Source organism: Mycobacterium pseudokansasii (assembly GCF_900566075.1).
Lineage (GTDB): Bacteria > Actinomycetota > Actinomycetes > Mycobacteriales > Mycobacteriaceae > Mycobacterium > Mycobacterium pseudokansasii.
This window is the reverse complement of sequence record NZ_UPHU01000001.1, coordinates 2,708,278-2,765,948: the sequence shown is the minus strand read 5'-3', so window position 1 is coordinate 2,765,948 and position 57,671 is coordinate 2,708,278. Positions and strand designations below refer to the sequence as shown.

The 57,671-nt window shown below is 64.1% G+C and carries 40 protein-coding genes and 3 pseudogenes (2 of these 43 only partly in view); 20 read left to right on the top strand and 23 right to left on the bottom strand.

Features of this window, described 5'->3' with window-relative positions; translation table 11 throughout:
- The 5 genes from pks2 (EET10_RS12675) to EET10_RS12655 form a co-directional block, all read left to right on the top strand.
- Positions 1-4,756, top strand: partial view of a sulfolipid-1 biosynthesis phthioceranic/hydroxyphthioceranic acid synthase gene (gene pks2, locus EET10_RS12675; protein WP_174719688.1) — the 3' portion only. The gene continues 1,532 nt to the left of window position 1, outside the view; 4,756 of the gene's 6,288 nt are visible here — the last part of the coding sequence; the start codon falls outside the window, past its left edge; it ends in the stop codon at positions 4,754-4,756.
- Between the two features lie 74 nt (positions 4,757-4,830).
- A complete protein-coding gene (locus tag EET10_RS12670) occupies positions 4,831-6,297 on the top strand; it encodes a condensation domain-containing protein (RefSeq protein WP_244601935.1) in 1,467 nt (488 codons plus the stop codon).
- A 322-nt stretch (positions 6,298-6,619) separates the two neighbouring features.
- On the top strand, positions 6,620-6,811 hold the full coding sequence (locus EET10_RS12665; RefSeq protein ID WP_136622937.1) for a hypothetical protein: 192 nt from the start codon (positions 6,620-6,622) through the stop codon (positions 6,809-6,811).
- Positions 6,811-10,431, top strand: coding sequence for an MMPL/RND family transporter (locus EET10_RS12660; protein WP_122502781.1), 3,621 nt, complete (start codon positions 6,811-6,813; stop codon positions 10,429-10,431). The genes EET10_RS12665 and EET10_RS12660 overlap by 1 nt, the downstream gene beginning before the upstream one ends.
- A gap of 90 nt (positions 10,432-10,521) precedes the next feature.
- Positions 10,522-10,737 carry a hypothetical protein gene (locus tag EET10_RS12655; RefSeq protein ID WP_051490357.1) on the top strand — a complete coding sequence of 72 codons (216 nt, stop codon included), beginning with the start codon at positions 10,522-10,524 and terminating at the stop codon, positions 10,735-10,737.
- A 127-nt stretch (positions 10,738-10,864) separates the two neighbouring features.
- Here the strand turns inward: EET10_RS12655 and EET10_RS12650 are convergent, their stop codons facing one another.
- Entirely contained in the window at positions 10,865-12,616 is a 1,752-nt protein-coding gene (locus EET10_RS12650; protein WP_122502191.1) for an AMP-binding protein, read from the bottom strand.
- A gap of 519 nt (positions 12,617-13,135) precedes the next feature.
- Here EET10_RS12650 and pks2 (EET10_RS12645) point away from each other — a divergent pair.
- Together pks2 (EET10_RS12645) and EET10_RS12640 are read left to right on the top strand one after the other, a co-directional pair.
- Positions 13,136-19,426 carry a sulfolipid-1 biosynthesis phthioceranic/hydroxyphthioceranic acid synthase gene (gene pks2 / locus EET10_RS12645; protein ID WP_281280022.1) on the top strand — a complete coding sequence of 2,097 codons (6,291 nt, stop codon included), beginning with the start codon at positions 13,136-13,138 and terminating at the stop codon, positions 19,424-19,426.
- A gap of 55 nt (positions 19,427-19,481) precedes the next feature.
- Positions 19,482-20,138, top strand: coding sequence for a class I SAM-dependent methyltransferase (locus EET10_RS12640; protein ID WP_036400939.1), 657 nt, complete (start codon positions 19,482-19,484; stop codon positions 20,136-20,138).
- Between the two features lie 270 nt (positions 20,139-20,408).
- Here the strand turns inward: EET10_RS12640 and EET10_RS12630 are convergent, their stop codons facing one another.
- The 8 genes from EET10_RS12630 to rfbF are packed head-to-tail and all read right to left on the bottom strand — an operon-like array spanning position 20,409 to position 28,182.
- A complete protein-coding gene (locus tag EET10_RS12630) occupies positions 20,409-21,182 on the bottom strand; it encodes a TylF/MycF/NovP-related O-methyltransferase (RefSeq protein WP_063467772.1) in 774 nt (257 codons plus the stop codon).
- Complete coding sequence (locus EET10_RS12625) at positions 21,182-22,435, bottom strand: NAD-dependent epimerase/dehydratase family protein (RefSeq protein WP_063467771.1); 1,254 nt, start codon at positions 22,433-22,435, stop codon at positions 21,182-21,184. Before EET10_RS12625 ends, EET10_RS12630 begins: the two co-directional genes overlap by 1 nt.
- Positions 22,432-23,466, bottom strand: a complete 1,035-nt coding sequence (locus EET10_RS12620; RefSeq protein ID WP_063467770.1) for an ATP-grasp domain-containing protein — start codon at positions 23,464-23,466, stop codon at positions 22,432-22,434. The genes EET10_RS12625 and EET10_RS12620 overlap by 4 nt, the downstream gene beginning before the upstream one ends.
- Complete coding sequence (locus EET10_RS12615) at positions 23,459-24,568, bottom strand: DegT/DnrJ/EryC1/StrS family aminotransferase (protein ID WP_036400948.1); 1,110 nt, start codon at positions 24,566-24,568, stop codon at positions 23,459-23,461. Before EET10_RS12615 ends, EET10_RS12620 begins: the two co-directional genes overlap by 8 nt.
- Positions 24,565-25,788, bottom strand: a complete 1,224-nt coding sequence (locus tag EET10_RS12610) for a class I SAM-dependent methyltransferase (protein WP_036400950.1) — start codon at positions 25,786-25,788, stop codon at positions 24,565-24,567. The genes EET10_RS12615 and EET10_RS12610 overlap by 4 nt, the downstream gene beginning before the upstream one ends.
- Positions 25,785-26,336, bottom strand: coding sequence for a dTDP-4-dehydrorhamnose 3,5-epimerase family protein (locus EET10_RS12605; RefSeq protein ID WP_036401425.1), 552 nt, complete (start codon positions 26,334-26,336; stop codon positions 25,785-25,787). The genes EET10_RS12610 and EET10_RS12605 overlap by 4 nt, the downstream gene beginning before the upstream one ends.
- Positions 26,333-27,421 (bottom strand): CDP-glucose 4,6-dehydratase, encoded by a 1,089-nt coding sequence (gene rfbG / locus EET10_RS12600; RefSeq protein WP_244601928.1) that lies wholly within the window; start codon positions 27,419-27,421, stop codon positions 26,333-26,335. Before rfbG ends, EET10_RS12605 begins: the two co-directional genes overlap by 4 nt.
- Entirely contained in the window at positions 27,409-28,182 is a 774-nt protein-coding gene (gene rfbF, locus EET10_RS12595) for a glucose-1-phosphate cytidylyltransferase (protein WP_063467767.1), read from the bottom strand. Before rfbF ends, rfbG begins: the two co-directional genes overlap by 13 nt.
- A 400-nt stretch (positions 28,183-28,582) precedes the next feature.
- Here rfbF and EET10_RS12590 point away from each other — a divergent pair, with 400 nt between their 5' ends.
- Entirely contained in the window at positions 28,583-29,584 is a 1,002-nt protein-coding gene (locus EET10_RS12590; protein ID WP_244601927.1) for a glycosyltransferase, read from the top strand.
- Positions 29,585-29,587: 3 nt separating this feature from the next.
- Positions 29,588-30,502, top strand: a complete 915-nt coding sequence (locus EET10_RS12585; protein WP_122502190.1) for an NAD-dependent epimerase/dehydratase family protein — start codon at positions 29,588-29,590, stop codon at positions 30,500-30,502.
- A 186-nt stretch (positions 30,503-30,688) separates the two neighbouring features.
- On the opposite strand, the gene EET10_RS12580 is transcribed toward EET10_RS12585, so the two are convergent.
- Positions 30,689-31,576 (bottom strand): glycosyltransferase family 2 protein, encoded by an 888-nt coding sequence (locus tag EET10_RS12580; protein ID WP_036400955.1) that lies wholly within the window; start codon positions 31,574-31,576, stop codon positions 30,689-30,691.
- Positions 31,573-31,755 carry a hypothetical protein gene (locus EET10_RS12575; protein ID WP_036400958.1) on the bottom strand — a complete coding sequence of 61 codons (183 nt, stop codon included), beginning with the start codon at positions 31,753-31,755 and terminating at the stop codon, positions 31,573-31,575. Before EET10_RS12575 ends, EET10_RS12580 begins: the two co-directional genes overlap by 4 nt.
- A 136-nt stretch (positions 31,756-31,891) precedes the next feature.
- On the opposite strand from EET10_RS12575, the gene EET10_RS30805 reads away from it, so the two are divergent.
- Together EET10_RS30805 and EET10_RS12565 are read left to right on the top strand one after the other, a co-directional pair.
- Positions 31,892-32,800 carry a class I SAM-dependent methyltransferase gene (locus EET10_RS30805; protein WP_063467765.1) on the top strand — a complete coding sequence of 303 codons (909 nt, stop codon included), beginning with the start codon at positions 31,892-31,894 and terminating at the stop codon, positions 32,798-32,800.
- Between the two features lie 214 nt (positions 32,801-33,014).
- Positions 33,015-33,521 carry a GtrA family protein gene (locus tag EET10_RS12565; protein WP_051490363.1) on the top strand — a complete coding sequence of 169 codons (507 nt, stop codon included), beginning with the start codon at positions 33,015-33,017 and terminating at the stop codon, positions 33,519-33,521.
- A 51-nt stretch (positions 33,522-33,572) separates the two neighbouring features.
- On the opposite strand, the gene EET10_RS12560 is transcribed toward EET10_RS12565, so the two are convergent.
- From EET10_RS12560 to EET10_RS12535, 6 genes are all read right to left on the bottom strand, one after another.
- Positions 33,573-35,087 carry a glycosyltransferase family 87 protein gene (locus EET10_RS12560; RefSeq protein ID WP_036400959.1) on the bottom strand — a complete coding sequence of 505 codons (1,515 nt, stop codon included), beginning with the start codon at positions 35,085-35,087 and terminating at the stop codon, positions 33,573-33,575.
- A 188-nt stretch (positions 35,088-35,275) separates the two neighbouring features.
- A complete protein-coding gene (locus EET10_RS12555) occupies positions 35,276-37,150 on the bottom strand; it encodes a hypothetical protein (RefSeq protein WP_244601926.1) in 1,875 nt (624 codons plus the stop codon).
- A 318-nt stretch (positions 37,151-37,468) separates the two neighbouring features.
- Positions 37,469-37,912, bottom strand: a complete 444-nt coding sequence (locus EET10_RS12550; RefSeq protein ID WP_063467764.1) for an Rv1352/Rv1906c domain-containing protein — start codon at positions 37,910-37,912, stop codon at positions 37,469-37,471.
- Positions 37,913-38,065: 153 nt separating this feature from the next.
- Positions 38,066-39,556, bottom strand: coding sequence for a glycosyltransferase (locus EET10_RS12545; protein ID WP_036400964.1), 1,491 nt, complete (start codon positions 39,554-39,556; stop codon positions 38,066-38,068).
- A gap of 29 nt (positions 39,557-39,585) precedes the next feature.
- A complete protein-coding gene (locus EET10_RS12540) occupies positions 39,586-40,605 on the bottom strand; it encodes an NAD-dependent epimerase/dehydratase family protein (protein WP_036400966.1) in 1,020 nt (339 codons plus the stop codon).
- Entirely contained in the window at positions 40,602-41,861 is a 1,260-nt protein-coding gene (locus EET10_RS12535) for a nucleotide sugar dehydrogenase (protein ID WP_036400968.1), read from the bottom strand. Before EET10_RS12535 ends, EET10_RS12540 begins: the two co-directional genes overlap by 4 nt.
- 309 nt (positions 41,862-42,170) lie before the next feature.
- On the opposite strand from EET10_RS12535, the gene EET10_RS12530 reads away from it, so the two are divergent.
- The 3 genes from EET10_RS12530 (at position 42,171) to EET10_RS12520 (ending at position 44,922) form a co-directional block, all read left to right on the top strand.
- Positions 42,171-42,641 carry a GtrA family protein gene (locus tag EET10_RS12530; RefSeq protein ID WP_244601925.1) on the top strand — a complete coding sequence of 157 codons (471 nt, stop codon included), beginning with the start codon at positions 42,171-42,173 and terminating at the stop codon, positions 42,639-42,641.
- A gap of 17 nt (positions 42,642-42,658) precedes the next feature.
- Positions 42,659-44,563: a hypothetical protein gene (locus EET10_RS12525; RefSeq protein ID WP_122502189.1), complete on the top strand. Its 1,905-nt coding sequence runs from the start codon at positions 42,659-42,661 to the stop codon at positions 44,561-44,563.
- A 146-nt stretch (positions 44,564-44,709) separates the two neighbouring features.
- Positions 44,710-44,922, top strand: a complete 213-nt coding sequence (locus EET10_RS12520; protein WP_023373419.1) for a dodecin — start codon at positions 44,710-44,712, stop codon at positions 44,920-44,922.
- A gap of 3 nt (positions 44,923-44,925) precedes the next feature.
- Here EET10_RS12520 and lipL read toward each other — a convergent pair whose 3' ends face one another.
- From lipL to mutA, 4 genes are all read right to left on the bottom strand, one after another.
- Positions 44,926-46,215 carry an esterase/beta-lactamase LipL gene (gene lipL / locus EET10_RS12515; RefSeq protein ID WP_036400973.1) on the bottom strand — a complete coding sequence of 430 codons (1,290 nt, stop codon included), beginning with the start codon at positions 46,213-46,215 and terminating at the stop codon, positions 44,926-44,928.
- Positions 46,216-46,279: 64 nt separating this feature from the next.
- Entirely contained in the window at positions 46,280-47,251 is a 972-nt protein-coding gene (gene meaB / locus EET10_RS12510; protein WP_036401439.1) for a methylmalonyl Co-A mutase-associated GTPase MeaB, read from the bottom strand.
- A 112-nt stretch (positions 47,252-47,363) separates the two neighbouring features.
- Complete coding sequence (gene scpA / locus EET10_RS12505) at positions 47,364-49,616, bottom strand: methylmalonyl-CoA mutase (protein ID WP_036400975.1); 2,253 nt, start codon at positions 49,614-49,616, stop codon at positions 47,364-47,366.
- 5 nt (positions 49,617-49,621) lie between these two features.
- A complete protein-coding gene (gene mutA, locus EET10_RS12500) occupies positions 49,622-51,487 on the bottom strand; it encodes a methylmalonyl-CoA mutase small subunit (RefSeq protein ID WP_036400977.1) in 1,866 nt (621 codons plus the stop codon).
- 201 nt (positions 51,488-51,688) lie between these two features.
- Between mutA and EET10_RS12495 the strand changes: the two genes are divergently transcribed.
- The 3 genes and pseudogenes from EET10_RS12495 to EET10_RS32595 all read left to right on the top strand — a co-directional run.
- Positions 51,689-52,456, top strand: coding sequence for a TVP38/TMEM64 family protein (locus EET10_RS12495; protein ID WP_063467760.1), 768 nt, complete (start codon positions 51,689-51,691; stop codon positions 52,454-52,456).
- A gap of 244 nt (positions 52,457-52,700) precedes the next feature.
- Positions 52,701-53,344: pseudogene (locus EET10_RS31630) on the top strand (PE family protein); the annotation flags it as partial.
- 94 nt (positions 53,345-53,438) lie between these two features.
- A pseudogene (locus EET10_RS32595) lies at positions 53,439-53,744 on the top strand (endopeptidase); the annotation flags it as partial.
- A 25-nt stretch (positions 53,745-53,769) separates the two neighbouring features.
- On the opposite strand, the gene EET10_RS12475 reads toward EET10_RS32595, so the two are convergent.
- Positions 53,770-54,129, bottom strand: a complete 360-nt coding sequence (locus EET10_RS12475) for an Rv2640c family ArsR-like transcriptional regulator (protein WP_063467757.1) — start codon at positions 54,127-54,129, stop codon at positions 53,770-53,772.
- Between the two features lie 100 nt (positions 54,130-54,229).
- On the opposite strand from EET10_RS12475, the gene EET10_RS12470 reads away from it, so the two are divergent.
- The 3 genes and pseudogenes from EET10_RS12470 (at position 54,230) to arsB (ending at position 56,609) form a co-directional block, all read left to right on the top strand.
- Positions 54,230-54,679 (top strand): ArsI/CadI family heavy metal resistance metalloenzyme, encoded by a 450-nt coding sequence (locus tag EET10_RS12470; RefSeq protein WP_036400980.1) that lies wholly within the window; start codon positions 54,230-54,232, stop codon positions 54,677-54,679.
- 78 nt (positions 54,680-54,757) lie between these two features.
- Positions 54,758-55,120, top strand: coding sequence for an ArsR/SmtB family transcription factor (locus EET10_RS12465; RefSeq protein ID WP_244601924.1), 363 nt, complete (start codon positions 54,758-54,760; stop codon positions 55,118-55,120).
- A pseudogene (arsB, locus tag EET10_RS12460) lies at positions 55,117-56,609 on the top strand (ACR3 family arsenite efflux transporter). Before EET10_RS12465 ends, arsB begins: the two are co-directional and overlap by 4 nt.
- A 409-nt stretch (positions 56,610-57,018) precedes the next feature.
- Here the strand turns inward: arsB and EET10_RS12450 are convergent.
- Positions 57,019-57,671: the end of a sensor histidine kinase gene (locus tag EET10_RS12450; RefSeq protein ID WP_122502188.1), read on the bottom strand. 853 nt of this gene lie beyond the right edge of the window; the window shows 653 of its 1,506 coding nt (coding positions 854-1,506); its start codon lies off the right edge, out of view; the stop codon is at positions 57,019-57,021.

The following is a 57,671-nucleotide window of genomic DNA, read 5'->3' as shown; positions in this document are numbered from 1 at the left end:
CCTGCACCAGGTGGCCGAGGACCAACGCCCCTATCCCGCCGCCGTCGGCCACGATGACCGCGGCCCGGTTTGGGTGTTCTCGGGTCAGGGTTCGCAATGGACCGCGATGGGCGCCGAGCTGTTGACCGGCGAACCGGTGTTCGCCTCGACCGTCGCCGCGGTCGAGGCGGTGATCGCCCAGGAGTCCGGCTTTTCGGTCACCGACGCGATGTCCGCCCCGCACACCGTCACCGGCATCGACCGGGTCCAACCGACGCTGTTCGCCGTTCAGGTCGCGCTTGCGGCCACGATGTCGTCCTACGGAGTCCGTCCGGGCGCGGTGATCGGCCATTCGCTCGGTGAAGTGGCGGCCGCCGTGGTCGCCGGGGCGCTGTCGCTGCACGACGGGGCGCGGGTGATCTGCCGAAGGTCGCGACTGTGTCTGCGTGTGACCGGTACTGGCGCGATGGCCGCGGTGGAATTGCCTGTCCAACAAGTACGCGAAGAACTCGCCCGACGCGGCGCCGCGGCCCGTGACGTCGTCGTCGCCGTGGTGGCCTCACCGCAGTCCACGGTGATCGGCGGGGCGGCCCCGACGGTTCGCGACCTCGTCGCGCAGTGGCAGGAGCGCGAGGTGCTGGCCCGCGAGGTAGCCGTCGACGTAGCATCACACACCCCGCAAGTCGACCCGATCCTGCACCAGCTCTCCCTGGATCTCGGCGACCTCACCCCGATGAAACCGACCATTCCTTACTACTCGGCAACGTCGTTCGATCCGCGCGAACAACCGTCCTGCGATGCGCGTTACTGGGTCGACAACCTGCGTCATATGGTGCGTTTCGCCGCCGCGGTACGAGCGGCACTGGAGGACGGATACCGGGTGTTCGCGGAGCTGTCACCGCACCCGCTGCTGACGCGGGCCGTCGAGCAGACCGCTTGCGGCCTCGACATTCCGGTCGCCGCGGTAGCCGCCATGCGACGTGAGCAACCGATGCCATGGGGACTGCGCCCGGTGGTGATCGATCTCTACAGTGCCGGTGCCGCCGTGGACTTCGCGGTGCTTCATCCCGGTGGGCAGTTGGTCGACGCGCCGCTACCGGTGTGGACACATCGTCGGATGCTGCTGCGCCCCGACCGGACGGGCAGCCATTCGTCCGTCAATACCGTTGCGGCGCATCCCTTGTTGGGCGCACACGTGCGGTTGATGGAGGAGCCGCCGCGGCATGTCTGGCACGGCGAGGTCGGCACGGCGGCGCTGCCGTGGTTGCGCGACCACCAAATCCACGATGTGGCCGCGCTCCCGGGCGCCGCCTATTGCGAGATGGCATTGGCAGCGGCCCACACGATCTTCGGCGAACAGGCGCAAGTGTGCGATATCCACTTCGAGGAGATGTTGCTGCTGGACGACGAGACCCCGATCGGCGCGGTCGCGTCGGTGGCGGAACCCGGTGTCGCAGGCTTCGTCGTCCAGACCGAGCAGCAGAACCAAAAGGTGCGACGAGCCAGCGCAATACTGCAGGCCGTATCCGCGCAAGACCGGCCGCCCGCCCATGACGTGGCCGATCTACTGCGAGCTTATCGGTGCCGCCACGACGGCGAGGAGGTGCGAAAGCGGTTCGAGGAGCGCGGTATTCGGTTGCGTTCGGCTTTCGCCGGCCTGGCCGCCGCCCACGTCGCTCCGCAGACGGTCAGTGCCGTGCTCGCCGAAGTCGGCCTACCGAGTTCGATCCGCAGGCAGCAGGCCGACTACGGGGTTCACCCCGCGTTGCTCGATGCGTGTTTCCAGTCCGTTGCGGCGCACCCCGCCGTCCGGCAGGTGGGCAACGGCGGCCTGCTGTTGCCGCTCGGTATGCGCCGGCTGCGCGTCTACGCGTCCACCCGCAACGCCCGCTACTGCCACACGGTAGTGACTGCCTACGGCGCCAATGTCGAGGCCGACATCGACGTCATGGACGAAGACGGGACGGTGCTGCTGGTGGTGCGCGGCCTGCAGATGGGCACCGGACTCTCGGAGAGCGCCGACCGTGATCGCCTGCTGGCCGAGCGATTGCTGACCATCGAATGGCGAGAGCGCGAACCGGTCGGCTGCGATGGTGTGAGCGCTGTCGACACCGGAAAATGGCTGCTGGTCAGCCTTTCCGATACCGCCGATATGTTGGCGACCGAACTCACCGATGCGTTGAAGCGCTACGCTGCTGAATGCGCGACACTGTGCTGGCCCCGACAGGCAGACCCGGCCGCCAACCTGGAACGGCTGATCAAGCAGCTCGACTGCGGCGGAGTCACCGGCGTGGTCGTTCTGGCGCCCGAACGTATGGACGGTGACGATGCGCGAAGTCCGTGCCGCGGCAGCGACAATGTCAAGCAGCTGGTGCGCATCGCACGCCGGCTACCTGAAGTCTCCGGCTCCGTCCCCCGGCTGCATGTGGTGACCAGGAACGCGCAGCGGGTCCGATCCGATGACTGCCCCAATCTGGAACAGGCCGGGTTACGTGGTCTGCTGCGGGTGGTCGGCGCCGAACACCCGTACCTGCGCACCACGCATATCGATGTCGACGACCACACCGACGCCGACCAGGTGGCACGCCAACTGCTGGCGGGCTCCGACGAAGACGAGACCGCCTGGCGACAGGGGCAGTGGCTGACCGCCCGGTTGTGCCCGGCGCCGCTGATGTCCGAGGAGCGGGAAACCACCGTCGCCTACCACGACCGACACGGGGTACGCCTACAGATCCGGACGCCCGGAGACCTGCGGACGATGGAAGTCGTGGCGGCCGAGCGGATACCGCCGGGTCCCGGGCAGATCGAGGTCGCCGTGACCGCGTCCAGCGTCAACTTCGCCGATGTCTTGATCGCCTTCGGCAGATACCCCGCCTTCGACGATCTGTCGCCGCAGTTCGGCGCGGATTTCGCCGGGGTGGTTACCGCCGTGGGTTCCGATGTCACCGATCACCAGATCGGCGACCGCGTGGGCGGCATGTCATCGGTGGGATGTTGGGGCTCGTTCATCACCTGCGATGCCCGACCGGCCACAACGCTGCCGCCGGGGCTCACAGACGGGCAGGCGGCCGCGGTGACCACCGCGCACGCCACCGCCTGGTACAGCCTCGTCGACCTGGCCGGCATCGAAGCCGGCGACAAGGTGCTCATCCACTCCGCCACCGGCGGAGTGGGACAGGCCGCGATTGCGATCGCGCGCTTGGCCGGTGCCGAGATCTTCGCCACCGCCGGTAGCCCCGAGCGTCGGGAGCTATTGCGCGACATCGGAATCGAGCATGTCTACGACTCGCGCGCCAGCGGCTTCGCCGACCAGATTCGCCGGGACACCGACGGTTACGGCGTCGACGTCGTGCTCAACTCATTGACCGGTGCCGCCCAGCGCGCCGGCCTTGCGCTGTTGTCTTTCGGCGGGCGATTCGTCGAGATCGGCAAGCGCGACATCTACGAAGACGCCCGGCTGCCGCTGTTCACGCTGCGGCGCAACCTCACCTTCCACGCCGTCGACCTGGCGTTGATGACGCTCACCCACCCCGCCCGGATCCGGGATCTGTTGACCACTGTCTACCGGCTGGTCGCCGACGGCGCGTTGCCGATGCCGGAGCGCACGCATTATCCGGTTACCCAGGCAGCCAACGCGATCCGGACAATGAGCGCCGCCGGGCATACCGGCAAACTTGTCCTCGACATCCCGCACGCCGGACGCAGCACCGTAGTGCTCCCGCCCGAACAGATCCCGGTCTTCCGTCCCGACGGCTCCTACATCATCACCGGTGGCCTCGGTGGCCTCGGGTTGTTCCTGGCGGAGAAGATGGCCGCCGCCGGCGCCGGCCGCATCGTGCTCAGCTCGCGCGCCCAGCCGGATCAAAAGGCCCGGGAGACAATCGATCTGGTCAAGGCCACCGGGTCGGACGTGGTGGTCGAGTGCGGCGACATCGCCCAGGCCGCAACCGCGGGCCGGTTGGTGGCAATCGCAACAGCGACCGGGCTGCCGGTGCGCGGCGTGCTGCACGCGGCCGCAGTCGTCGAAGACGCCATCCTGGCCAACGTCACCGACGAGCTGATCGAGCGGGACTGGCGGCCGAAGGTCGACGGCGCCTGGCACCTGCACCAGGCGACCGTTACCCAACCGCTGGATTGGTTCGCCGTGTTCTCGTCGGCGGCTGCCCTACTGGGCTCTCCCGGTCAGGGCGCCTATGCGGCGGCCAACAGCTGGCTTGACGCCTTCGTGCAGTGGCGGCGAGCTCGCGGCCTTCCGGCGACCGCGATCGCTTGGGGCCCGTGGGCCGAGGTCGGCCGGGGTGCACACCTCGCCGAAAACGGCGACACCACGATGATCGCTCCCGATGAGGGCGCTTACGCGTTCGAGGCGTTGCTGCGACACACCCGCGCCTACAGCGGTTATGTCCCGGTCGTCGGATCACCCTGGCTGACGGCCCTGGCCGCACGCAGCAGGTTTGCCGAGGGTTTCCACTCCCCCGCCCGGAATCGGCCCAGTGACAGCACATTCCGTGCCGAGCTGATGGAACTGGCGCACGAAGAGTGGCCGGGACGGCTTCGACGACTGATCTCCGAACAAATCGCTGTGATTTTGCGTCGCAGTGTCGATCCGGATCGCCCGCTTTCCGAATACGGGCTGGATTCGCTGGGCAATCTGGAGCTGCGGACCCGTATAGAAACCGAGGTCGGGATACGCTGCAGCCCCACCGATGTCACCACGGTTCGCGATTTCGCGGATTACCTGTGTGAAAAGCTGGCCGTCAAAGAAACGATCCGGTGACGATGCGCGGCATATTCGATGACGTGAAATATCCTGGGACCGGGCGTTGAGCCAAAGGAGTTCAATTGGTTGTCGTGGGCAATCTCGGTCTGGATAACGTCAGGAATTGGCTGCCGGAGCCGGGTATTGTCTGGCTGTGGCAGCCGTCGCCGGCGACTGTGGCGAACGCCCGGGACGCACCGATCAGCGCCGTGCCGCCGAGCTACATACAGGCCCGGCACCTGCGCAGGTTCGCTGAGCAAACGGCCAAGGGCCTCGACATGTCACGGCTTTTGGTCATTGCCTTCGATATCCTCGGTCACTGCGATATCCGCACGATGACCTACGTCATCAACTCGCACCTTCGTCGCCATGACACCTACCGCAGCAGGTTTGCCATCACCGGTGCGTGCCAGATAGTCCGCCAGGCCATAGCCGATCCCGGTGTTATCGAAATGCAACCGGTTGAGCACGGCGAGATGACGCCGAGCCAATGGCAGAAATACATCTTGAGCACCCCGAGTCCCCTGGATTGGGATTGCTTCAGATTCGGCGTGATCCAATATGACGACCACTTCACCGTCTGTATCAGCATTGACCACATACATTTCGATGCCACATTTCTCGGCACCATCTTCTTGGAGATCCGCGAGATGTACAACACGCTGATGGACGGCGGCGAGCCTATTCCGTTGCCGAAGGCCGGTAGCTACGCCGAGTACTGCCTGCGCGAGCACGCATACACCTCCGCGTTGACATTGGATTCGCCGGAGGTACGTCAATGGATCGAATTCCTGGAAAACAACGACGGATCCTTCCCCGCCTTTCCACTGCCGCTGGGCGACACGTCGCGGCTCACCACGGGCGAGGTGCTTTCCCTGCAGCTGCTGGATGCCCACCAGACCGCCGAATTCGAGGCCGCGTGCACCCGGGCCGGCGCCAGGTTCAGCGGCGGAGTCTTCGCTTGCGCCGCCCTCACCGAATACGAACTCGCCGGTTCGGAGACCTATTACGCGGTCACACCCACCGGCACCCGAAGCACGCCCGCGGAATTTGTCACCAGCGGATGGTTCATCGGCCACCTTCCGCTCGCCGTGCCGGTCGGCGCCTCGTTCGGTGAGACCGCGCGCGGCGCACAAGCCGCTTTCGACTCGCGCGCCCATCTGGCCAGAGTGCCGTTCGAACGCGTGTTGGAGCTGGCACCCCGGCTCGCGACGCCGCTGTCGCGAGGATGCTTTCCCATGCTGTCGTTCCTCGACGCCGGTGTGCCGCCGCTGTCGGCCGTGTTCGCGCCACATATCCGAACGGCAAATACCAGAGTCTTCAGTGACGGTCGCATCGCGGCCCGGGTGTGCATGTGGGTCAACCGGTTCCACGAAGAGACCACGGTGACGGCATCCTTCCCGGACAGCCCGATCGCCCACGAGTCGGTGCTGCGCTACCTGGACGCCATGAAATCGGTGTATGTGCGCGTCGCCGAGGGCCGCAGCGACATCCCGCAACGTCGTGCAACCGCACTCAGCTTCAGCGGCAACGGAAATGACGGCCTGTTTCCCGGTTGATGGGCGTCGATGTGAGCGGTGCTTGGACTGCGGCCTGGCCGCACGGCCGGTATGCCGAGGCAAGGCGCTGTTGACTGACAAGTCAATACCCGGGGGGCGCTCCCGGATTGCCCGAAAACAGCCGACTTTCTGCACTTCGGACAAAAAATTTTTGTACGTTGGCACGATTTTTCCACGGGCCGAAGATCAACGGGCTACCCTGTGGTGCACTAGCAGAATTGAGGATGCCCGGCCGTTGCGGACCGAGATGTTGGGGGGCTGAGTCGACGTGCGATGCCCCCGGACCGGGCGCCTGAACACCACCGAAAAGAGGTGGCTGGACTTGAATAGAACCGCTGCCGATCCAGCCACTTTCGTCAGCCCACCCGGCCAATTGTCGGCGGTGCGCTGGGCGGCGTTGTCGAGGCTCGAACGGGTGGCCACCGAGTTCATTTACCACCGCCGCGATGCGGATCGATTCGACGGGCTTTATCGGCCGGTGAACCGCTGTGGCGTGGAAAGGTGTCGCGACTGATGAGCGATTCGGAAGCAGCCCGCCCCGGGGGAATTTTCGACCGACTCGGCCAATTGGTCGTTCGGGCGCCGGCGCTGGTCATTGCATTCTGGATTGCGCTGGCAGCGCTGCTCGCTGTGACTTTCCCGCCGCTGATGGAAGTAGCCGGTAGGGCCGGCGGAGACGCCTTGCCCGACGATGCCCCGACGATGGTCACCGGCAAAGAGATGGGCAAGGCCTTCGGCGACAGCGGCAAAGGCTCGCAGTTGTTGGTGATCCTGACCGACGAAAACGGGCTCAGCCCCGCCGACTTAGAGACTTATCACACGCTGGTCGACAGGCTGCACCAGGCAGACCTGTCGGTTCAGGACTTCATTAGCACGCCCGGCTTGCACGACGTCTTGTCCAGCAAGGACAACAAAGCCTGGAACGTGCCGGTGATGTTCCAGACCGACCCGCAGGACCCAGCCACCATCGCGGGGTACAACAAGGCCCGGGAGATCGTTAGCCAGACCCTCGCCGGTTCGACACTGACCGCCAATTATGCCGGCGGTCTGGTCACCATGTCCGACCTCACCGCCATCGGTCAGGAAGACGCACATCTGATCGAAATCGGCACCGCGGTCAGCGTGCTCATCATCCTGCTGATCATCTACCGAAACGTGGTCACCATGTTGGTGCCGCTGGCCACCATCGGTATCTCCATGGGGACGGCCCAAGGCACGTTGTCCGCGCTGGCAACAATCGGCCTGGACGTGCAAACGCAGACGATCATTTTCATGAGCGCGGTAATGATCGGTGCCGGAACGGATTATGCCGTCTTTCTGATCAGCCGATATCACGACTACGTGCGGCAGGGCTTGGCTTCGGACCTGGCTGTCCAGAGAGCGTTGATGTCGATCGGCAAAGTCATCGCGGCGTCGGCGGCGACCGTGGCGGTCACGTTCATCGTGATGGTCTTCTGCAAATTGCCGGTCTTTTCGACGGTGGGCCCGGCGATTTCGGTATCGATCGTCGTCAGCTTCGTGGCTGCGGTGAGCCTGCTGCCCGCCATTCTGGTGCTGATCGGGCGACGCGGCTGGATCAAGCCACGGCGCGACCTCACCCATCGCTTCTGGCGGCGCACGGGAACCCGCATCGTGCGCCGGCCCCGGATCCATCTGGTCGCCAGTCTCGTGGTGCTGGCAGTCCTGGCGGGATCCAGCTTCTTGGTGCGCTTCAACTACGACGATCTCAAGGCGTTACCGTCCGACGTCACGAGCGTCGCCGGATACGAGGCCATGAGTCGCCATTTCCCGCAGAACATGATGACGCCGATGATGCTTTTCATTAAGTCACCGCGTGACCTGCGGAACCCGAGCGCGCTCGCCGATCTCGAGATGATGTCGCACCGGATCAGCCAACTGCCCGACATCACGGCGATACGCGGTTTGACCCGGCCCAACGGCGAACCGCTGCAGCAGACGAAGGTGTCGTATCAGGCCGGCGAGGTGGGCGGCAAACTCGATGAGGCCGGGGATGCAATCAGGGACCACGGCAGCGACTTGGATAGGCTGGTCAACGGCTCCAACGATTTGGCCGGCGCCCTGGCTCAGGTGCGCGACCAGGTCACTCAAGCCGTCGGCAGCGCCGGCACGCTGGTCAGCGTGCTTACCACGATGAAGCAACTAATGGGCGGCGACAAGACGCTCAACGACCTCGACAGGACGGCCAAGCTGGTCGGCCGCATGCGGGCGCTCGGCGACGCCCTCAGCGCGAACATGGTCGATGTAGCGAATACCGTCGCCTGGGCCAGTCCGCTGCTGAAGGCGTTGAACTCCAGTCCGACCTGCAATGCCGACCCGGCCTGTGCGGCCTCGCGGAGCCAGTTGCAGGCGCTGGTCCAAGCACAGACCAGCGGCACCCTCAACAGCATCACCGATCTGGCTCGCAGCCTGCAGCAAACCAAAGAGGTGCAGACTGTCAGCCAGACGATCGACAAGCTGCAGCAAAACCTGAACCAAGCAGTCAGCACGTTGCGGTCTATCGACGGACTGCAGAACCGGCTGAATCAGATGCAGCAGGGCGCCAACGCCCTCGCACAAGGTAGCCGTGCGGTCGCCGACGGCGTCGCAGCCCTGGTCGACCAGACCAAGAAGATGGGCACCGGACTCGACGAGGCATCGTCCTTCCTGCTGGGCCTCAAGCACGACGCCGAACGACCGTCGATGGCCGGCTTCAATGTCCCGCCGCAGGTGCTGGCCGCCGACGAGTTCAAGAAGGCCGCGCAGATTTTCATATCCAGCGACGGGCACGCTGCACGGTACCTCATCCAAAGCTCGCTCAATCCGTTCACCACCCAAGCCATGGACCAGGTGAATACCATCCTGTCGGCAGCGCGGTCCTCACAACCGAATACCGAGTTGTCGGACGCGACGATATCGCTGGCAGGCATTCCGACCGGGCTGGCAGATACTCGGGACTATTACAATAGCGACATCAATTTCATCGTGTTGGCCACGATCGTTATCGTCTTTTTGATCCTGGTCATGCTCCTACGAGCGATTATTGCGCCCCTATACCTCATCGGTTCCGTGCTTGTTTCCTTTTTTGCAGCCCTGGGCCTCGGTGTCATCGTTTTCCAGCTGATACTCGGCAAAGAATTGCATTGGAGCCTGCCCGGGCTGTCATTCATTCTGTTGGTTGCGGTTGGCGCCGACTACAACATGCTGCTGATCTCGCGTATCCGTGACGAATCACCCCATGGTGTGCGGGTCGGCGTTATTCGCACAGTCGGCTCGACGGGCGGTGTGATCACGTCCGCCGGCCTCATTTTCGCCGCTTCGATGTTCGGCCTGCTGGCCGCCACCATCAGCACCATGGTGGAAGCCGGATTCATTATCGGCGCCGGGATCTTGATCGACACCTTCATCGTTCGCACCGTCACGGTGCCAGCGTTGGCTGCGCTGATTGGCCAGGCTAACTGGTGGCCGTCGAAGCTCGCTGCGTCCAGTAAGAAGCAGCGGTCCAGCCGTCGCACTACGGCGCGCGGCCACGCCCAACCCGCCCGGGCAAGGGCCGTCCCCACTCGTAAGACCGGCGGTGTGACGCGCCCACCGTCGAAGGTTCGTGCCGTTCCAGCCGGCGATACGCCTCGAGCCGTGCGCCGCCGTCCCGCCAAAGATGTGCCGCTGCGGAAGTTGGATTTCCCCATCACGAGCAACGGCAAAGATCCGTTCGCCGATCTCGGCGAGCACGCGCTTCCGCTATTCGGTTCCATTGCGCTGCACGCCAAGACGGCCACATCAAACGGGCACGAATCAGACGTCACCGCTGGCGACGGCGACCGCATCCAACACTCCCTGCCGCTGTTCGGCCCCATCGACCTGCCGGCCTTGATGACCAACGGCAACGGCCACACCAACGGCAACGGCCACACCAACGGCAACGGCCACACCAACGGCAACGGCCACACCAACGGCAACGGCCACACCAACGGCAACGGCCACACCAACGGCAACGGCCACACCAACGGCAACGGCCACACCAACAGCAACGGCCACACCAACGGCAACGGCAACGGCAACGGCAACGGCAACGGCAACGGCAAGCAACCCGTCGACACGGGAAGCACCCTCCCCGATAGGTCAGCGATCACCTAACGCTCTGCTGATGGTCCGCCGTCGACATGAGGACGGCGATCGGGTTCTATCTGACTCCCTGCTCGCCCGAAGCCTTCAAAGCTCGGCGGATTGATCAAACGTCGCGGCGAACTCAAAGCCCTGGTCGCGGTCGCCCGCTCCACCCTGGTCATCGTCCGACACCTGCTGGTCAACCCGGCCACCCGCTTCTATGACCTCGTCCCCGACTACTACACCAGCCGCATCGCCACCCAACGACGACTACGCAACTACGGCGCACAACTCGCGGCCATGGGATACCGAGTCACACTCGAGCCCGCCGCCTAAACCGCAAACCCACACCAATACAGCTACCCGGCTCCGCAAGCTCCGCCAGGTCGCCTTCAGCCTGCCCACTCACCTTGAGGATTTTCCGGTCGGTCGGGTCTGGCGCAGCCCAACGAACGCGAAAGATTTAAGCGTCTAGGCGGGTGAACTCGTCGTGCCGATACAGCTCGACACATTGCGCTCGTCTGATCTTGCCGCTTGTGGTTATCGGAATCGAGCCGGGTGAGACCAGAACCAGATCCGCCACGCTCAGGCCGTGCGACTTCGAAATTGCCGATGTCACTTCCCGTTTGACGACCTGTAACCTGTCGGCCAAATCCTCATCCGTGTCCGGGCGCTTCTTGAGTTCGATGATTGCGACCAGCTTCTCAGCGCCACGGTCCGGAACCGCTATTGCCGCGCATCGACCCGGAATGACCTCCTGGATCGTTGCCTCGATGTCGTCTGGAGAGTGATTGCGGCCGTACACGATCAAGAGATCTTTGATACGGCCGATGATGAACAACTCTCCCTCGAAGTAGAAGCCAGAATCACCAGTCCTGAGCCAGGGACCCTCCGGGGTGCCGGCCGAAGGGTTGACGATGCGCGCCTGGAAGGTGCGCTCGGACTCCACAGGCTTCTGCCAGTAGCCGGCGCCCACGTTGGGTCCGTGCAGCCAGATCTCGCCGACCGCTCCCTCCGGGCACTCCACACCGGTGTCGGGGTCGACGATTCGCACCGTCATCTGCCGCGGGCTGCCATAGCTCACCAGCCCGGTACCGGTTCCGGGTGCGCACCGCTCCGCCTCACCCGCGGGCAGTTTCGCGGAATCGAAATACACGACTTTGGGTGGTTCGCCCGGTTCACGAGTCGCGATATAGACAGTTGCCTCGGCCATCCCATATGACGGCCGGACCGCCACGGGATCAAGGTTGAATTTAGCGAACCGGTCGGTGAAGCGCTTCACCGTGACGGGCTGCACCCGCTCGCTGCCGCTGAGGACATGCAGCACTTCCCCGAGATCGAAACCGTTCATATCGTCGTCGGACGTCTTGCGCGCTACCAGGTCGAAGGCGAAATTTGGCGCTGCCGTGAATACCCGGCCACTACTCGCCATCAATTGCATCCACCGAGCCGGTCTCTGCAAAAACCCCGCTGGACTCGTCAGGACCACGGGAATGCCCGCGAGAATGGGAATGATAATTCCAACAAAAAAACCCATATCGTGATAAAACGGCAGCCAGGACACCACACCACTGCCGGGCGGGGGAACCTTCCCGTACTTCCCGTAGTAGCCGTCCATGATCTGCCCGAAATTGACGAACAAATTCTTATTCGAGACCGCAACCCCGGCCGGCGTCCGGGTGGACCCGGAGGTGTACTGCAAATACAGCGCATCCGGCATCTCTGCGCTACGAGAGCCCGGCCGGACCGGCGAAGCCGGCCGAGAGTCCAGGTCCAGTAAATCGATTTCGACAACTGCGGGCGCAGATTGTCCGGGTTGCGGCTTCGCGTACCCAGAAACATGATCGCTCACCGAGGAAGTTGTCAGGATGACCGAGGGTGACGTATCAGCCAGCACGGAAGTGGTGCGCTCGTCATGAACGCCGGAATAAGGAACCGAAAGCGGAACGGCGGTCAGCCCGGCCTCGAGCGCCCCGAGGAATCCGGCGATGTAGTCAAGGGTCTGCGGCGCAAGTATCACTGCCCGATCGCCGGGCGATCCGCATTGCCTGAGGCGCTGACCTACATTGAGCATGCGCCGATGCAGCTGCGCCCACGTCAGCGTCTCCGGGACACCTTCCCAATCCTGCTCGTAATCAATGAATGTCATCGCTGTGTCGTTGGGCTGCAAGCTCGCACGCTCGCGCAGCACAGCGGGAATCGAAGACTCAACCACGCGCCTTACACTACCTCGGATGCGCTTGGCCGGTGCCAAATCTGCTCGTCACAGGGGTAACACGAGGATTATCCGCCGCAGGGCCGGCCGCACGGGTCCCACCGGCTCGGGGTTGCGATCGCGCTCAGGCCATACCGTCTGCCACCTCCGTGGCTCTCGGTGTGAATGCACCACAGCGGCGGTCCACCTCGGCATGCCCGGGGGGGAGGGCGCATATATATCGTCGTCAACCCGTGGGACTGGCGGCGAGCCGAGCAAAGCGCCCGCATACTGCTTTTTGCGGACATCCGGCGTCACTCTTAAGCCGTCGACCTGCTCTTTCTCCCCTATTCGACAGATTTTTTTGTACGTACGCACAGTTTTCCCACATTGGCGAAGCTAAGGGGCTACGCTGCTGTTCACCTGACTAGTTGAGTCGGATGCGATCAGGGGGATCATGGCGCGGTGCGCGATGCGCCGGCATCGACAGCCCGGATCGATATTCGATGAAGTCTCCTTGAGACAGGGGGAAAAGAAGAGGTGACGGCGGTGAACGAACCAGGTGTGACTCCGGTGGCTGTGATCGGGATGGCATGCCGGCTTCCCGGAGGAGTCGACTCCCCGAGAAAGCTGTGGGAGGCGTTGTTACGGGGAGACGACACGGTCACCGAAGTTCCCGCTGACCGCTGGGACGCCGACGAATACTACGACCCCGAGCCCGGCGTGCCCGGCCGGACCGTCTGCAAGTGGGGTTCCTTCCTGGACAACGTCGGCGACTTCGATCCCGAGTTCTTCGGGATCACCGAAAAAGAAGCGACTGCGATCGACCCGCAACACCGCTTACTTCTGGAAACCGCATGGGAGGCCATGGAACACGCCGGTCTGACACCGGAAAAGATGGCCGAGTCGCTCACCGGCGTCTTCGTCGGTCTCAATCACGGCGACTACCAGTTCGTGCACATCGACGCGGAGGCCTTCGACGGGCCGTACGGCAACACCGGAACCAACTCCTGCTTTGCGTCGGGACGCATTTCCTATGCTCTGCGGTTGCACGGGCCCGCGGTCACGGTGGACACCGCATGCTCGTCCAGCTTGTTCGCAACCCATCTGGCCTGCCGCAGCCTCAGCGACGGCGAAAGCGATCTGGCCTTTGCGGCAGGCGTCTACGTGATGATGGAACCGCGCAGGTTCGCCTCGGCGTCGGCGCAGAATATGTTGTCGCCCACCGGACATTGCCACGCATTCGACGCCGCGGCGGACGGGTTCGTGTCCGGCGAGGGTTCGGTGGTGCTGTTGCTCAAGCGGTTGCCGGACGCACTGCGCGACGGCGATCGGGTCCTGGCCGTCGTGCGCGGAACGGCCGCCAACCAGGACGGCCACACGGTAAGCATCGCGACGCCGTCGGTGCAAGCCCAATCGATGGTGTATCGCGCGGCGCTGGCCACGGCGGGAGTGGAGCCGGGCAGCGTCGGGTTGGTCGAGGCGCACGGCACCGGCACCCCGGTGGGTGACCCCATCGAATACGAAAGTCTGGCCGAGGTGTACGGCATCGACCGGCCCTGCGCGCTGACATCGGCAAAACCCAATTTCGGACACACCCAAGCGGCCGCCGGGGCGCTCGGGCTGATGAAGGCAATTCTCGCACTGCAGCACGGTGTGATTCCGCGGAACCTGCACTTCACCCGCCTGCCGGACGATATGGCCCGAATCAGCACCAAACTCTTTGTGCCGCAGGAGATCACGCCGTGGCCTACGAACGGTGAGCAGGTACGACGGGCGGCGGTGTCGTCGTACGGGATATCCGGGACCAACGTGCACGCCATCGTCGAGCAGGCGCCCGAGGTCACTGCACACGACGACGTGCCGGCTGCCCCAGCCGTCGGCGGCGAGCTGATCTTCCCGCTGTCGGCGACCTCAGCCGACGCATTGCGGCAGACCGCTGGGCGGCTCGCGGACTGGGTCGATGCGCAGGCCCCGGAATGGTCGGCCTCGGATCTGGCCTACACCCTGGCCCGTCGGCGCAGTCATCGCCCGGTGCGGACGGCGGTGCTGGCCGGCAGTGCCGCGGAGCTGTCCGCGGCCTTGCGCGAGATTGCCGACGACGAGACCCCGTATCAAGCCGCCGTCGGGCAGGACGACCGGGGCCCGGTGTGGGTGTTCTCCGGCCAAGGCTCGCAGTGGGCGGCGATGGGCGCCGACCTGCTCGCCAACGAACCGGTCTTCGCGGCGACCATCGCGGAGCTGGAGCCGTTGATCGCACAGGAGTCCGGATTCTCGGTGACCGAAGCGATGACCGCACCGGAGACCGTGGCCGGGATCGACCGTGTGCAGCCGACTCTGTTCGCCATGCAGGTGGCGCTGGCCGCCACCATGAAGTCCTACGGGGTTCGCCCCGGCGCGGTCATCGGGCACTCCCTCGGAGAATCGGCGGCGGCCGTCGCGGCGGGCGCGCTGTCACTTCAAGACGGGGCGAAGGTCATCTGCCGCCGTTCCCGGCTGATGACGCGCATCTCCGGTTCCGGAGCCATGGCATCGGTGGAACTGCCTGCCCAGCAAGTGCTTTCGGAACTGATGGCTCGCGGCGTCAACGACGTCGTGGTCGCGGTCGTGGCTTCGCCGCAGTCCACGGTGATCGGCGGGGCCACCGAGGCCGTTCGCGAACTCGTCACGGCATGGGAGCAGCGCGAAGTGATGGCCCGCGAGGTGGCCGTCGACGTCGCGTCGCACTCCCCGCAGGTGGACCCGATCCTTGACGACCTGTACGAGATACTGGCCGACCTCGAGCCGCTGACACCGGAGGTGCCCTACTATTCCGCGACGCTGTTCGACCCGCGCGAGGAGCCGTACTGCGATGCCAATTATTGGGTGGACAATTTGCGCCACACGGTGCGCTTCGGCGCGGCCGTGCAAGCGGCACTCGAGGACGGCTACCGGGTTTTCGCCGAACTGGCGCCGCATCCACTGCTGACCCGTGCCGTCGAAAAGACGGCCGAGAGCCTCGACATACCGGTGGCAGCATTGGCCGGTATGCGGCGCGAACAGCCGTTGCCACACGGGCTGCGCGGTCTGCTGGCAGATCTGCACAGCGCGGGGGCCGCGGTGGACTTCGCCGTTCTCTTTCCCGCCGGGCAGCTGGTGGAAGCGCCGCTGCCGACATGGACGCACCGATCGTTGCTGTTGAACCGCGCCGGTCACGACCACCAGGGCCAAGGCGGCTCGTCGGTGGTCGTGCACCCGCTGCTGGGCGCGCATGTGCGGCTGCCGGAGGAACCGGAGCGGCACGTGTGGCAGACCGATGTCGGCACCGAGGCGCTGCCCTGGTTGGCTGATCACCAAATCCACAGTGCCCCCGCACTTCCGGGAGCAGCATATTGTGAGATGGCGCTGGCGGCAGCCCGCACCATCCTCGGCGAGGCGTCCGAAGTCCGCGACATGCGCTTCGAGCAGATGCTGCTGCTGGACGAAGAAACCCCGTTGTCGGCGGTCGGATCGGTGAAATCACCCGGTGTCGTCGACTTCGTGGTCGAGACATTCCAGGAGGGCGGGTCAATCCGGCGCGGCGCGGCGGTGCTGCACGTCGCCGAAGACGAGTACCAGCCACCCGCCTACGACATCCCCGCCTTGTTGGCCGACCACCTGCGCACCGAGGAGGGGACCGAACTACGGGAACGGTTCGACGAACATGGCGTGCAATACGGTCCCGCCTTCACCGGACTGGGCGCCGCGCACATTGCCGACGGGGCCGTCAGCACGGTGCTGGCCGAGGTCTCGCTGCCCGGTGCGATGCGGTCTCAGCAGCGGGCTTATGCGATCCACCCCGCCCTGTTGGATGCCTGTTTCCAGGCCGTCGGCGCTCACCCCGACGTCCAGGTCGCGGGCAACGGTGGTCTGATGTTGCCGTTGGGTGTGGGCCGGATCCGTGCCTACGCCTCCACGCGCAATGCCCACTACTGCTATGCGCGGGTGACAAACGTCGACGCGGCCGGGGTCGACGCGGACCTCGACGTACTCGACGAGCACGGGACCGTGCTGGTGGCCGTGCGTGGGTTACGGCTCGGCACAGGGGTTTCCGAGCAAGGCAACCGGGATCGCGTACTCGGCGAGCGGCTGCTGACCATCGAATGGCAGCAGCGTGAGCTGCCCGAGCTGGACCTCGCCGACGCCGGAACGTGGCTGCTGATCAGCACCACCGACCTTGCGGACCTAGTGGCGACCGAGTTGACCGACACGTTGAAGTCGCACGGCGCGCAGTGCGCAACGATGAGCTGGCCAGAACACACCGACCATGCCGGTGTCGCCGAGCGGCTGCGAAACCAGCTCAATGCCGGCGGTTTTCACAATGTGGTCATCCTGACCGCGCCGGACAGCGGCGACCGCGACGAGAAGAGCGCGGTCCGCGGCGTCGAGTGCGTCCGGCACCTGGTGCGCATCACCCGCGAGCTACCGGAAATCATGGGCGAGGCGCCCCGCTTGTATGTGGTCACCCGTAACGCACAGACCGTACTCGCCGCAGACAGCCCCAACCTCGAGCAGGCCGGGCTGCGAGGTCTGTTGCGGGTCGTCGGTGCCGAGCATCCGCACCTGCACACCACCCACATCGATGTCGACGAGCACACCCAGGCCGAGCACGTCGCGCACCAACTGCTGTCCGGCTCGGAAGAAGACGAGACCGCCTGGCGAAACGACGAGTGGTACACCGCACGCTTGTCGCCCGCGCCATTGCGTCCCGAAGAGCGCAAGACGGCTGTGGTGAATCACGGATCCGCAGGCATGCGCCTGCAGATCCGTACTCCGGGTGATCTACAGACCATGGAATTCGTCGCCTTCGACCGGGTTACACCGGGGCCCGGCGAGATCGAAGTCGCCGTCAGCGCGTCCAGCATCAACTTCGCCGATGTTCTGGTCACATTCGGTCGCTACAACTCGCCGGATGGCCGGATGCCGGAGCTGGGCACCGATTTCGCGGGTGTGGTAACGGCTGTGGGGCCCGACGTCACGACGCACCAGGTCGGTGATCATGTCGGCGGCATGTCACCCCGCGGCTGCTGGGCGACGTTTGTCACCTGCGACGCGAACCTGGCCACGCCGATTCCGCAGGGCCTGACCGACGCCCAGGCCGCGGCGGTAACCACCGCGCACGCCACTGCCTGGTACGGGCTGCATGACCTGGCCCGGATCAAAGCGGGTGACAAGGTGCTCATCCACTCCGGAACCGGCGGGGTGGGCCAGGCCGCGATCGCGATGGCCCGTGCGGCCGGAGCCGAGATCTATGCCACCGCGGGCAGCCCCAAGCGCCGGCAATTGTTGCGTGACATGGGGATTGAACATGTCTACGACTCGCGCAGCATCGACTTCGCCGAGGAGATCCGCCGTGACACCGACGGCTACGGCGTCGACATCGTGCTCAACTCGCTGACCGGCGCAGCGCAGCGCGCCGGGCTGGAATTGCTTTCCTGGGGTGGACGTTTCATCGAGATCGGCAAGCGCGACATCTACGGCGACACCAAGATGGGGCTGTTCCCGTTCCGGCGCAACCTGTCCTTCTACGGTGTCGACCTGGGGATGATGTCGCTCACCCACCCGCAGTACATCCGCGAGCTGTTGAGCACGGTGTACCGGCTGACCGCCGACGGCACGCTGCCGATGCCGGAGAGCACGCATTACCCGTTGGCCGATGCGGCCACCGCGATCCGGGTGATGGGTGCCGCCGACCACACCGGCAAGCTCATCCTCGATATCCCGCGTGCCGGAAGCAGTAGCGTGGTGTTGCCGCCGGAGCAGGTGCCTGTATTCCGTGGCGACGGCTCCTACATCATCACCGGTGGCCTGGGTGGGCTGGGGCTATTCCTGGCCGAGAAGATGGCCACCGCCGGCGCGGGCCGGATTGTCCTCAGCTCCAGGTCCGCACCCAGCCAAAAAGCCTTAGAGACAATCGAACTCATCCGTTCGATCGGATCCGATGTCGTGGTGGAGTGCGCCGACATCGGTCAGGGCGGCACCGCGGAGCGGTTGGTGGCCAATGCAACCGCCACCGGACTCCCGTTGCGCGGTGTGCTCCACGCGGCTGCCGTGGTCGAGGACGCCACCCTGACCAACATCAGCGACGAGCTGCTCGACCGGGACTGGGCGCCCAAGGTGTACGGCGCCTGGCATCTGCACCAGGCCACCGTCGATCAGCCGCTGGACTGGTTCTGCTCGTTCTCGTCGGCGGCGGCCATGCTGGGCTCACCGGGCCAGGGCGCCTACGCCGCGGCCAACAGTTGGTTGGATGCCTTCACGCATTGGCGACAGTTGCAGGGCTTGCCGACCATCGCGATCGCCTGGGGTGCGTGGGCCGAGATTGGACGGGCCATCGCATTGGCAGAAAGCACCGACGCCGCGATCGCTCCCGAGGAGGGCGCCTACGCGTTCGAGGCGATGCTTCGCCACGACCGTGCCTACACCGGCTACTCCCCCACCGTCGGAGTGCCGTGGGTGGCCGCTTTTGCCGAGCGAAGCAAGTTCGCCGAGGCGTTCAAGGCATCCGAGCAAGGACGTTCGGGCTCAAGCAAATTCCGCAACGAGCTGGCTTCGGTGCCGGTGGACGAATGGCCGGGCCTGCTGCGGCGTCTGGTCTCCGAGCAGGTCAGCCTCATCCTGCGGCGCACCATCGATCCGGACCGTCAACTGTCCGAGTACGGACTGGATTCGCTGGGCAACCTGGAACTGCGCACCCGTGTCCAGTCCGAAACCGGGATACGGATCAGCTCCACCGACATCACCACGGTGCGGGGTTTGGCCGACCACCTGTTCGCACAGTTGGCCCCGGAAGAAGCCACCACGTCTTCGTGACACCGCTGAGAAGTACTGCGGCCCAGGGTAGTTCGTCCTGCGAGGTGGCTGAGTAATGCGAATCTTGCCGGAATCGAAAAGCGTCACCGAGTACTACGGCCACAAACGGCCGGAGATGCTGAAGTTCATCCCGGCCGACGCGCAACGCGTGCTCGAACTTGGCTGCGGCCAGGGAGTCTTCAGCGCCCAACTCAAGAAAGGCAGGGGCGCGGAAGTCTGGGGCATCGAATACAACGAGGAAGCGGCCCGACGCGCCGGCGACATCCTCGATCATGTGCTGGCCGGCGACGCGAACCAGCGGATCGCCGAGCTGCCTGATGGCTACTTCGACGCGATCGTCTGTAACGACGTCTTGGAGCATCTGGTCAATCCACTCGAGACACTGACCCAGCTTCGGGGCAAGCTCAAACCCGACGGTGTCGTCGTCGCGTCGATCCCCAACATCCGCTACCTGCCCGCGCTGGGCAAGGTGGTGTTCCGAAAAGACTTCCCCCAAGAGGACTTTGGCATCTTCGACCGCACCCACTTGCGTTTCTTCACGCGCAGCAGCATCGTGCGGATGTTCGAGGACGCGGGCTACGCCGTCCAGCGCATCAAAGGCATCAACCCCTTTTTGGGGCCGTTTGGCGCGCTGTTCATCGTGTTGAGCGGCGGGTACTTCGCCGACGGGGTGTTTCTGCAGTACGCGTGCGTGGCCGCACCGGCAGTTTGAGGGCACAACTTGCACGAGCGCCGTTGGTCACATAGGCCTCGCAAGTAGCGGGCAGCATAATTACCAAGGCAGTTACTCCATCGGCGGGCACTCAATGTCCCCGGCTCACAGCGACAGCGAAGGGTATCGGAGTCGCGAAAGTGCAATTGGCAATGCATTTTCCGAGCACCACCGCACCTACATTTACGATATTTTCGCCCACGAGCGGTGGGTGCACGGCGCCGAGGTCGACTTCCGAGCGTTGCCTGCCTGCCATGCCGCGTTCACGGGTCAGTCCAGCACCGCGTAAGAAATTTGCGGCGTAAATGGAAATCTCCTGATACGGAGATTCCTGATTCCGGCCGACTCCAGTACGGCAAGGGTCTCGCCGGGCCAGTATTTCTGGTTGAGCTCGTCGAAGGCGAGTACGGCGCCTTTGGGCATTCTTGGCAGGAAAGTCCTGATCGCCGCTAGGGTCGGTTCGAACAGATCAAAGTCGAGGTAGAGAAGCGCGACCACCGTGTGCTGGTTGTCTGCCAGATAAGCAGGGATCGTCTGTTGGGCGTCACCCTTGACGAGTTCCACTCGGTCGATATGCCCAAGCGGACGATTGAGATCGTACAGCGACACAGCGTGCCGAATGTCATCCTCGATGCCTTGAACCGCCAAGCCACCGACCTTGGCAAATGACAGAGTTGCGTCCGCCGCTGTCGCATCCTGGTCCGCGAGGCTGGGGAAACCGGCGAAGGTGTCGAACCCCACGATTCGTCGTGTGTGATTGTACGGCTCGTAGATCGCCGAGAGCTGCGCCCACGTCATCAAGCCGCCCCCCATGAAGACACCACACTCGATGATATGGCCGTGAACGTCCACGATTTGCTTGAAGATCTCGTTCTTGGCCAGGAACGTCGCCATTGTCTGTCGCGGAACAAACTTCGCGAAGTTCTTCAGTTTGGCGAGTATGTCACCTTCGCCGGCGCTAAAGAATTCCTGAACCTTAGTAGCGTATTGCTCGTCCGCGGAAGTTTGTGTGCGCGCGTCGAGCATCGAAAAGCGGTTATCCATTACTCACCTTTTCCGGACTGAATATCGGGAGAAGCGGCGCTCGCAAGTGTGCGGCGCAGCCCGTCACTTAGGGTGGTCGTCGGCCGCCAATCCAATTCCGTCTCCGTTGCTGACCAATCAAGGAAGACGTTCGCGATGTCGTCATCGATGCTAGTCTCGTCGATCGCCGCATGGCACCCGAGGATCTCGGCCATTTCGTTGATGATTTCGCGCGGTTCATGGGAGGAACTTCCACCCAGATGGTAGATCGGAGCGTTTCCTTTCTTTTCTATGATGCTGGCAAGCCCCTCGATAGCGTCATCAATGTAGAGAAGCTGCAGACTAGGCAACCCGTTGCGATAGCGGTGGGTCACGATCGGTCGTCCTTCTTTCAGGCGCCGATGCGCGAACCATATCAAGCGCGGACGCAAGCTTTGCGGACCGAAAGTCGGTGAGATTCGAACGATAGTGGAACTGACTTCACCGTTGGCCCGCGCATTTTCAACGAGGACTTCTTCGAGAAATTTTGTTTCGCCGTATACCCCCCGAGGACGCATCGTTGTGTTGACGTCCGCAATCATCGAGCTCGACCTGTACGCCGAGAACACCACTGCGCCCGAGGGCAGGACAAGGTGAATTCCGAGCGATTTGCAGACGTCGAGAACCCCCCGCAACATGGTCAAGCTGTGGCCCATAGCGTCGTTGTTGGTGTAGATCCGCGGGTAGGCGAGATGAACGATCTTTCCAATCTCGTTGTCGCGGCAATAGCGGTCAAAGTGGACCACGGGACCCAGCAGGTCTACCGTGGTGCGGTCGGGCGCAACGACACGATGCGAATCCGCGAGGCGGTCGCGTAAGGCGGCCCCCAGAAAGCCGCTGCTGCCGGTGATGAGGATGCCGTCCTGGCGCATCGGCGTGGGCGACTTCCGCAGTGCCGCGCGCAGGGAGTCAACCATCTCAAGCTTGACCGCGTGCTCTCCCGTCGTCGCGATGACCTGAGCCACCGCCGCATCGAAATCCAGGCCGCGCCATTCGGCTAGAATCCCGGCTGCGATCGTGTTGCTGCGCGACACGCCGAAATCGCAGACAACCACGACGGAGCCGCCGCCCTCGAGTTCCGCCACGCCCTCGCGGATCTTGTCGAGCAGGTCATCAGCCGAGTTGCCGCGCTTGTCGACCATGGTTCTCGTATCGACCACGTGAAACGGGCGGTCGCGCGCGATGCTGTCACCGGGCGCGGTCCCGAGTCGGCCTTCGACGATCCATCGGATCATTTCACGACCTGCCAGAGCGGAACGGCGACCTCGCTCAGGGTTCGCAAATACCATCCCGGACTGATGCCGAGTGCGCCCCGCGGCGCGAGGCCGAGAAGGTGCCGGACGTACCAATCGACCTCGTTGAAACCCGCGAGTGTCCTCAGATAGGTGCTGGCAGAGAACCGGGTGTTGATTTCGAAGGGAACGAACGTGCCGTCGGTGGCGACGCGTCCCTGGATGTTCAAGGGGCCGGTGCTACCGAGGCGCCTGCCGATCAGTTCGGCGGTCTCGCAGATGGCTGGATAATCGTCGATCAGACCCTGGCTATATCCGCTCGAAATGAGGAAGTCCGGGCCGCGCATAGAGACGGAAAGTTTGCTGTGAAACGCGCGCTTGAGGGCTATCGCCCCCGCGCAGCTGCCGTCGGGCAACGAAAGAACGCCGACCGTGAACTCGCCTCTGTCCTCCGGCAGGTATTCCTGAAGTAGCGGGGTCCGGCCATTGTTGTGCAGGTAGGTGCAGTACAGGCGCGCTTCCTCAGGGCTCCTGACAAAGAACACAAATACGCTGCCGCCGCTCGCCACCGCCGGCTTGACGATGCACGGCATCGGGAAGTCGCCGATGTCGGTCCCCGGATCCACCGTTCGGGTCCGCGGCGTTCTGATACCGGCACTCTCAAGGATCTCGAAGCAGTGACCCTTGTGGGCAAGGCGCTCGGTGAGCTGTGGGTTGTTTTGGCCGAGCCGTATCCCGGCGCGCGCAAACAGCTCGTGGTCTCTGCCGATGAGGATCGCGGGCTCGTCGCCACCCGGGATGATGCAATCGACCTGCTCGCGGACGCAAAGGTCCAGCAGATTTTGGGCATAGGCTTCGCGGTCGACGAGGAAGGTCGAGGCGAAACGCACGTCATAGTGCCCGAAAGCGAGCGGGGAGATGTCGCATCCCAAGATGTCATAACCGCCGGCATGGTTGAGGGCCTTGGCGATCTCGGTCCCAAGCGATGCGCCCGCGATCCCGGCAATAAGCACCCGCGGGCTCTTCTCATGCAACGCAAATCTCCCGGACAACTTGCACGACTCGGCACTGCTCGATTTCGGTGATGTCATGGAAACTGGGAATATTGATTGCACAGTCCGAAATGTTGCCGGCCCATTTGCCTCCAGGCGATCCTGCGAACGGAGGGGTCGTCGATAGCGGATGAAAGAAAACCCGGGCATCGATATTTTCGGCCGCGAATGCAGCCGTAAGACGCTCGGTCGTCACCCCGGTTGACTCTTCGAATACAACAGTCGGCATCCAGAATCCATTTTGGGTACCCGTCGGCTCAGGGTTCATCGATACCCCCAGCACGCCGGCCAACCCACGCTTGTAGACCCGAAATATCTCCCGCTTTCGTGAAATCAGATCATCGATACGTTCCATCTGCGCGCAACCGATGGCTGCCTGGATGTTCGACATTTTGTATTTGAAGCCAACCACATCCGGCCAGAACTGCTTGGTCTGGCTGCGCGCGCGGCCGTGGTTGCTCAGCGTAAGAACTTCCTCGTACAGGTTGTCGTCATTGGTGACGAACATGCCGCCCTCACCGGTGGTGATCGTCTTGGTGCCGTGAAACGAAAAGGTCCCAAAACGCCCCATGGAACCGGCACGCTTTCCGTGGTAAATCGAACCAATCGCCTCGGCCGCGTCCTCGATCACCGGGATACCGTGCTTCTGTCCTACTGCCAGGAGACGGTCCATCTCGCAAAGATTGCCATACAGGTGCACAGCGACAATGGCCTTGGTGCGCGGGGTGATGGCAGCTTCGGCCAGGTCCGGGTCGATGCACCAACTCTCCGGCACGATGTCGACAAATATCGGTTTCGCCCCGAGGTGAACGATGGGCGCGGCCGTGGCGATCCAGTTGGTGTCGGCCATGATGACCTCGTCACCTGGGCCGATTCCGAGCGCGGCCATGCCCATGTGCAGCGCACCGGTGCAACTCGAGGTGGCGATCGCGTGTTTGACCCCGAGGTGTGCCTTGAAGGCGCTTTCGAAGCGCTGGATGTATTCGTAGCAACGCTCTCCCCAACCGTTTGTGGCGGCATCGGTGGCGTAGCGCACCTCGAGCTCGGTGATTGACGGCTTGGTGTAAGCGATGCGGGGCTTCACAGATAGCTCAATTCAGGTACCGCCGTCACGAAACGTGTGCCGCTGTTGACAAGATCAGCCAACTGGCTCCGCACCTCATGGGCGATGTTCCAGGGCAAAATGACCACGTCGTCTGGCGGGTTCTCGCACAGCACCTCAGGCGAATAGATGGGAATGTGGCTTCCTGGCATGAATTTTCCCTGCTTGGACTGCGCGGCATCACAAACGTATGGAAGTAGGTCCGGCCTGACGCCTGCGTAGTTCAACAAGGTATTACCTTTCGCCGCGGCACCGTAGGCCGCCACCCGCCGGCCGGCACGCTTTTCTTCGATGAGGAAGGCCAAGAGGTCATCCTTCACCCGATCCGCACGCGACTGAAAGGCCGTATAGGTCTCGGGCCGGGTCAAGCCGAACTCGTCCTCCCGCCTCAGCAGCGAAGCCACGCGGTCCGTGGTGGAGTTCGCGGCCCCAGCATGGCAGCCATACACTCGCAGGCTGCCGCCGTGGGTAGGCAACTCTTCCACGTCCCATACCCGCAAGCCGGCCTTGGCAAAGATACGCGCCACGGTCGTCAGCGACAGGTACGAGAAGTGCTCGTGATAAATGGTGTCGAACTGAGTGCGGTCGATCAACGGCATCAGATGGGGAAATTCCAGCGTGACGCTGCCTTCGGGCTTGAGTACGGCGGCCAGCCCACGGGTGAAGTCGTTGATGTCGGGCACGTGAGCGTACACATTGTTACCCGCAACCAGATCCGCCGACCATCCTTCACTGGCCAGTCGATGACCCAAGGCTTCCCCGAAGAATTCCCGCCTGACCGGGATGCCCAGTGCTTCGGCGGCCTCGGCCGTGCTCGTCGTCGGCTCGATTCCCAGGCACGGGATCCCGGCTGCCACGAAGTTCTTGAGTAGGTAGCCGTCGTTTGAGGCCACCTCGATGACGAAGCTCTTGGGCCCAAGTTGTAGCCGTTCGGTGATCATGTCCGCATAGCTGGCCGCGTGACCGAGCCAAGTGCTCGAGGTGCTGGAGAAGTAGGCGTAGTCGGCGCTGAACAGTTCCTCGGCGCGAGCGTAGTCCTCGGTCTGCACCAACCAACACCGGTGGCACACCAGCACACGCAGGGGGTAGTGCACCTCCGGGTGACGGAGGTCCTCGGCATGCAGGTAGGCGTTGGACGGTGGCGCAAAGCCCAGGTCCACGAAACTGTGTTCCACGGGCGCCCCGCAGTGTCGGCATTTCATAGCGCGACTCCGGTGAAATCAGCATCCAGCAGCGGATGGGCCAGATCACGAGGTGATAGGTCTTGCGGCGGCAATGGCCACGCGATGGCAAGCCGCGGATCGTCGTGACGCAGACCGCCCTCGGAAGGCGGGTGATAGAAAGCCGTGTGGAGGTATAGCAATTCGCTGTCAGGCTCCAAGACCTGGAAGCCGTGCGCGAAGCCCTCGGGGATGATCAGCATCTGCGCGTCGTCTGCCGCCAGTTCCTGGGCGTACCACCGAAGAAACGTCGGAGAGCCGGACCGCAGGTCCACCGCGACGTCCCATACCCGGCCGCGAAGGCAGCGGACCATTTTCATTTCCGCATGTGGCGGATTTTGAAAATGCATCCCCCGCACGGCCCCCGCATGGCTGGTTCTGGAGTGGTTGATCTGCGCGATCTGGCGGTGGCCCAGCAGAGACTGAAGTTCGTCGGCGCAAAAGAGCCGGACGAAAGCTCCGCGGGCATCGCGGTGGGGCAGGGACTGAACAACCTTGAGATCGGCGATCGGGCTGTCGAGGATATTCATGCGGAGGCCCACGTCAGATCTAGAGTGACCGCATCGCCGATGTAGGCGTCCAGTTGGTCGGCGCTTAACACTTCACCAAGTTCCAGCCAATGGCGATACCAGTTGGCCGTGTGGTGGATCGCTTTGTCAAGATCCCAGACGGGACGCCAGTCGAGATGCATTCTGGCCTTGGCGCTGTCAAGTTGCAGCAAGCCCGCCTCGTGTGGCTGCGGATCGGTTGTCTGTTGCCAACGAAGCTTCGGCCAGGTGCGGGCAAGGTCTCGGAGCACCTGCTCTACCGTGCGGTTACCCTTCTCATCGGGGCCGAAATTCCAAGCATCTGCGCACCTGTCGTCACCTGCCAGCAGCCGCTGGCCCAGTAGCAGATACCCGCTGAGGCAATCGAGTACATGTTGCCAAGGGCGCGTGGCGCGTGGCGAGCGAATGACCAGCGTGTCGCCGGCGACGACGGAGCGCACCAAATCGGGAATCAGCCGGTCCTCAGACCAGTCACCACCGCCAATCACGTTGCCGCCCCTAGCGGTTGCGAGCAGCGATGCCGGCGAGTGTTGCAGAAAGGCAGTCCGGTAGCTCGCCGCCGCCAACTCGGCCCCGGCCTTGGAGGCACTGTAGGGGTCGTGACCGCCCAGCCGGTCTCTTTCTCGGTAGGCCCACGGCCATTCGCGATTCTCGTAACACTTGTCGGTCGTCACGACCACCACGGCACGCACAGCTGGCGTGGCACGGGCAGCCTCGAGTACATGCACCGTGCCCATCACGTTGGTGGCCCACGTGGTGACCGGCTCGCGGTAGGACCGGCGGACCAACGGTTGGGCGGCCAGGTGGAAAACAATCTCCGGCTTTTCCGCGGCGAAAATCCCACGGACTGCAGCTTCATCGCGAATGTCGATGCGATGATCGTTGATCGATAGCTTCAACAGGTCCCAATGGTTGGGCTTCGACGATGGGTCCAAAGCCAGCCCGGTCACCTCAGCGCCCAGGGCATGTAGCCACAGACACAACCAGCTGCCCTTGAAGCCCGTGTGGCCGGTGACGAGGACCCGGCGCCCGCGATAAGCAGTTCCGAATGCGTTCAATGCCAGCATTTCCACGGCGCTTTGCCGCTACTCCACAGTTCTTCGAGCAGGTTCTTCTCTCGAAGCGTGTCCATCGGCTGCCAGAAGCCGGAATGCTCGAAAGCCATCATTTCGCCGTCGGCAGCCAGGCGACCCAAAGGTGGCCCCTCCCATGCAACTTGATCGCCGTCAATGTAATCCAGTACTGCCGGAGACAGAACGAAAAATCCACCGTTGATGAGGCCGCCGTCGCCACGCGGCTTCTCGGCGAAGCCCGTGACTTGGTTGCCTACGCACTCGATGGCGCCATAGCGCCCCGGCGGAAGCACCGCCGTCACCGTGGCGTGACGTCCGTGCCGACGGTGGAATTCGACGCTCGCGCCGATGTTCACGTCGCTGAGTCCGTCACCGTAGGTGAAGCAGAACGCCTCGTCATCTTGGATATAGGTAGCCACACGCTTCAGCCGCCCGCCCGTCATGGTTTCGTCGCCGGTGTCAACCAGCGTCACCCGCCAGGGTTCCGCGTGGTGCCGATGGACTTCCATCTTGTTGAGGGACATATCAAATGTCACGTCCGACATGTGCAGGAAATAGTTGGCGAAATACTCTTTGATGACGTAACCCTTATAGCCACAGCAAACGACAAAATCACGAATACCGTGATGCGAGTAGAGTTTCATGATGTGCCACAGGATGGGTCGCCCGCCGATCTCCACCATAGGTTTGGGGCGGATCGTGGTTTCCTCACTCAGGCGAGTACCGAGGCCCCCGGCCAGTATTACGGCTTTCATTGGACTCGCTTATGTTTGGGGTGGTACCTAATCAACCACTTTCTTGGCCGATCTGTTAATGCATAAGGGCAACTCAAGTTACCTTCTATTATGACAGTCATATACTCCAATACATCGACACGAGCGTTTGAACACTTGCCCCGCAAGATGACGAATGAGAAAGAAAGACCCCCAACGGTTAGATACTTCGCGCCCTCGTACTCCAGGTCGCCTTCGAGCGCATGAGTCTACTCTTGCTGCCCGACACCGCGGACCGTAATCAGCGGGACACGCGGCATGTACACCGGCTGTCTCCACCCCGACGGCCGGAACCGTGGGGAAGAACCACAATTGGCATCACTTACCCGCTTATCCATCGGTACAGTCACTTCACTGGAGCCGTATGTTGGGGAGGCAACGCGTGACTGGTGACCGTCAGTTGAGCCGTGTGGATTCGGTCAGCGTTGTGATCCCGGTCTACAACGGAGCTGCGACTTTGCCTGGCGTGGTGAAGGAGCTTGCGCAGCTGCGTTCGACTCAGCAAACCCGCGACGGTCGTGAGTTCCGCGTCGACGAGGTGCTCCTGGTGTGGGACCGGGGCATTCGCGGTAGCGAAGAAGTCGTTCGTGAGTTGGCCGGGCACGACGAATGGGTGCGCCCGGTGTGGTTGTCTCGCAACTTCGGACAACATCCGGCCACACTTGCGGGCATGACCTCGTCGGGCGGGGACTGGATCGTCACGATGGACGAGGACGGGCAGCACGACCCGGGTTACATCGGTGACTTGCTCGACACGGCCTACCGGGACCGCACACAGCTGGTGTATGCCTCGCCGAGAAATCGACCGCCGCATGGGGTGTTGCGCAACGCGGCGTCTCGGATCACGAAGTGGTTGTTTGTGCACGTCCTGGTGTCGTCTGACGGGCCCAGTGCATTCAACAGTTACCGATTGATCCTCGGCGAGGCCGGACGAAGTGTCGCAGCCTACGCCGGTGCGGGCGTGTTTTTGGATGTCGCTCTTTCTTGGGTTGTCGCCAACCCGTCGACCTGTCCGGTGATGATGCGCCAAGAAGGACGACCTGCAAGCGCCTACACCCTGCGTCGCCTGGTGTCGCATTTTTGGCGCCTCGTCATCTCGTCGGGTACCCGGCCGCTGCGTTTCGTGTCAATGATGGGCATCTTGTTCGCCCTTCTCGGTTTTGGTGTGGCGATTTACAGCATGATTCAGAAGCTGGTCGGCGGTATCACCGTGCAAGGGTGGACATCGGTGTTCGTGGCGGTGCTTGTCGTCGGCGGGGCCACCTTGTTCGCCCTGGGGATCATCGCCGAATACATCGCCGCTTCAGCCACTATGGCGATGGGCAAGCCCGTATACGTCATCGTGCGAGATCCCGGTGACACCTTCGACAATCCGGCGGACTGACGGGTGCTTACCTGGATCGTGGGTCGCGGCGGACTTCTCGGTAGCGCCGTGTCGCGGGCGATGGGTCCGACGTTCACCCACCTTTCGGTGCCGTGGGAGGATGACGATGCGGCGGTCGAAGTGCTCGATGCCGACCTCAAGCGATTCGTCCGAACGGCCCACAACGACGATTGGTCGATCATCTGGGCCGCCGGCAGCGGCGTCGTCGGTTCTACGGCCGACAAACTCGCCGCGGAGACGCGAATCATGTCGCATTTCGTCACAAGGCTGCGAGACGTTCGGCCGGCAGGTAAGGGCGCGTTCTTTCTCTCATCCTCCGCGGGCGGCGTCTATGCCGGGTCGACTCACCCCCCGTTCAGTGAGTCGACGACGCCACGGCCGCTGAGTCCCTACGGCGAGACGAAGCTCGCTCAGGAGGAGATCCTGCGGATGACGCTTCAAGGCCGCGTCCCGCTCGTCATCGGGCGGTTCTCAAACCTCGCCGGGCCGGGTCAGAATCTTGCGAAACAGCAGGGTCTGGTCAGTCAGCTATGTCGAGCCGCGGTCACGCGACAATCGTTGAACGTTTTCGTGCCGATGGAGACACTGCGCGACTACTTATACGTCGATGATGCCGCTGCGATGGTGTGCGCGCTGGTCGAGAATGTGGTGCGCGACCAGCCGTCGGAGCCGTTGCTGCGCAATATCTCGTCTCAACGACCCGTGTCCGTCTGCACCGTGCTACGAACGGTACAACAGGTCGCACACCGCTCCGTCCGCATCGCACTCGGGACCAGCCCGTCCTCGCGTTATCACGTTCGGGATCTGAGGCTTTGCACAGAGTATCCGCGCGAGTTCCAGAGCGTGGCAATCACGCCGTTTCCCGTGACAGTCAAGCGCGTGTACGAGTCTGTACTACGGCAACAAGCAATGCGCTAGTAGGCTTAAGCCGATTACCGAAGACTCTCTGAGTACCTACCGGTATTCGAGGCGCGCTGACTGCCACATTCGCTCCCCTGGTACCGGGGACACGTCGCCTCAGGAAGTGCATGGGCAACGGAAGGGCAGGAGTTCGATTCCCCAGCGGTCATGGACGGTATCGCATTTCGGTTCCACCCAAGAGCCTTAACGCGTCTTGCTGCCGTCGTGCTGGCCCTCTGCCGCGGGGGGCGCGGGGTGCATCCGCCGCCCAAGCCACCGGTACACCACGTGGCGCCCGAAAGCGTTCATGCGGGCTCGCGCGCTGCCGACGGCCAGGTACCGCTGCCCGAGCAGCCCGGGGTGCTCCGCGGCCAACGCGCGAAAGAACCCGATCACCTCGCCGGCCTGGGACTGTATCTGCGTTCCAACACTCGCCTGAGCACCGCTGATTCGAAATGCCCAGAGTGGCCGGGGTACCGCGACAAGACTGCCGTTGCTATGAAGTAGCACCGCGCAGTAGGTCGCCAGATCCATGAGAAAGGGGAAGCGAACATCCCAACCACCGGCGTCAACAAAGGGCCTGCGCCTGAACAAGGCCGATGGTGGTTCGCCGAAAATGTTGGTGCCAGCGAGCACGCTGCGCCGGATAGCGTCAGGACCGGCGATTTCACCGCGGAGTCCGGCCAATCCGCGGTTGCGAAGCACGATCCTCCCTGTGGCATCGATAACATCTCTGGAACTGACGGCCACCACCGCTGAAGGGTGAGCTGCTAGCTCTTTCACCAGCACCTCGAGGTTATCCGGATACAACACGTCATCGGCACAGACCGCCTTGATGAATTCGCCAGTGGCTAGGTCGGTGACGGTCTTGAAGTTCACCGTTGGTCCAACGTTAGACGCGTGTCGGATCAACCGGACCCGGGGGTCGACGGTGTAACGCTGCAGGGCCTCCCAGGTGCCGTCGGTGGACATGTTGTCCGAAACCAGCAGTTCGAAGTCACGGAATGTCTGCGCCAAAAGCGACTGCATCGTTGCATCAATTGTCGCGATGCCGTTGTAAACCGGCACGACCACCGATACCAAGGGCGTCACGACGCTGTCTCCCGCTGCTCAGCGGGTCGGCATTCGATGGAATCACGGCGAATCGACGCCCCGGGAGTGGACCAGCTGTTTACGACGGTCGCCGTGACGATGACCAGTTGCGGCAGCGGGATGAAAACCGGCGGCAAATCCTCCACCGCCGGCAGCACCGGGGCAACGACCGCGGTCATGGGCAGCAATTTAGTTCCTAACTAACTCGGGCGCTAGGCTTCTCACATATTGCGCGGCACGTCCGCGATTGTGGACCAACATAGTACGAATATCTGTCTACACCGCAAACACCGCTTACTAAATGGAGAGCGAGTCATGATCACTTTGAACCCCGCGGGCGTGGCGGCGGCGGTGAAAGCGCGAGTGGGGCGACCTGTGCTGCTCAACCTGCGCCCGCCGCGCGACCGACGCGCCGACAAAGCGGGCCGCTGCGTGGTCTGCGGCACCGATACCAGGTTCGCCTTCAATTCCTGGACCATCCCGGACGACGTGCATGCCTTTTGGGCCGATTCCACCGTGTCGCGGGCGAACATCTTGCGCGAGAGCATGTTCTGCCGGTTTTGCTGCAGCAACCTGAGAGTGAGGCGGATCGCCGAGGTCCTCATCGGTCTCTACGGTCCGCCCGGGTGTGGGTCGTTCTCCGAACTGATCGAGGATCCGGCGTTTCGCGCCCTGGACATCGCCGAAGTAAACACGATCGGCTCGCTCGGATCGCTGCATGTCCTGTTGCGTCGGCTGCCGCGGCTGTCTTTCTCCGCTTACCGGGGGCCGCAGCGTCTGGGCGAAATCATTGACGGCGTCCGTAACGAAGACATGTGTCGCTTTACCTACCCCGATGCTGCCTTTGACCTGGTCCTGTCGTCTGACACTCTCGAGCACGTTCCCGACTTCCGCACCGCACTGGCCGAGACGCGGCGAGTGCTGCGGCCTGGAGGACGTCATGTCTTCACGGTGCCGGTGGTCTGGACGCGTACGACTACGGAAGCGCGTGCCCGCGTAGGCGATGACGGCGAGATCATGCACCTGATGCCGCCCCTCTACCACGGTAGGGGTAGCGGAGCTTACCGGTTCATTCCGGTGGGGGCCGATTTGTTGGCGTTCACCGAGTTCGGCCGCGACATCGTTGATTATGTCCGCGAGGCGGGCTTCGAGCCCGAGGTCTACGAAGTCGCCGACGACGGCACAGGCGCCCAGACCGTCTTCGCTGGGCGCGTCCCCGGGTGACCGGGTTGCCTGAGTCGAGATGACGGGGTACTTCGCATGTTTGGCTGAGGAGCCCTCCGAAAACAGGGTGAGGGATGGCATGGGCACGGCTGGGATATCCGTTTCGCTTGAGCGATGCCATGGCATGAATGATCGACTGGGAGGGGCATATGCATGGCGGCGCCGACGCGCTTATGGGTGAGCCGGGCTCACTCGACCCATTCGAATGTGTCGGATGACTGAATTCGATTTGCCGCTCGAATCGTCGCCGCCGGGGCCGTTGATCCGGCTTGTCCGCGACCAGCGCGTAGCTTTCCTAGTGGTCGGAGCAGTCAACACCGTCGTCGGGTTCGGCATCTTCGTCGCCTGCTCGCAGACCGTGGGCCATTTCGTCGACCGCCGGTTCGGCACGATCGCCGGGTCGCTGGTGACGGTCGGCATCTCCCACGTACTGAGCGTGCTGTTCGCGTTCGTGATGCATCGTCGGTTAGTGTTCCGCGTTCGCGGCCACGTACTGCGTGACCTCGTGCGGTTCGAAAGTGTCTACCTCACCACGTTTGGCCTCAACGCCGTCGCCCTGACTGTGCTGGTCGAGCTGGGCCTGCACCGCATCCCGGCGCAAGCGATCATCTTTGTGCCCATCCTGGCGCTCAACTACGTTGGCCACCGGTACTTTTCCTTCCGGCGCGGCGCCGCCGACGTGCACATCGTCGACGCTCAAGACGAGACTTCGCCGACGTAAAGCGGCGCGACCGTTACAGCCATCGCCGATCTCGTAGCACGAGAGGCCGGTTCACTTGCCGTCCCCCGGCGACACGGCAGCCGGTATGGGTTCGCCCACGGCCGAAGTGGCGGCAGGGATATTCGCCTGGGCGCCGGCATCCGGTCTTCGCGCATACGAGACGATGATCGCCGCGCATGCGATCAGCCACAACAGCGGCGCCAACTCCGCCGTGGTGTGCACAATCGGTGTGTAGCCGACGATCCCGACAACGCCCAGCTGACCCGCGAGCGGCGACATCATCGGCGGGCCGGGCAGCGGGATGCGGACGATCGACAGGGCCGCGGCAAGGCTCACGCAGATGCCGATCACGCGGCGGCGGTCACCCAGGGTCGCAAACCCGTCGAAAATCCCGGACTCCGGCGGCCCTTCGGGGTCGCGGACCACCAGCGCCGCGATCGGTAGGGCGAACACCAGGTAGTAGTTGAATACCAGGCCGGGAAACAGACACGCGGTGGTCAACAGCGCGATGCCCCCCATGACCGGGGAGATGCGTCGCCCGAGAGCCAGCACGGAGACAACGACCAACAAGAGCAGGACATACCCGATGAGCGATCGGGCGACATCAAGAAAGCCGTTCGATACATAGCCCCACTGCGGGTCGTGGAGCTTATCCGGAATGAAGAAAATTCCTCTCGCGAATGACACGTTATACGGCCCCACGAGCGTGTCGACCGAACTGCTGTAATTGAGGAGGCTGCGGGCCGACTGCGCGATGGTTTTCGGAAAGTCGCGTGGCCACAGCAGATATGGAACAAAGTTGGAAATCACAACCCCGACGGCGGCGATGCCACCCATGCGCCATTGTCGGGCCGCGAACAACGCCACAGCGAGCAGTACGAACTGTGGTTTCAGCAGCGTGGCCAGAACCACCATGATCGCCACCAGTCCCCATCGTTGCCGGCGCAGCGCCACCAGAAAAACCAGCCCGATCGGCGCTATGAATCCCACCGAGTTGCCTCGATCGATCACCCCCCACACCGGAATGGCCAGGGCGCCCAACGCCACAAAGACGACCACGCGCTCCAGCCCGCGAGCACCGCGCGCCGCCCAGACCGCGGGGGTAAAGACTGCACCCGTCAAAAGGAGCTGGTAGCCCCAGAACCCTAGCCGCGGGGCATGCAGCCATTTACCGAGAGCGCCGAACAGCATTTGCGGCAGCATCCCCGCCGGCGGATAGCCGGCCCCTCCTCCCGCCTCGTAGTTGTTCCAGGGTAAGCGCAGCGGGTAGGGCTCCCAGGGATTGGGCCGCATCCCGAATCCCAAGGTCATTCCGTAGTCACTGAAGCAGTGCGTGCCCATTTGCCTGCCCCAGTCAAGCCAGCAGTCCTTGGCGGCCATAAAGAGAGAGGTAAGCACGTCGACGGAGTAGTACTGGGCGAGAACGAAGCCAACTGCCGCCGATAACGCCGACCCCAGCAAGACGGTGCCGAGCAGGAGCGTGCGTTCGGATTCGCGACTGACCGCCAACGCTTGATCTCGAGTCGCGGTAACCGCGCCCCGCAACACCTCGACAAGTCGACTCACGCGTGCTCCCCTCGGTTCGGGACGAAACTGCAGCAAAGCGAGCTGCCGAGCCTACCCCCGGAGACAATATAGTGAACGCGTTGTCCCGCTACGGCGAAAGAGGAGTATCGGCTGACAGCGATCCTCCACATCGCAGTCGTTCCGCTGCCGGGAACCAACCACTCTGAACGGCATGCCTGGGCCGCGGCCTACGGTCCAACGCGCATCTCATAAAAGCGCAGTCGTGCAGTAACCGAGGGCTCATTGAGGTTTACGGTGCGGCCGACACCAATGGTGTGGGCGTGGATCTGAAGATTCGTGTCGGCTACCGAAGCAGGGGTGTTGACGAGAAATGGCTCGGCTGCGTTCTTCGCGATGAGGCGGTAGGTGACCCCGTCGACCACGAGCGTGAAGGTGCTCAGTGGAGCGATCTTTCCGTGGAAGTAGCGGTCGGCAAAGGTCTGATCCAGGTCGATTCCAACGAGCACCGCCCTATCCGGTGCGCTGGGGGCGGGAATCGGAACCGCATGGTCTTCCCGCATGGACGCCTCCGACAGCTTGGTGAGCGGTCCGCAGTGGGGGGCGGTGTGTCTGAATAGCGCCCAGCGGTTTTCGATGCCGCTCAGCGTGTAGTTGCACAGCAGGGCACGCGAATACAGCGGGGATTCTTGCACGCCAAGCCGGCCGTCGATGCCGACGGCGGGCGAGGCCGGCGATAGCCGGGACAGCACGAATTCCGGCCCGTTAGTGAGTGATTCGCCGTTGAGAGCATCGAGCATGGGCGTGAGGGCCTGATATGTCTGGAAGACCAGTGTCGGGCGCCACGCCAGATCGTAGGCCCACACGGCCGAAATCTCGTGGGGGTCAACGTGGACCGTGCTCGAGCCGATCGTCTTGATGAAGCGGTCCGGGATGCCATAAAGTGCGCGCTGGCGTGCCTTGGCTTGTTCGATTTTTTGCTGCACATGACCGGGCGAGGCGAACGTGACAATGCGGTCCACCGCTTGCACCGGTGCCTGCATGGCCAACACACCGCGATCGGACAGAGCGGGGATCCCCCCAAGGTCGACCACAACAACCAAAGCGACTGCCAGGGCAATCACCACCAACGTACGACGGCGAGCCCTGGGCCAGGGCGTGATGGCCAGCGCAACAACTATCACGCCGACCAGAATGGCGAAGTGCCACGGTTCGAAACGTCCGAACGCGGCCTTTCCGGCGATCAGCGACGCGAGGACAACGAGCACCAGGTAGCGGCGCGGTATCTCGTGGCCTCCCCGTACGAACATCACGCAGAGCCCACCCATCCAGGCGAGGCTCAATACGACTGAAGGCAAGGCCCACTGCGGGAGCGGCGCGGTCGCCATCCCGTCGGTGTAACCCGATGCAATCGCGGCGCTGCCCCGAAGCCATGACGGAAGGTCTCCCGGTCGTTGGCCGGCGAGCACCCACCAAATGAGGGTGGACACCGCGAATGCGGCTACCGTTGCGCAATGCCGGCCGACAGCTTTCCAACCGAGCAGCACCGACGTCGCCAACGCGATAACCATGATCGCGAGGCCGGTGTTGAATTTCATCAACAGCTGAAACCCTGCGACGGCACCGAGCACGGCGCAGGTCGTGAACACCGTCGATCGCTTGGGCTCGCGCTGCAATAGGGGCACGCTCGCCCACACGAACGCCGCGAGAACGGCCAGCTCGGGATACATCATTTCCAGGGAGGAAAAACCTCTGAAAGCCAAACCGTGGCCGAGGTGCAGGACGGTGAGGATGCCGGTCAGCACGAACGCGCCGACGAGCGATGTCAGCGGAGAGTGGCGCAGGCGCAGGGCTGCCGCGATGCCGAGGAACAGTGCGGCGATGATGATTACCTGGCAGATCGTGGCGAGCAGTGACTGCTCGAATGAGTAATAGGCGCTGGTTCGCAGGAAGCCCAGGGGCCCGTACGTGAATACCAATTCGCGACCCCACGCAATATGGTCAATTCGGGCCAGAGCGAGCCCAGCCTGCCACGACGGATCGAGCCCAACGCTAGGGTCGACCGATGGTTGTGGCCAGAAGATGACAGCAGCGATGACAGCCACCAGAGCTCGCTGCCACAAGGCGGAGCCCCATGTCGTCGTCGAGAACCATGTTCCGACTCGTCCCGAGGCCCTGCTCACCCGACTGCGGCACACCGACAATGAATCCAGAAGAATTTGCGCTTTGGGTCGACCGGGGCGACGATCTCCAAGGAGTTCGTCGCTTCGCTCCGGGCAGCTCGTCTCCGAGTTGTGCGGCGAGCTTCCAGCACACTTCTCATCAGAGTTTGTGAGGCCCGCCTCGCGGGCCGCATCAACGGCCATAGGCACATACCCAACTGGTTGAGGCACAGCGCGACCCGCTCACCCTGGAATGGATCGTCACCCGAGTCCCGTGACGCTCGGGACATGCACCATCTGCCAGGTACCGCAGTTTTGCGTCAAGAACGCGGTGTCACTCTCCTGGATCTGGATTCGCTGCGGACCGCTGCCCTTCCAGCTATCGATGACGTCGTTGGTATCAAGGCTACGCAGCCGCGCCCAATTACATATCGTCCCACCGGCTGTGCGATACATCCCCGGCATGATGTCCATTCCGACCAGATAGGTGCCGTCCCTGTCGATCACACCGGTATATGTGCCGAAGGGGTCAATGACGGTCTTGGAACCCGCAGGTGGCGGCGGCTTGAGATCACCCGCCGTTTGCGGGGCGGTGGCCTGTACCGTGACAGTTTGCGTGATGGTCACCGTCGAGGCTGTGGTGTTCGTACCTCCCCCGCACGCTGAAAGCAGTAGCGCACCGGCAACCACTGCAAGGGGCTTCATGCAGATGAAGTGTAGACGGAGCCAAGTAGGTATATGGCCACTTTCTGCCAAAACAATTGACCATTTAGCTGGAAAAAACGAGCCATTACTGGCATGACACGGCGGTAGGTGGCGCCGTTAGCACGCCTCTGGGTTAGCTCCAATTCACTTCAGCTACGGGGCCTTTCGCGCTGAGCTCTCGTCAGAGTCGCCCAGTCGATGACGGCGCACAAGCTGTGCGGCTGCGATCGCTGCCAGCCCACCGCCCGTCCAGCGCAACATCGGCCGCCGCATGGCCAGCCCGTACCAGTGCAGATACGCCGGCAGCCAACCCGCCAAGTCGAACTTGCTGGTGCCGGCGGTGCGGTCCTCCCAGCTGCTGGGTACCTCGTCGACCCGATAGCCCAACAGGTGCGCCTTCGTCGTGAGTTCCAGCCCCACTTCGAACCCCCGCAGACTCTCCACCGGGACATCGTCGAGGAAACGGCGGCTGTAAGCGCGGAAGTTGGTGGTGGCATCATGCGTCGGCACCCGGCCCAGGTAATGCAAGCTCAGCCCGGCCGTGCGTGACATCAGGGTCTTCATCCGCGGTCCCCCGGTTTGGGAGCCGCCGGGCATGTACCGGGACCCGCTGACGATGTCGGCCGCCTCGTCGCGAATCTTGGCTGCCATCAACGGAATTGCCGACGGCGGATCGGACAGGTCGGCCATGCTGGTGACCACGACATCACCCCGGGCCGCGGCAAAGCCGGCGATCAGCGCATTGGCCACGCCCTTGCCGATGGAGTTGCGGACCAGTCGGACGGTGGCCGGCTTGTCGGGCATGGCCGCCAGCGCCGGCAGCGTCGTGTCCTCGTCGAAGTCATAGCAGACCAACAGTTCATGAGGCATGTCCGCGAGCGCCTGGGCGAGTCTGCGGACGCAGATCTGAATGTTCTCGCCCTCGTTGTAGACCGGGATGACCACGCTCACCAGCCGCTCGCTTCCGGCCGCTGCCCGGGCCTTGCGGGCGCGGATCACGAACTGCTTACCGAAGACCGGCCACATGATCTTGGAGTGCAGGTACAGTCGCACCAAGGGCGGCGCCTGCGGCCACGGCGACCTCGACGTGTACGGCAGGAACCGGTCATAGGTATCGACGATCTTGAGCTGGTTGGATTCCAGCAGCTCGATCAGCGAGCGGTCGCTGATCGGCACGGTGTGATCCCAGAAGTCCCAGTAGTCGCCGCCGACGAAGCGAATATTGGGCCCCATGGCGATGAAGTGCCCACCCGGTTTCAGCACCCGGCGGGCCTCGGCGATGGTGCGTTCGACTTCGACCTTGCTCGGCAGATGCTCGAGCAGGTTGCTGGTGAAGACCACATCCACCGAGTCATCTTCGAGGAAGCTCAGATCGTCTGCGCTACCGTGGTGGAACTCGACGCCGGCCTCGAGCATGCCGGCACTGTCGGGGTTCAGATCGACGCCGATCCGGCGGGCGGCACTCACCTGGTTGAGGAATTCGCCGTAACCACAACCCAAGTCCAGCACCGTGTCGCTGCGCCTGATCCATGCCTGGAAGAAGTCGCGGACCAGCACGCCCCAGATGGCCGATCGCGCTTCCCGGGCATGGCCGAACCGGTTATGGTAGAGCTGTTGAAGATCGGGCTCACCCGCGATACGCATGGCGTCCTAGCGGATACAACCCACACACGTCAGATGGTCCCCGCCTTGACGGCGTCGACAACCCAGGGTATGACCTCGTCGAGCATGGCGTCCAGGGTAGTTGTCGCCTCGAAGCCGAGTACCTCCGATGCCTTGTGGACGTCGGGCGAGCGCAGCTGCACGTCATGCTCGAACGGCGGATCGCTTTCGTAGCGAAACGGAGTGTCGGGCCGCATTTTGCGCCAGATCACCTCGGCCAGTTCCAGCACCGTGGTGGCCTCGGGCGTGGACAGGTTGAAGTCGCCGTTGAGCGCGGCCGGGTGCTCCATGCAGATGCGGATGCCGCGCGCCAGGTCACCACCGTAGGTGTAGTGCCGTATCTGGGTACCGTCGCCGAGAATGTGCAGCGGGTCCTGGTCTTTGGCCACCTTCTGAATCAGATCCGGCACCACATGACTCATCGCGAGTTTGACGTTCCCGCTGGGGATTTCATGCCCACCCAGCGCGCGCTGCTCGCCGGTGCCGACACAGTTGAACGGGCGGATGATGGTGTACGGCAGTCCATACTGCTCGTAAGCGCCATGCGCGAAATACTCACAGGCTAGCTTCTGGAACCCGTAAGTGCTTGTCGGAGGCGGGCATTCGGTGATGTGCTTTTCCGGCGTCGGGAAGACGGTGGCGTTCTCGAACACCATCGACGAACTGATCACGTTGATCTTCTTGAGCCAGCCCTTGCGATACGCATAGATTGCAGTGTCGAAGTGGGCGGCCGCAATTCGCTCATTTTCGGCCAGCAGGTCGTAGGCGTACTCGTGGAAATAGGTGATACCACCGATGCGGGCCGCGCTGGCCACCATCTGATCGCAGCCTTCGACCAGCCGGAACATCAGGTCGACGTCTTTGACGTCACCCTCGACGAAGTGGTACCGAGGGTGGTCGTCGTAGCTTTTCCTGACCGGCCCGTATTTCGAGTAATTGTCGATCCCGACGACATCGTGGCCGGCGCGCAGCAGCTCTTCGACGACATAGCCGTTGATGAATCCGGCACTGCCGGTTACCAGGATCCTCACCGGGCCACCGCTTCCGGTCCCAAGGTAGCCAACTGGGCTCCATTGAGCGCTTGCGTGTCAAGCTCACTCACATCGAGGCATCCCCAGACATCCTCGACGATCTTGCCACGCGGTACCGAAAGGCCTCGGTAGGCCGAGTGGGGAACGCCGACCACGATGACGTCCGCACGATCCACCACGGTGTCCAGGGGGTAGTAGTCCTTGCCCTCCAAGAACGGATCGTGCAGCAGTACTTCCTTGGCTTCCAGCATCAGCAGATGCCGCAGTTTGAAGCTGAGCGAGTCGCGGGTGTCGTCGCAATCGGCCTTGAACGTCATACCCAGGATGCCAACGGTCTTGTCGCGCAGGTTAACCCGGCGCTTGAGCATGTTGACGATGAACTGCGGCTGACCCTCGTTGATGAGCATGGCCGCGTGCCCGAGCATGAAATTGTTGTTGCTGAATGCCGCGAGCTGCATGGTGTCCTTCAGCAGGCACGGGCCGGCCGCCAGCCCGGCCCGGGGCAGGCTGTCGACCCGAAAATTCTTGTACGTGGCCGCATGGTGGACGCGGTCGAAATCGAGCCCGGCTTCGCGGCTGAGCAGATAGAACTGGTTGGCAACCGCGAACTGGATATAGCGGTAGCTGTTGCAGAACAGTTTGGCCAGCTCGGCTTCCTGCGGCTCTACCTCGATGATCTCGGTGGTGATTCGCGAGAAGAGCTCGCGCACCACCCGCCGACCCTCGGCGTCGAACCCACTGATGACCTGCGGAATGATCCGCAACTCCCGGATCGAATGTCCCTGCGCGATCCGCTCGGGACAGAAGGTGACGTGAACGCCGATCCCACGCTCGGCGAACATATCCTGGACACGCTGACTCAGTCCCGGGTAGACCGTGCTTCGCAGGATGAGCGTCTGCCCGTCCTGGAAGTAGGGGCTGATCTCGTCGATGATGCGAAAGAACGTGTGCGCCTGCGGCGTCAGGTATTCATCGACCGGTGTGCCGACGACGCAGATCACGATGTCGGAATTCCTGACCACCCATGAATCGGTGCTCGCGCTGATCCGCCCGGTCGGCAACAGCCGCTTGAGCAGATCCTCGGCACCGTTTTCGATGAAGGGCATCCGTCCGGCCATGATGGTCCGCAACGCCTCGGCGTTGGTGTCCAAGATGTCGACGGTGAAGCCCTCATCCGCCAACACCAGCGCCAACGGTAGTCCGACATGCCCGGCGCCACCGACAATGCAAATACGCTCAGCGGGTTGAGTCGTCACGTGAACCGTCGCCTCCCCTTCCTGTTCCCGGTCTGGTCCAGGGTGCTGGACCATAACAAAACCAATCGTCGCCTGTATAGATGGTGTTGGAGCCTACGAGATCAACGCCCGACCCCGCGGCATTTCGCACGAACCAAAAGGCCGATCCCCCGCGGCTCCGTTGACGGCGGCAGCCTTTCGCCACAGCATTTCACGTAGGCGCCGAGCTTGTCTTTTGAATGACAAAGTTCCGGCGCTCCGATTCTCTGGTTCTGTCCCGAGGCGACGCGAGCCCTAGTACCTTGGTCCACCATGGAGCTCGCCGGGGGCTTGGTCGCGCACACCAACACCTCCTATACCGGCGAAGCGCGCTATACCGACGAAGCGCGCAAGAAGTTGCGCTACACGGCCGTAGCGCTGGTCTTTCTGCCCATCGGGCAAGGTCTCATCCAGGTCTTGGGTCCGTGGCTGAACAGCTACACCATCGCTTCGCTGCTGGCAGCAGCCATCGCCACGGTTCCCAACTTCTTCGCCAACAAGCACTTTGTCTGGCGCGTGGCGTCGGGCAAGAAGTCCGCCATGAACCTCCATCACCAGGTGCTGGTGTTCTGGACGGCGGTGATGCTGGCAGTCGGACTGGCCACGTACTTCACCTACCTGGTCGATAACGCAATGGCCGGTCACACCACAACCGTCCACGGCATCGTGGTGTTCCTGGTTCAAATGCTCGGCTTCGGCCTCGTGTGGATCGGTCGCTATCTGATCCTAGATCGATGGCTGTTCCGCGAAATCCGCACCTGAATCGATAGCTTGCAGGAATGGTGGCAACGCGCGCCGGCCGCGTAAAGACGTGGTATTCGACGGCCGGTTGGGGGTCGGCTCGTTGGCAACGGTGCCTCGCCGCACTGGTCACCGCCGTCCTGTTTTGGCCGCAGTCGTCGGTCGACGCCGACATCGGGGTCGATCCCTCCTGGGAGGCCGCGGTCGCGCTGGCCCGGATTCACCACCTCGCGTGGGGTCCCGAGATTGTTTTCACCTACGGCCCGCTGGCATTCCTGCAGAACACCGCCTACTACTCGACCCAGCAGGCGGTGCTCGCGACGCTCTACCAGGTTGGCGTCATCGCCGCGCTGTTCCTCGGCATCGCGGCGGCCCTGAGTCGGCGCTACCCGGCGACGACGTCGCTGGTCGGCGCGTTCGTGACGACCGGCATCACCGCGATCCTGCTGGGTTCCATGTACCCCGAGGTGGTCGTTTTGGCCGCGTTCGCGTGGGCCGGCCCGCTGCTCTTGCACGATGACCTGAAGCGGTCGACGGTGTTCATCACGTCCGTCGCGCTGGCCGCGGTCGGCGGCTTTGAGCTGCTGGTGAAGTTCAACACCGGACCGGTCATCGCGATTATCGCGCTGGCGGCGTCGATCCTGCGGGACTGGAGAGCTCTGGGGCGCCACTGCGTAACGGTGACCGCTTTCGCGGTGTCCATCCCGATCTGGTGGCTGCTGGCGGGTCAGCGACTGGGGAACCTGCCGGTCTGGCTTCGTTACAGCGGCCAGATCGTCTCCGGCTACATCGAGGGGCAGGCCGTACCCGTCCCACTCGATGCCGTCGGCGCGGTGCTGCTCACCGTTGCATGGCTCGTGGTGGTTTGCGCAATGCTGGTGCGCGGCGGCCGGCTGATCCCACGCAGCTACGCGGTGCTCGTCGCCGTCACATCGGTGCTGATCGCCAAGAGCGCGTTCGGACGCTACGACACCAATCACTTTTCCGCGCTGCTGGGCCTGATGATTATCACGGTGGCCATCACCCCGCTCTACGGAATTGTTCGGCGTCGGTTCGAAATCGCCGCGGTGCTGATCCTCGTCGTGTTCCTCGCCGGGACGTTGGTGATCGAACAGCGGCCCGTTGCGGTGCTACAGGCTCCCGTGCGCGCCATGGATCGCCTGGCCACGCTCGCCTTCCCCGGTCGCGCGGCGGCGCACATCCGAGACAGCAAAGCGCGCCAGCGCCGGCATTACGGCATTCCCGAACGCTTCGTCAAGACCATCGGGTCCGCGGCAGTCCATGTAGACCCCGACGAGACTTCGGTCGTATGGGCGTATGACTTCGACTGGCGCCCCGCACCCGTTTTCCAGACCTACTCGGCCTATACACCCGCGCTGGACAGACTGAACAGCGAAACCCTGGGAGACGGGCCACAATTCGTGGTGTCGCGACAGTCCCCGACCTCGCCCGCCACCGGCATCAACGACCGCCTCGACGTGCAGGAAAACCCGCTGTATTCACGTTCGCTGCTGTGCGACTTTGGCGTACGCGGCGCCGAAAACCACTGGGAGCTGCTGGCACGCAGTCAACCCCGCTGCGGACCGCTCGTTCCGATCTCGGAAGTCGTTGTGCGCGATGGTAATTCGGTCACAGTGCCCGCACCGACCCGCCCCCATACGGCGGTCTTGGTGGGCATCGACTTGGACCGGACCATCGTCGACAGGCTCTTCATGGGATCGCTCATTCCGCTGACCACTTTCACGGTGGTCCTCGACGGGGTCAGCTACCGCCTCACCGCCGGCAATGCCGCCGAGCCATTTCTGGTCAACACGCCGGATTCGGTCACTGCCACCAACCTCAAGATCCACTCCCACACAATCGGTGTCGGCCGAACCCGATCCTTGGGTCAGCACGACCCCACCGCACGACTGCGCTTCTACGAAATGCGCGTCAATCCGTAATCACCAGCCGAGTTCCAGCGTTCTCATCAGCGGGCAGGCGCGTCGGTACCTCACCCGGCCGGCAGTGCAGCAAGATGATGGGTCGGGCCTTCCGGGCCTCCAAGGCCTTTAGAGGCGCCGTCAACCACCGAACACAAGGGGACGCGATGAGCAATCACACCTACCGCGTTATCGAGATCGTCGGGAGTTCACCCGATGGAATCGACGCCGCGATCCGCAACGGCCTCGATCGAGCGGCGCAGACCATGCGCAGCCTGGACTGGTTCGAGGTCGAGTCGGTGCGCGGCCACCTGGTCGACGGCGCCGTCGGCCACTTTCAGGTGACTATGAAAGTTGGCTTCCGCCTGGAAGATTCGTAGCTACTAGCCTGCGACAGCTCCCGGCTCGGGGGAATACGGCGCGCCGAATCCCGTCACCGGCTGGTAGCCGTGCTTGCGCGCCTTCTCCGCAGCCTGCCGGATCAGGGCGTAGACGGCGACGAAACCGGCGTGGTCGGTCGCCACCAGCGGGGTCAGCAACCGGTTGTGCACCAAGGCGAACGCCACCCCGGTCGCCGGGTCGGTCCAACCGACCGAGCCGCCCATGCCGACATGCCCGAACCCCGGCATCAGATTGCCGATCGGGAAACTGTGATAGCCCAGGTGGAAGGCCATCGGCACGAACAGATTCCGATCCGGCCGAAGCCGCCGTTCACCGGTCAGCCCCGCGACCAGCTCGCGCGACAAGAACCGGGTGCCGTCGATCTCGCCGCCGTTGGCGATCGCACCGTACATCTTGGCCAGCGCCCGCGCCGTCACCACCCCGTTGGCGGCGGGGATCTCGGCGTCCAGCATCGGGATGTCGCCCTGGACGGCGGCCAGGACGCCCGGGAAGTACATTGAGCGGAATCCGCCGGAGAACTGGTTGGCGATCTTGTGCATCGCGTAGGTCAGCACCGGGTTGGCGGCGACATCCTGCGGCATGATGATCTCGGCTGCGCGGGTGGGTGATCCGGCCGGCGGACGACCCAGGTGAAAGCCGTCGGTGTCGAGTGGCTCCGCGAGTTCCTCGCGGAACAGGATGCGCATGCTCTTTCCGGTGACGGCCCTGGCGAGCCCGGACATCAGCCAGCCGAAGGTCAACGCGTGATATGCCGATTTGCCCAGCAGGCGGCCGGGAGCCGCAGCTGCCAGCCGCTCTTCCATCACGACGTGATCCATCAAATCGTCCATGGTGGCGCCGCGCAGACCTGACAGACCGGCATGGTGCCTCATCACGTCGCGGACCGTGAGTTTCGCCTTGCCGTTGGCCGCGAATTCCGGCCAATACTCGGCGACCGGGGCGTCGTAGTCGATCAGCCCCCGATCGGCCAGCCGGTGGATGACCGTGGCGGCCATGCCTTTGGTTGCCGAGAACACCATCGGCGCGCTGTCAGCCGACCACGGCACCTCGCCGCGCCGGTCGGCCCACCCTTTCCAGACGTCGACGACGGGTTGCCCGTCCAGATACACCGTCAGCGCCCCGCCGCCGGTCCGACGGGCGGGAAACATGCTCGAAAAGAAACGAACGACGCATGCGAAGTGGGAGTCCGCCGCGCCGGACAGCCGATGACCTGCGTCAGGGTCATCGCGGAAAGGAACCGCGCGTCGATTGACTCCGATGTCTACCGTCACACCTTTGAATTTACTTGGATTTCACAGAGGCCAGTGTCAAACCCGAATTATATTTACCGTTCCGTTAGGACGATGCCGCCTGGAGTATTTGCTGGGCCGCCAACGCCGGGGTCAACTCGCCGGCTCGGACCTGGCACTCCACATCCGAGCGGATCTTACGCACCTCCGGGTGCGACAGCACCCGGTCCAGTACCGCGTCGCGGACCAGTCGCCACGTCCAGTCGACCTGCTGCTCGCGCCGCCGGGCGTCGAACTCTCCAGCCTCGGTGAGCACCCGGCGATGACGCTCGATGGTGTCCCACAATTCGGTCAATCCGGCGCCCTCGACTGCGCTCATTGTGAGAACCGGTGGCAGCCATAGTGTTTCACGAGGATGGATCAATCTCATCGCCCCGGACAGCTCCCGGGCAGCGATCCGCGCATCGCGCAGGTGTTCGCCGTCGGCCTTGTTCACCACCACAATGTCGGCGAGCTCCAGCACACCCTTTTTGATGCCCTGCAACTGGTCGCCGGCACGCGCCAGGGTCAGCAGGACGAAGGTGTCGACCATGTTGGCGACCGCGACCTCGGACTGGCCGACGCCGACCGTTTCGATCAGGATCACGTCGAAACCGGCGGCTTCCAACAGCACGACCGTTTCCCTGGTGGCCTTTGCTACACCGCCTAAGGTCCCGGAGGTGGGCGAGGGCCGGATGTAGGCGTCCGGGTGCATGGCCAGTCGCGCCATCCGCGTCTTGTCGCCCAGGATCGAGCCGCCGGTGCGCGTCGATGACGGGTCGACCGCCAGCACCGCCACCTTGTGCCCCTGCTGGATCAGGTGCATCCCGAGCGCCTCGATGACGGTCGACTTGCCCACGCCGGGAACGCCGGTGATGCCGACGCGATGCGCCTTGCCGGAATCCGGCAGCAAGGCCAGCAGCAGCTGTTGCGCCTGCTCCCGGTGGTCTTTGCGGGTGGACTCCAGCAGGGTGATGGCCCGTGGCAGTGCGGCGCGGTCGCCGCGTCGGATGGCCTCCGCGAGTTGTTCGGTGGTCATCGGGGATGCCTCGTCGCAGGCGCCGAACGTAACGGCACGGCGAGTAAGCACGCCCACGGTGGTCTCGAAATTTGCCACAGCGTTACGGTCGCGGGAAGGATTTGGCCGGCCACTAGTCCAGGTCGTATCCCAGACGCTCGGCCAACTTCTGCAGCAGGCCGATGGCGGCGTCGGCGATCACCGTCCCGGGCGGGTAGATGGCAGTCGCCCCGGCGGCGTAGAGCTCGTCGAAGTCACCGGGCGGGATGACACCGCCGACCACGATCATGATGTCGGGCCGACCCACCGTGGCCAGCGCATCGCGCAGCGCGGGCACCAGTGTGAGATGCCCGGCGGCCAGCGAGGACACACCGATCACGTGGACATCGTTATCGGCCGCCTGGCGGGCGACCTCCTCCGGCGTGGAGAACAGCGATCCGACGTCGACGTCGAACCCGATGTCGGCGAATGCGGTGGCAATCACCTTCTGACCGCGGTCGTGGCCGTCCTGGCCCATCTTGGCCACCAGGATCCGAGGCCGGCGACCGTCGGCCTCGGCGAATTTCTCTACTAGCTCGGTTGCGGCAGCGATATTAGGGGCCTTTCCGACCTCGTCACGGTAGACGCCGGCGATGGTACGGACCTCGGCCTGGTGACGCCCGTATACCTTTTCCAGCGCGTCGGAGATCTCGCCGACGGTGGCCTTGGCGCGAGCTGCATTGATGGCCAACGCCAGCAGATTATTGCCCAGCCCGTCTTCCCCGGCGCGGCCATGAGCCGCCGCGGCGCGGGTCAGTTCGCCCAGCGCGGCGTCGACCGCCGCCTGGTCGCGGCCGGCCCGCAGCTCCCGCAATTTGGCCAGCTGTTCGGCGCGCACCCGGGTGTTGTCGACCTTGAGCACCTCGATCTGTTGCTCCTCGTCGACCCGGTACTTGTTCACCCCGATCACCGGCTGCTGGCCGGAATCGATGCGGGCCTGGGTGCGGGCGGCCGCTTCCTCGATGCGCAGTTTGGGAATCCCGTCGCTGATGGCCGCCGCCATGCCACCGTGCTCGGCGACCTCCTCGATGTGGGCCCTTGCCCGCTGGGCGAGCTGATGGGTCAACCACTCGACGTAATAGGAACCGCCCCAGGGATCTATGGGCCGGGTGGTGCCCGATTCCTGCTGCAGCAGCAGCTGGGTGTTTCTGGCGATGCGTGCCGAGAAGTCGGTGGGCAGCGCTAACGCCTCGTCGAGGGCGTTGGTGTGCAACGACTGAGTGTGGCCCTGGGTTGCGGCCATCGCCTCGATGCAGGTGCGGGCCACGTTGTTGAACACGTCCTGTGCCGTGAGCGACCAGCCCGAGGTCTGCGAATGGGTGCGCAGCGACAGCGATTTGGCGCTTTGAGGCTCGAATTTGGCCACCAGCTCACTCCACAGCAGGCGGCCGGCGCGCAGCTTGGCCACCTCCATGAAGAAGTTCATCCCGATTCCCCAGAAGAAGGACAGTCGGGGGGCGAACGTGTCGATGTCCAAGCCGGCGTCCAGGCCGGCCTTGATGTAGTCGACACCGTCGGCCAGGGTGTAGGCAAGCTCCAAAGCGGCTGTGGCACCGGCCTCCTGGATGTGGTAGCCGGAAATCGAGATGGAGTTGAACTTTGGCATTTTCGCGCTGGTGTAGGCGAAGATGTCGGAGATGATCCGCATGGACGGCTTGGGCGGATAGATGTAGGTGTTGCGGACCATGAATTCTTTGAGAATGTCGTTCTGGATGGTGCCGGCCAGCTTCTCCGGCGGCACGCCCTGCTCCTCGGCCGCGACCACATATAACGCCAGGATGGGCAGCACCGCGCCGTTCATCGTCATCGACACGCTGACCGCCGACAGGTCGATCCCGTCGAACAACTGCCGCATGTCGAGGATGGAATCGATTGCTACGCCCGCCATTCCGACATCGCCCTGCACTCGTGGATGATCGGAGTCGTAGCCGCGGTGGGTGGCCAGGTCGAAGGCCACCGACAGGCCCTTCTGGCCGGCGGCCAGGTTACGGCGGTAGAACGCATTGGAGTCGGCGGCGGTGGAGAAGCCGGCGTATTGCCGAATGGTCCACGGCTGGTTGACATACATCGTCGGGTAGGGGCCGCGCACGAAGGGCGGCTCGCCGGGAAAGCTGTGCAACGGGTAACCCTCGGCAGCGGCGGCACGGCGATCGGCGGCGGTGTAGACCGGTTTGACGTCAATGCCTTCCGGCGTGTGCCAGTGCAGCTGGTCGGGCTGGTAGGAATGGGCGGCGGCGGCCGCGGCGACCAGCTCTTCCACTCCCATTTCCGTGGCCGGCGCCACGGCGCGATCGCCGTGCAGCGGAACATCGGCGAAACTGCCGACAACAGGTGCGGTCGTCGTCATCGTGGCTAGGCTCCCAACCGAGTGAGGAGATTCGACAAAGCTTCCAGCGCATTGATTTTCGCGGTCAAGAACTCATCGGGCCGAGGGCCCGCCGAGTCTCCCAGCGCTGTTTCCGGTCCGGCCAGGTAGACGCGCGTTATCCCGGCGTTCCTCGCGGCCTGTGCCACCTCGGCGGCCTCGTCCCGGTAACGCTTGTCGGTACCGCAGATCACCGCCACCGTCGGCGACCCCGCCTCCGACACAACCTTTGCCACACCGGCCGCATCCACCGTTCCGGGGTTGAGCGCCTCGATGCCACCGGAAGCCAACAGGTTCGCCGCGAACGTCGTGCGGATGTTGTGCTCGGCCAGCGGACCCAGCGGCAGCAACAGCGCTTGCGGTCGTGAGCCGGTGCGGGCCAGGAAACCATCCGAGCGGTCGCGCAATGCTTCGAACCCGGCGGCATAGCGGACCAGTTTTCTGCCGTTACCCAGCGAATCAGCTTGTGGCAGCGGGGGTTCCTCGAGATTCGCAAATTCGTTGACGCCGGTGATCGCGAGGCGGCGATGCGCAATGTCGTTAGTGCGGCGGGCGGCAGGCTCGGCGATCTGGCCGGCCAGATAGTCATGGGCGGCGACGAAACCGCCGTGCGCCTCGATGGACTGGAAATGCCGCCAGGCCTGCTGGGCCAGTTGTTCGGTGAGATCCTCGACGAACCACGACCCCCCGGCCGGATCCAGCACCCGGCCCACATGTGATTCCTCCAGCAGCAACAGCTGAGTATTGCGGGCGATGCGGCGCGCGAAGCTGTTCGGGGTGCCGGGAAAGCCGCCGGGAATGGCCACATCGAACGGCTGCACCAGCACCGTGTCGGCGCCGCCGACACCCGCGCCGAAGGCTGCCAGGGTGCAGCGCAGCATGTTCACCCACGGGTCGCGCTGGGTCATCATCGGCAGCGACGTCTCGGCGTGCACGGTGACCGCGCCGCCGTCCGGGTCTCCGGCGACGTCGGCGACGCGGGCCCACAAGTGGCGGGTGGCCCGCATCTTGGCCAGCGTCATGAACTGGTCGTCGTCAGCGGCCAGCCGCAGGCTGATCTGCCGCAGTGCGTCACCGACCGGAATCCCCGATTCGCTGAGCAGCCGGAGATAGGCCACCCCCGCGGCGATGGTGCCGGCGAGTTCCCAGGCCGCGGTGGCGCCCAGGTTGTGAAAGGCCGGTCCGTCGACGGTGATGGCCCGCACACCCCGATCGCCCGCGACCCGCGCGGCGACCGCGACAATGTCCTCGACCGTCGCTGCGGAACGATCACTGAAACAGGCTGTCAGCGGGTCGCCGCCCAAGTCGACCGACACAGTGGCGCGCTGGTCGGCGTCCAGCTCTGCGACCAGCGTAAGCATGGCATCGCAGGCCGCCGGGTAGTCGGCCCCCGCATCCAGGATCACCGGCGCCAGGTGTAGGTACACGCCGGCAAGCAGTTTGCCGAGCTGCTGCGGTGCCACACCGCCGGCGCCCGCCCTGATCAGCAGCGCGCTCACCCCCTCGCCGAGCGCGGCCAGGAGGGCGGCGTTGGCATCATCGGACGTGGTCGCACGTGGGGGCGGAAATGCCTCGGCGACCTTCCAGCCGGAATTGACGTCACGCAGCGCGTCGCCGCCGCGCACGTAGGGCCACTGGCCGGGCAGGGAGGGCTCGGGCAGCTCGTCGAATGCGGTATAGAGGGCCCGGATCGCGAACCCGTCATAGGTCGGGGTCTCCAGCAGCTGCTCGGGGTGGTCCCCGAGTTCTGCCGGGTCACGGCGAGTGGTCTTGGACAGCACAGCGGCGACCGCAGCGCGCCAACGCTCGCGAACCTGTTCTAGGCCGGCGAGCCCGGGTACATCAATGGACACCGACTGCTCCTATTTATGCAGCTTTATGCAGCAACTGACAACTTTGTTTCTGGTTGCTTCAGGACCGCCACTAACTAATAAGGCTAGTTGATTGCGGCCGCCGCATAGGTGACGAGGTCTGGCGACCGAGGCCGGAGTGTGACAAGAAACGCCAGCCAGGGGAAACGAGATATTCATGTTCACCCCGTACCCTTGGACAGCGTGACGGCCTCGGCCATCTGCAAAACCACCGATACGGTGCGCGGTATCGCGATCGCGCTCGGTACGGCCGCGCGTCAGGTGTCGTTACCGCGGATGGTGAGCACCGTGGTGGGAATCACAGCATTGGTCGCGGTGGCGCTACTGGTTCCGCTCCCCACAGCGGTGCAGATGCGGGACTGGGCAACATCGGTGGGCCCGTGGTTCCCGCTGGCGTTTCTGCTCGTGCACATCGTCGTCACGGTGCCGCCATTCCCGCGCACCGCATTCACCGTGGCCGCCGGCCTGTTATTCGGTCCGGCGTGGGGCATATTGATCGCGATCACCGCCAGCACAGCCAGCGCGGTCATCTCGATGCTGCTGGTGCGCGCAGCCGGATGGCGGCTTAACCGCCTGGTGCGCCACCGGGCGGTCGACCGGCTCGACGCGCGGCTGCGGGAGCGGGGCTGGCTGGCGATATTGTCGTTGCGGTTGATTCCGGCGGTACCGTTCGCGGCGCTGAACTACGGCGCCGGCGCATCGGCCGTGCGGGTGGCGCCGTACGCGCTGTCCACGCTGGCCGGTCTACTCCCCGGCACTGCCGCGGTGGTGATTTTGGGCAATGCGCTCGCCGGGGACGGCAACCCGCTGCTGGTCTTGGTGTCGGTGTGCACGGCCGCGCTGGGTATGGCCGGACTGATCTTCGAGGCGCGCCACTATCGGCGCCAGCACCGCCGCAGCATGCCCCACTACAACGACGAGCCCGTGCGCGAGCCGGCTGTCACCCACTGAACCGGCGACTGCATCAGAGCGTCCCTATCGCGCTGTAACCAGCGCATCTCATACCTGAATCACCTTCTCCGAATACCCGCGCCCCAGCATTGGTGGCGTCAACCAGATGGTCGTGGACGCAGTCGCCGCGTGCTCTGCAAATCAGGAATCACCTGGACGCAAGGCAACCGTGGGTGTCGTCGACCACGCCCGCGATCGACGACCCGCTGGGTCCTCGCCGGTGTCAGCGCTGAGGTAGCTCCAGATGTCATATGTGATCACGTCACCGGAAGTGCTCGCGACGGCCAGCACGCAGCTGGCCGGAATCAGGTCAGCCATCAGTGAGGCCAACGCGGCGGCCGCGGCACCGATAACGGGAGTGCTGGCCGCCGGCGCCGATGAGGTGTCGGCGGCCATCGCAGCGATGTTTACCGCGCACGGTCAGGCATATCAATTAATCAGCGCTCAAGCGGAAGCATTCCACAACCAGTTTGTGTAGACCCTGGCGGCCAACGCGGCTGCCTATGCGAACACCGAGGCTGCAAATGTCGCGCAGACCCTCCTGAACGTGGTGAACACGCCCTCGGAAGCCCTCACTGGCCGCGCCTTGATCGGCAACGGGGTCAACGGGACGTCGTCAGGCCAGGCCGGCGGGGAGCGGGGCTGGTCGGCGGTGCCGGCGGCGCGGGCGGGATCTTCGGCCATTCCGGTGGTGCCGGCGAAGCCGGTGCCGGCGGTGCCGGGGGCACCGGAGGTACCGGCGGGGCCGGCGGGGCCGGCGGGGCCGGCGGCCATGGCGGTGCGGGTGGCCATAGCGGCAACGGAATTCCCGACGGGAAGGCAGGCGCGGACGGCAAAGCCGGTGGCTTCGGCCCCAACGGCACCGCCGGTGAACCCGGAACGCCCGGCTGATCCGGCTGATGTCGCCCATCGCGACACGCCAATGGGCACCCGGGTAGCCCGCACCCGGTCCACACCGGCAGCCGTCGTTTGCACCGGCGAACAGAACTCGGCTATCACCGCGTCGTTGCCGTTCCCCCGCGTGGCAACGAATCTGCGAATTGGCCAGCAGCTGTGCAAGTTTGGAATGAAGTGCGGGCAGGTCACGGATGTCAGCGAGAGCAAGGTGGCGTTTCTGGCCGCCAGCCAATGCGGTGATTCCGGTGGCCCGGTCTCACCTCCTGCAGAATGACTGCACCGCGGTGGCGGTCGCCATCCACATCCGCGGTGGGCGCCCAACGATCCCAATCCTGGATGCTCGCCACCAGCCACATTTTCGGTCGCCGAGCTGGTGCACCCCTGGCTCGAAGCGCGACGTTCGCGCTGTTACCGGTTCAGCTACAGCAGCGCGGGTCCAGAACCGCGCACAGTGCCTGCAGGCCCTGCGGGTGGGCGCGGTGGAAGACGTACATACCGCGACGGTCGGAGACGACCAGGCCCGCATTGCGCAACTGGGCCAGGTGATGGCTGACCGTGCCGTCGGACAGGCTGAGGGCCGCGGCCAACTCGCCGCTGGTCTGCTCGCCTGCGCTGGAGCTGAGCAGATACGACATGATCTTGACCCGGGCCGGATCGGCCAAGGCCTTAAGCCGCAGTGCCACCTCGAGGGCGTCGTCGTCGCTCATCGGCCCCGCGGCCACTGGAGCGCAGCACACCGGTTGAGAGATATCGATCACGGGCAACGCTTTAGGCATAATTCCACCATGCCAGATACCTTGACATATATCAAAAAGATGGCATCATGGGCATCGGCACTAGTTCGATATATGTCTAACAGATTGGAGGTTGTTTCCGATGTCTCGTGTGCAACTGGCCCTCAACGTCGATGACCTGCAAAGCGCTATCACGTTCTACTCCAACCTATTTGGTGCGCAACCGGCCAAGATCAAGCCCGGCTACGCCAACTTTGCGATCGCCGATCCGCCGCTGAAACTGGTGCTGCTGGAAAACCCCGGCTCCGGCGGCAGCCTGAACCATCTCGGCGTGGAGGTCGACTCCAGCGCCACAGTGCATGCCGAAATCGCCAGGCTGACCGAGGCCGGCATGTTCACCGAGGAGGAGATGGGAACCACCTGTTGTTTTGCCACCCAGGACAAGGTCTGGGTCACCGGCCCCGGCGGGGAACGCTGGGAGGTCTACACCGTGTTGGCCGACTCCGAAACCTTCGGCACCAGCCCCGCTCGCCCCGGCGACGAGGACACTACGTGCTGCGGCGCCGAGGCCGCGGCGACGTCGTGCTGCTGACACCCCAGCTGCCGGGTTGCACCTGGCTTCGATAACTGTCAATATCGATGCATGTCGAATCAACTGAAGCCGTCGGGCATGGGCGACCCGTGCTGCGAGGTCAGCCCATTGGTGACCGAACCGCTGAACGCCCCGGCGGCAGCGGTAATGGCGGCCCGGTTCAAGGCCCTCTCCGATCCGGTACGGCTGCGCCTGCTCTCGGCGGTGGCCAGCCACGCCGGCGGGCAGGCCTGCGTGTGCGACATCACCGATGGCCTTGACGCGCTCGGGGTTGGTCAACCGACCATCTCCCATCACCTCAAGGTGCTGCGCGAAGCCGGGCTGTTGACCTCGCAGCGCCGCGGCAGCTGGGTCTACTACGCCGTGGTGCCCGAGGCGCTCACCGAGCTCTCGGCGCTGCTATCCGGTGTCCCCGCGACCGCAGCGGCGGCAGCCCGGTGACCGGTACAGCCCGGCTTTCCACGCTGGATCGATTCCTGCCGCTGTGGATTGGGTTGGCGATGGCCGCCGGGCTGGCACTGGGCCGGCTGATCCCCGGCCTGGGCGGGCTGCTCAGCGCTGTGCAAGTCGATGGGATCTCGCTGCCCATCGCCGCCGGCCTGCTGATCATGATGTATCCGGTGCTGGCCAAGGTCCGCTACGACCGGCTCGACGCCGTCACCGCCGACCGCCGCCTGCTGATCGGTTCACTGCTGCTGAACTGGGTGGCCGGCCCGGCGGTCATGTTCGCCCTGGCCTGGCTGCTGCTGCCGGACCTGCCGCACTACCGGACCGGGTTGATCATCGTCGGGCTGGCCCGCTGTATCGCCATGGTCATCGTCTGGAACGACCTGGCCTGCGGTGACCGCGAAGCCGCCGCCGTCCTGGTCGCACTGAACTCGATGTTCCAGGTCGTCATGTTCGCCGCGCTGGGGTGGTTCTACCTTTCGGTGTTGCCCGGCTGGCTCGGCCTGCCGCAAACCGGCATCGAGATCTCGGCGTGGCAGATCGCCAAATCCGTGCTCATCTTCCTCGGTATCCCCCTGGCCGCCGGATACCTGACCCGTCGGCTCGGAGAACGCGCCAGGGGACGGCAGTGGTATGAGAACCGGCTGCTGCCCCGACTCGGACCCTGGGCTCTGTACGGACTCTTGTTCACGATCGTGATTCTCTTTGCCCTGCAAGGTGATCAGATCACCACCCGGCCATGGGACGTCGCCCGTATCGCGCTGCCCCTGCTGGCCTACTTCGCCGTCATGTGGGCCGGGGGCTACGCGCTGGGACTGGCGTTGCGGCTGGGCTATGCCCGCACTACCACGCAGGCATTTACTGCCGCCGGCAACAACTTTGAACTCGCCATCGCCGTGGCGATCGCCACCTTCGGTGCCTCCTCCGGTGAGGCGCTGGCCGGGGTGGTCGGACCGCTGATCGAAGTGCCCGTGCTCGTCGCCCTGGTGTACGTCTCATTGGCGCTGCGGCCGCGGCTCTTCCCGTCACCGCCGACCCCGACCCATCCGATGGAAAGCTTGCCCTCATGACCGACACGCCCAGCGTGTTGTTCGTCTGCGTGCACAACGCCGGCCGCTCCCAGATGGCCGCCGCCCTGTTGACCCGGCTGTCCGAGGGCCGCATCGAAGTCCGTTCGGCCGGAACCGAACCCGCCGACCGGGTCAACCCGGTCGCCGTGGCGGCGATGGCCGAACTGGGGATCGACCTGACCTCGGCGATCCCGAAGGTGCTCACCCCTGCGGCCGTGCAGACCAGCGATGTGGTGATCACCATGGGCTGCGGCGACGCGTGCCCGTACTTCCCCGGGGTGTCCTACCGCGACTGGAAACTCGACGACCCCGCAGGCCAGCCCCTCGACGTCGTGCGGGCGATCCGCGACGACATCATCGCACATGTCGGTGAACTGATCGCCGAACTACTGCCGGCACCCACAACCGGATGACGATCCAGAATGCCTGTGTGCTAATCGGTTTCGCGCCGACGCCGAATGCAAAGTCTGGTTGTGCGGTACTGGCAAGACCGTAACCACCACCGAGGCGCCGCATGCCACCGGGATTCCGTCTCAACCGCAGATCGTCACAGTAGAGGCATTCCACCGACCGTCCAGATGCGGGTTGCGGCGATCTCGTTACGCATCCGATGGCAGTGTCGGCCAAGCGATATCACTCGGGATATCGCTAACGAAAAAAGACCACCGGGCCCCGCAGGAACTGGTGTGGCACGACTTTCCCAGCAACCACGTCTGGACAGCAGCGGGCTCTCCCGCGATGAGCGCGCTGCGCAGGCGAAATGGTCCTCAGTACCGAACCAAATCGCCGCCCTGATAACGCCGGCCGACGTCCCCGGCGCGTCTAACGGCCGGCGACCGCAGGCAGCGTGAGCCGGAATTGCGCGCCACCATCATGTCCCAGGCACACCAGGTCCCCGCCGTGTGCCCGAGCCAGCGCCCGCGCGATCGGCAGGCCCAACCCGGCGCCACCGTGGTCTCGGGCGCGTGCAGCGTCCAGGCGCACCAGGCGTTCGAAGATGCGGTAGCGCTCGTCGTCGGGGATGCCGGGGCCGGTGTCGGTGACGGTGACCTCGGCCCTCCCGCCGCCGCCACCCAGCTCGACGGTGACGGACCCGCCCGCCGGGGTATATCTGCGAGCATTGTCAAGCAGGTTGGACAGTATCTGCGCCACCCGCGTCGGGTCCGCCGCGATGGTCAGCGACCTGAGCCCCGTCCGGCTCATCGTGAGGTTCGGCGCCAGCATGGCGGCCCGGTGCACTTCGGCGTCGACGATGGCACCCAAGTCGGTGTCGTGCACATCCAGCGATAGTCCGGCGTCGATACGGCTCAGATCCAGCATGTCGGCGACCAGCCGACCGGCCCGGCGGGCGTCCGACAGCAACAGGCTGGCGCGGCGGTACTGACCGCGCGCCACGGAATCCGCCTCGTGCTGGCTGGCGCTGGTGGCCAGTTGTTCAGCGGCGGCCTGGATTCCGGCGATCGGGGTGCGCAGTT

What these genes read in the sequence shown, in the direction of transcription:
- EET10_RS12630 (WP_063467772.1), bottom strand. Translation starts at nt 21,182, where the DNA reads ATGGATAACCGCTTTTCGATGCTCGACGCGCGCACACAAACTTCCGCG.
- EET10_RS12625 (WP_063467771.1), bottom strand. Translation starts at nt 22,435, where the DNA reads ATGATCCGATGGATCGTCGAAGGCCGACTCGGGACCGCGCCCGGTGAC.
- EET10_RS12610 (WP_036400950.1), bottom strand. Translation starts at nt 25,788, where the DNA reads ATGAAATGCCGACACTGCGGGGCGCCCGTGGAACACAGTTTCGTGGAC.
- EET10_RS12660 (WP_122502781.1), top strand. Translation starts at nt 6,811, where the DNA reads ATGAGCGATTCGGAAGCAGCCCGCCCCGGGGGAATTTTCGACCGACTC.
- scpA (WP_036400975.1), bottom strand. Translation starts at nt 49,616, where the DNA reads ATGACGACGACCGCACCTGTTGTCGGCAGTTTCGCCGATGTTCCGCTG.
- EET10_RS30805 (WP_063467765.1), top strand. Translation starts at nt 31,892, where the DNA reads ATGATCACTTTGAACCCCGCGGGCGTGGCGGCGGCGGTGAAAGCGCGA.
- EET10_RS12640 (WP_036400939.1), top strand. Translation starts at nt 19,482, where the DNA reads ATGCGAATCTTGCCGGAATCGAAAAGCGTCACCGAGTACTACGGCCAC.
- EET10_RS12550 (WP_063467764.1), bottom strand. Translation starts at nt 37,912, where the DNA reads ATGAAGCCCCTTGCAGTGGTTGCCGGTGCGCTACTGCTTTCAGCGTGC.
- EET10_RS12465 (WP_244601924.1), top strand. Translation starts at nt 54,758, where the DNA reads ATGGGCGACCCGTGCTGCGAGGTCAGCCCATTGGTGACCGAACCGCTG.
- EET10_RS12545 (WP_036400964.1), bottom strand. Translation starts at nt 39,556, where the DNA reads ATGCGTATCGCGGGTGAGCCCGATCTTCAACAGCTCTACCATAACCGG.
- EET10_RS12470 (WP_036400980.1), top strand. Translation starts at nt 54,230, where the DNA reads ATGTCTCGTGTGCAACTGGCCCTCAACGTCGATGACCTGCAAAGCGCT.
- EET10_RS12475 (WP_063467757.1), bottom strand. Translation starts at nt 54,129, where the DNA reads ATGCCTAAAGCGTTGCCCGTGATCGATATCTCTCAACCGGTGTGCTGC.
- EET10_RS12575 (WP_036400958.1), bottom strand. Translation starts at nt 31,755, where the DNA reads ATGACCGCGGTCGTTGCCCCGGTGCTGCCGGCGGTGGAGGATTTGCCG.
- EET10_RS12605 (WP_036401425.1), bottom strand. Translation starts at nt 26,336, where the DNA reads ATGAATATCCTCGACAGCCCGATCGCCGATCTCAAGGTTGTTCAGTCC.
- meaB (WP_036401439.1), bottom strand. Translation starts at nt 47,251, where the DNA reads ATGACCACCGAACAACTCGCGGAGGCCATCCGACGCGGCGACCGCGCC.
- EET10_RS12520 (WP_023373419.1), top strand. Translation starts at nt 44,710, where the DNA reads ATGAGCAATCACACCTACCGCGTTATCGAGATCGTCGGGAGTTCACCC.
- EET10_RS12565 (WP_051490363.1), top strand. Translation starts at nt 33,015, where the DNA reads ATGACTGAATTCGATTTGCCGCTCGAATCGTCGCCGCCGGGGCCGTTG.
- rfbF (WP_063467767.1), bottom strand. Translation starts at nt 28,182, where the DNA reads ATGAAAGCCGTAATACTGGCCGGGGGCCTCGGTACTCGCCTGAGTGAG.
- rfbG (WP_244601928.1), bottom strand. Translation starts at nt 27,421, where the DNA reads ATGCTGGCATTGAACGCATTCGGAACTGCTTATCGCGGGCGCCGGGTC.
- EET10_RS12525 (WP_122502189.1), top strand. Translation starts at nt 42,659, where the DNA reads ATGGTGGCAACGCGCGCCGGCCGCGTAAAGACGTGGTATTCGACGGCC.